Annotated in this window: 56 protein-coding genes and 1 pseudogene (1 of these 57 running past the window's edge); 23 read left to right on the top strand and 34 right to left on the bottom strand. The window is 68.0% G+C overall.

Annotation, left to right across the window (positions count from 1 at the left end; genetic code table 11):
• A pseudogene (locus tag A5757_RS20405) lies at positions 1-216 on the bottom strand (aromatic ring-hydroxylating dioxygenase subunit alpha); it reaches 1,092 nt to the left of the window's first position.
• A 104-nt stretch (positions 217-320) separates the two neighbouring features.
• Between A5757_RS20405 and A5757_RS20400 the strand changes: the two are divergent.
• The 6 genes from A5757_RS20400 to A5757_RS20375 all read left to right on the top strand — a co-directional run bounded on the left by A5757_RS20400 (position 321) and on the right by A5757_RS20375 (position 5,733).
• Entirely contained in the window at positions 321-1,238 is a 918-nt protein-coding gene (locus A5757_RS20400) for a LysR family transcriptional regulator (RefSeq protein WP_066837872.1), read from the top strand.
• Positions 1,239-1,306: 68 nt separating this feature from the next.
• Complete coding sequence (locus A5757_RS20395; RefSeq protein WP_082929601.1) at positions 1,307-1,966, top strand: TetR/AcrR family transcriptional regulator; 660 nt, start codon at positions 1,307-1,309, stop codon at positions 1,964-1,966.
• Complete coding sequence (locus A5757_RS20390) at positions 1,963-2,421, top strand: VOC family protein (protein ID WP_066837869.1); 459 nt, start codon at positions 1,963-1,965, stop codon at positions 2,419-2,421. Before A5757_RS20395 ends, A5757_RS20390 begins: the two co-directional genes overlap by 4 nt.
• A 14-nt stretch (positions 2,422-2,435) precedes the next feature.
• Positions 2,436-3,737 carry an acyl-CoA dehydrogenase family protein gene (locus A5757_RS20385; protein ID WP_066837866.1) on the top strand — a complete coding sequence of 434 codons (1,302 nt, stop codon included), beginning with the start codon at positions 2,436-2,438 and terminating at the stop codon, positions 3,735-3,737.
• A 44-nt stretch (positions 3,738-3,781) separates the two neighbouring features.
• Entirely contained in the window at positions 3,782-4,771 is a 990-nt protein-coding gene (locus tag A5757_RS20380; RefSeq protein ID WP_066838676.1) for a phosphotransferase family protein, read from the top strand.
• On the top strand, positions 4,768-5,733 hold the full coding sequence (locus A5757_RS20375; protein WP_066837863.1) for an NADPH:quinone oxidoreductase family protein: 966 nt from the start codon (positions 4,768-4,770) through the stop codon (positions 5,731-5,733). Before A5757_RS20380 ends, A5757_RS20375 begins: the two co-directional genes overlap by 4 nt.
• On the opposite strand, the gene A5757_RS20370 is transcribed toward A5757_RS20375, so the two are convergent.
• Together A5757_RS20370 and A5757_RS20365 are read right to left on the bottom strand one after the other, a co-directional pair.
• Complete coding sequence (locus A5757_RS20370; protein ID WP_066837860.1) at positions 5,730-6,242, bottom strand: hypothetical protein; 513 nt, start codon at positions 6,240-6,242, stop codon at positions 5,730-5,732. The genes A5757_RS20375 and A5757_RS20370 overlap by 4 nt on opposite strands.
• Positions 6,243-6,256: 14 nt before the next feature.
• On the bottom strand, positions 6,257-6,883 hold the full coding sequence (locus A5757_RS20365) for a TetR/AcrR family transcriptional regulator (RefSeq protein WP_369815985.1): 627 nt from the start codon (positions 6,881-6,883) through the stop codon (positions 6,257-6,259).
• Positions 6,884-7,101: 218 nt separating this feature from the next.
• Here A5757_RS20365 and A5757_RS20360 point away from each other — a divergent pair, with 218 nt between their 5' ends.
• The gene (locus A5757_RS20360) at positions 7,102-7,350 is read left to right on the top strand and encodes a hypothetical protein (protein ID WP_066837855.1); all 249 of its coding nucleotides are present in this window, start codon (positions 7,102-7,104) and stop codon (positions 7,348-7,350) included.
• On the opposite strand, the gene A5757_RS20355 is transcribed toward A5757_RS20360, so the two are convergent.
• From A5757_RS20355 to A5757_RS20335, 5 genes are all read right to left on the bottom strand, one after another.
• On the bottom strand, positions 7,347-8,495 hold the full coding sequence (locus A5757_RS20355; RefSeq protein WP_066837853.1) for an acyl-CoA dehydrogenase family protein: 1,149 nt from the start codon (positions 8,493-8,495) through the stop codon (positions 7,347-7,349). The two genes, A5757_RS20360 and A5757_RS20355, sit on opposite strands and share 4 nt — an antisense overlap.
• A 46-nt stretch (positions 8,496-8,541) precedes the next feature.
• Positions 8,542-9,690 (bottom strand): thiolase family protein, encoded by a 1,149-nt coding sequence (locus tag A5757_RS20350; protein ID WP_066837851.1) that lies wholly within the window; start codon positions 9,688-9,690, stop codon positions 8,542-8,544.
• Between the two features lie 19 nt (positions 9,691-9,709).
• Positions 9,710-10,918, bottom strand: coding sequence for a CaiB/BaiF CoA-transferase family protein (locus A5757_RS20345; RefSeq protein WP_066837848.1), 1,209 nt, complete (start codon positions 10,916-10,918; stop codon positions 9,710-9,712).
• Positions 10,919-10,920: 2 nt separating this feature from the next.
• Complete coding sequence (locus A5757_RS20340; RefSeq protein ID WP_066837847.1) at positions 10,921-12,087, bottom strand: acyl-CoA dehydrogenase family protein; 1,167 nt, start codon at positions 12,085-12,087, stop codon at positions 10,921-10,923.
• Positions 12,088-12,193: 106 nt separating this feature from the next.
• Entirely contained in the window at positions 12,194-13,492 is a 1,299-nt protein-coding gene (locus A5757_RS20335; RefSeq protein ID WP_156618598.1) for an amidohydrolase family protein, read from the bottom strand.
• A 260-nt stretch (positions 13,493-13,752) separates the two neighbouring features.
• Here A5757_RS20335 and A5757_RS20330 point away from each other — a divergent pair, with 260 nt between their 5' ends.
• Genes A5757_RS20330 through A5757_RS20300 form a run of 7 tightly spaced genes read left to right on the top strand, consistent with a single transcriptional unit; the run spans position 13,753 to position 19,561 of the window.
• The gene (locus tag A5757_RS20330) at positions 13,753-14,280 is read left to right on the top strand and encodes a carboxymuconolactone decarboxylase family protein (protein ID WP_066837844.1); all 528 of its coding nucleotides are present in this window, start codon (positions 13,753-13,755) and stop codon (positions 14,278-14,280) included.
• 20 nt (positions 14,281-14,300) lie between these two features.
• The gene (locus A5757_RS20325; RefSeq protein WP_066837842.1) at positions 14,301-15,650 is read left to right on the top strand and encodes an aromatic ring-hydroxylating dioxygenase subunit alpha; all 1,350 of its coding nucleotides are present in this window, start codon (positions 14,301-14,303) and stop codon (positions 15,648-15,650) included.
• The gene (locus tag A5757_RS20320; protein WP_066837841.1) at positions 15,643-15,972 is read left to right on the top strand and encodes a hypothetical protein; all 330 of its coding nucleotides are present in this window, start codon (positions 15,643-15,645) and stop codon (positions 15,970-15,972) included. The genes A5757_RS20325 and A5757_RS20320 overlap by 8 nt, the downstream gene beginning before the upstream one ends.
• 2 nt (positions 15,973-15,974) lie before the next feature.
• Positions 15,975-17,213, top strand: a complete 1,239-nt coding sequence (locus A5757_RS20315; RefSeq protein ID WP_066837838.1) for an amidohydrolase family protein — start codon at positions 15,975-15,977, stop codon at positions 17,211-17,213.
• Entirely contained in the window at positions 17,191-17,625 is a 435-nt protein-coding gene (locus A5757_RS20310) for a nuclear transport factor 2 family protein (RefSeq protein WP_066837837.1), read from the top strand. The genes A5757_RS20315 and A5757_RS20310 overlap by 23 nt, the downstream gene beginning before the upstream one ends.
• Entirely contained in the window at positions 17,622-18,746 is a 1,125-nt protein-coding gene (locus tag A5757_RS20305; protein ID WP_066837835.1) for an acyl-CoA dehydrogenase family protein, read from the top strand. Before A5757_RS20310 ends, A5757_RS20305 begins: the two co-directional genes overlap by 4 nt.
• Before the next feature lie 2 nt (positions 18,747-18,748).
• Positions 18,749-19,561: an acyl-CoA dehydrogenase family protein gene (locus A5757_RS20300; RefSeq protein ID WP_066837833.1), complete on the top strand. Its 813-nt coding sequence runs from the start codon at positions 18,749-18,751 to the stop codon at positions 19,559-19,561.
• Here A5757_RS20300 and A5757_RS20295 read toward each other — a convergent pair.
• The 3 genes from A5757_RS20295 to A5757_RS20285 are packed head-to-tail and all read right to left on the bottom strand — an operon-like array spanning position 19,558 to position 23,043.
• A complete protein-coding gene (locus A5757_RS20295; RefSeq protein ID WP_082929599.1) occupies positions 19,558-21,051 on the bottom strand; it encodes an adenylate/guanylate cyclase domain-containing protein in 1,494 nt (497 codons plus the stop codon). The genes A5757_RS20300 and A5757_RS20295 overlap by 4 nt on opposite strands.
• A gap of 12 nt (positions 21,052-21,063) precedes the next feature.
• The gene (locus tag A5757_RS20290; protein WP_066837828.1) at positions 21,064-21,846 is read right to left on the bottom strand and encodes an enoyl-CoA hydratase; all 783 of its coding nucleotides are present in this window, start codon (positions 21,844-21,846) and stop codon (positions 21,064-21,066) included.
• Between the two features lie 9 nt (positions 21,847-21,855).
• Entirely contained in the window at positions 21,856-23,043 is a 1,188-nt protein-coding gene (locus A5757_RS20285; RefSeq protein WP_066837825.1) for an acyl-CoA dehydrogenase family protein, read from the bottom strand.
• Between the two features lie 117 nt (positions 23,044-23,160).
• Here A5757_RS20285 and A5757_RS20280 point away from each other — a divergent pair, with 117 nt between their 5' ends.
• From A5757_RS20280 to A5757_RS20265, 4 genes are all read left to right on the top strand, one after another.
• Complete coding sequence (locus A5757_RS20280) at positions 23,161-23,877, top strand: TetR/AcrR family transcriptional regulator (RefSeq protein ID WP_082929598.1); 717 nt, start codon at positions 23,161-23,163, stop codon at positions 23,875-23,877.
• A gap of 290 nt (positions 23,878-24,167) precedes the next feature.
• Positions 24,168-25,004, top strand: a complete 837-nt coding sequence (locus A5757_RS20275; RefSeq protein WP_066837813.1) for a mycofactocin-coupled SDR family oxidoreductase — start codon at positions 24,168-24,170, stop codon at positions 25,002-25,004.
• A 5-nt stretch (positions 25,005-25,009) separates the two neighbouring features.
• On the top strand, positions 25,010-26,326 hold the full coding sequence (locus A5757_RS20270; RefSeq protein WP_066837811.1) for a hypothetical protein: 1,317 nt from the start codon (positions 25,010-25,012) through the stop codon (positions 26,324-26,326).
• 65 nt (positions 26,327-26,391) lie between these two features.
• Complete coding sequence (locus A5757_RS20265) at positions 26,392-27,840, top strand: wax ester/triacylglycerol synthase family O-acyltransferase (protein ID WP_066837808.1); 1,449 nt, start codon at positions 26,392-26,394, stop codon at positions 27,838-27,840.
• Here A5757_RS20265 and fadD12 read toward each other — a convergent pair.
• Complete coding sequence (gene fadD12 / locus A5757_RS20260) at positions 27,837-29,435, bottom strand: acyl-CoA ligase FadD12 (RefSeq protein ID WP_066838672.1); 1,599 nt, start codon at positions 29,433-29,435, stop codon at positions 27,837-27,839. The two genes, A5757_RS20265 and fadD12, sit on opposite strands and share 4 nt — an antisense overlap.
• An 83-nt stretch (positions 29,436-29,518) precedes the next feature.
• Positions 29,519-30,346, bottom strand: coding sequence for a lysophospholipid acyltransferase family protein (locus A5757_RS20255; protein WP_066837799.1), 828 nt, complete (start codon positions 30,344-30,346; stop codon positions 29,519-29,521).
• Positions 30,347-30,439: 93 nt separating this feature from the next.
• Here A5757_RS20255 and A5757_RS20250 point away from each other — a divergent pair, with 93 nt between their 5' ends.
• Positions 30,440-31,501 carry an NAD(P)-dependent oxidoreductase gene (locus tag A5757_RS20250; RefSeq protein WP_066837797.1) on the top strand — a complete coding sequence of 354 codons (1,062 nt, stop codon included), beginning with the start codon at positions 30,440-30,442 and terminating at the stop codon, positions 31,499-31,501.
• Here the strand turns inward: A5757_RS20250 and A5757_RS20245 are convergent.
• The 19 genes from A5757_RS20245 to A5757_RS20155 all read right to left on the bottom strand — a co-directional run bounded on the left by A5757_RS20245 (position 31,498) and on the right by A5757_RS20155 (position 52,038).
• The gene (locus A5757_RS20245) at positions 31,498-32,304 is read right to left on the bottom strand and encodes an SDR family NAD(P)-dependent oxidoreductase (RefSeq protein ID WP_066837795.1); all 807 of its coding nucleotides are present in this window, start codon (positions 32,302-32,304) and stop codon (positions 31,498-31,500) included. The genes A5757_RS20250 and A5757_RS20245 overlap by 4 nt on opposite strands.
• Positions 32,305-32,321: 17 nt before the next feature.
• On the bottom strand, positions 32,322-34,727 hold the full coding sequence (locus tag A5757_RS20240; protein WP_066837793.1) for a CaiB/BaiF CoA-transferase family protein: 2,406 nt from the start codon (positions 34,725-34,727) through the stop codon (positions 32,322-32,324).
• On the bottom strand, positions 34,724-35,662 hold the full coding sequence (locus A5757_RS20235) for an enoyl-CoA hydratase/isomerase family protein (protein ID WP_066837789.1): 939 nt from the start codon (positions 35,660-35,662) through the stop codon (positions 34,724-34,726). The genes A5757_RS20240 and A5757_RS20235 overlap by 4 nt, the downstream gene beginning before the upstream one ends.
• A complete protein-coding gene (locus tag A5757_RS20230; protein WP_066837785.1) occupies positions 35,655-36,788 on the bottom strand; it encodes a Xaa-Pro peptidase family protein in 1,134 nt (377 codons plus the stop codon). The genes A5757_RS20235 and A5757_RS20230 overlap by 8 nt, the downstream gene beginning before the upstream one ends.
• Positions 36,778-38,046, bottom strand: coding sequence for a Xaa-Pro peptidase family protein (locus A5757_RS20225; protein WP_066837782.1), 1,269 nt, complete (start codon positions 38,044-38,046; stop codon positions 36,778-36,780). Before A5757_RS20225 ends, A5757_RS20230 begins: the two co-directional genes overlap by 11 nt.
• Complete coding sequence (locus A5757_RS20220) at positions 38,043-39,212, bottom strand: amidohydrolase family protein (protein WP_066837781.1); 1,170 nt, start codon at positions 39,210-39,212, stop codon at positions 38,043-38,045. Before A5757_RS20220 ends, A5757_RS20225 begins: the two co-directional genes overlap by 4 nt.
• Before the next feature lie 34 nt (positions 39,213-39,246).
• Positions 39,247-40,494 carry a cytochrome P450 gene (locus A5757_RS20215; protein WP_066837778.1) on the bottom strand — a complete coding sequence of 416 codons (1,248 nt, stop codon included), beginning with the start codon at positions 40,492-40,494 and terminating at the stop codon, positions 39,247-39,249.
• 4 nt (positions 40,495-40,498) lie between these two features.
• A complete protein-coding gene (locus tag A5757_RS20210) occupies positions 40,499-40,693 on the bottom strand; it encodes a ferredoxin (protein WP_066837776.1) in 195 nt (64 codons plus the stop codon).
• Positions 40,693-41,424, bottom strand: coding sequence for a TetR/AcrR family transcriptional regulator (locus A5757_RS20205; protein WP_066837774.1), 732 nt, complete (start codon positions 41,422-41,424; stop codon positions 40,693-40,695). Before A5757_RS20205 ends, A5757_RS20210 begins: the two co-directional genes overlap by 1 nt.
• On the bottom strand, positions 41,421-42,236 hold the full coding sequence (locus tag A5757_RS20200; RefSeq protein WP_066837772.1) for an SDR family NAD(P)-dependent oxidoreductase: 816 nt from the start codon (positions 42,234-42,236) through the stop codon (positions 41,421-41,423). Before A5757_RS20200 ends, A5757_RS20205 begins: the two co-directional genes overlap by 4 nt.
• A gap of 103 nt (positions 42,237-42,339) precedes the next feature.
• Positions 42,340-43,176, bottom strand: a complete 837-nt coding sequence (locus A5757_RS20195) for an alpha/beta fold hydrolase (RefSeq protein ID WP_066837769.1) — start codon at positions 43,174-43,176, stop codon at positions 42,340-42,342.
• A complete protein-coding gene (locus A5757_RS20190) occupies positions 43,173-43,754 on the bottom strand; it encodes an NADPH-dependent FMN reductase (RefSeq protein ID WP_066837766.1) in 582 nt (193 codons plus the stop codon). The genes A5757_RS20195 and A5757_RS20190 overlap by 4 nt, the downstream gene beginning before the upstream one ends.
• Positions 43,755-43,764: 10 nt before the next feature.
• Positions 43,765-44,754 (bottom strand): cyclase family protein, encoded by a 990-nt coding sequence (locus A5757_RS20185; RefSeq protein WP_066837763.1) that lies wholly within the window; start codon positions 44,752-44,754, stop codon positions 43,765-43,767.
• A 2-nt stretch (positions 44,755-44,756) separates the two neighbouring features.
• Complete coding sequence (locus tag A5757_RS20180; protein ID WP_066837761.1) at positions 44,757-45,581, bottom strand: coniferyl-alcohol dehydrogenase; 825 nt, start codon at positions 45,579-45,581, stop codon at positions 44,757-44,759.
• The gene (locus A5757_RS20175; protein ID WP_066837759.1) at positions 45,582-46,901 is read right to left on the bottom strand and encodes an LLM class flavin-dependent oxidoreductase; all 1,320 of its coding nucleotides are present in this window, start codon (positions 46,899-46,901) and stop codon (positions 45,582-45,584) included. It lies immediately after the preceding gene.
• Positions 46,898-48,640, bottom strand: a complete 1,743-nt coding sequence (locus A5757_RS20170) for an FAD-binding protein (RefSeq protein ID WP_066837757.1) — start codon at positions 48,638-48,640, stop codon at positions 46,898-46,900. Before A5757_RS20170 ends, A5757_RS20175 begins: the two co-directional genes overlap by 4 nt.
• A complete protein-coding gene (locus tag A5757_RS20165; RefSeq protein ID WP_066837754.1) occupies positions 48,637-49,554 on the bottom strand; it encodes a 3-carboxyethylcatechol 2,3-dioxygenase in 918 nt (305 codons plus the stop codon). The genes A5757_RS20170 and A5757_RS20165 overlap by 4 nt, the downstream gene beginning before the upstream one ends.
• Positions 49,502-51,175 carry a bifunctional 3-(3-hydroxy-phenyl)propionate/3-hydroxycinnamic acid hydroxylase gene (locus A5757_RS20160; RefSeq protein ID WP_066837752.1) on the bottom strand — a complete coding sequence of 558 codons (1,674 nt, stop codon included), beginning with the start codon at positions 51,173-51,175 and terminating at the stop codon, positions 49,502-49,504. Before A5757_RS20160 ends, A5757_RS20165 begins: the two co-directional genes overlap by 53 nt.
• Complete coding sequence (locus A5757_RS20155; RefSeq protein WP_066838670.1) at positions 51,172-52,038, bottom strand: alpha/beta fold hydrolase; 867 nt, start codon at positions 52,036-52,038, stop codon at positions 51,172-51,174. Before A5757_RS20155 ends, A5757_RS20160 begins: the two co-directional genes overlap by 4 nt.
• Positions 52,039-52,144: 106 nt before the next feature.
• On the opposite strand from A5757_RS20155, the gene A5757_RS20150 reads away from it, so the two are divergent.
• Positions 52,145-52,852 (top strand): IclR family transcriptional regulator, encoded by a 708-nt coding sequence (locus A5757_RS20150; RefSeq protein ID WP_066837749.1) that lies wholly within the window; start codon positions 52,145-52,147, stop codon positions 52,850-52,852.
• 25 nt (positions 52,853-52,877) lie between these two features.
• Positions 52,878-54,503, top strand: a complete 1,626-nt coding sequence (locus tag A5757_RS20145) for an FAD-dependent oxidoreductase (protein ID WP_066837745.1) — start codon at positions 52,878-52,880, stop codon at positions 54,501-54,503.
• Here the strand turns inward: A5757_RS20145 and A5757_RS20140 are convergent.
• Positions 54,489-55,361, bottom strand: a complete 873-nt coding sequence (locus A5757_RS20140; protein WP_066837742.1) for an ArgK/MeaB family GTPase — start codon at positions 55,359-55,361, stop codon at positions 54,489-54,491. The genes A5757_RS20145 and A5757_RS20140 overlap by 15 nt on opposite strands.
• Before the next feature lie 167 nt (positions 55,362-55,528).
• Here A5757_RS20140 and A5757_RS20135 point away from each other — a divergent pair, with 167 nt between their 5' ends.
• Positions 55,529-56,293 (top strand): SDR family NAD(P)-dependent oxidoreductase, encoded by a 765-nt coding sequence (locus A5757_RS20135; protein ID WP_066837739.1) that lies wholly within the window; start codon positions 55,529-55,531, stop codon positions 56,291-56,293.
• On the top strand, positions 56,290-57,033 hold the full coding sequence (locus A5757_RS20130; protein WP_066837736.1) for an SDR family NAD(P)-dependent oxidoreductase: 744 nt from the start codon (positions 56,290-56,292) through the stop codon (positions 57,031-57,033). The genes A5757_RS20135 and A5757_RS20130 overlap by 4 nt, the downstream gene beginning before the upstream one ends.
• Before the next feature lie 2 nt (positions 57,034-57,035).
• Here the strand turns inward: A5757_RS20130 and A5757_RS20125 are convergent, their stop codons facing one another.
• Positions 57,036-57,593 carry a TenA family transcriptional regulator gene (locus tag A5757_RS20125; RefSeq protein ID WP_066837733.1) on the bottom strand — a complete coding sequence of 186 codons (558 nt, stop codon included), beginning with the start codon at positions 57,591-57,593 and terminating at the stop codon, positions 57,036-57,038.
• Positions 57,594-57,671: the final 78 nt, after the last annotated feature.

Raw genomic sequence — 57,671 nt, 5'->3', positions numbered from 1 at the left:
GAACCTCAGCTCGCGCGTGAAGTAGCTGCCCACCTTCGGAACCTGCTCGACCCGGCCCATGTAGAGCCATGTCTTCCTGAAGACGTGTTCGCGTTCCTTCTCGTAGAAGTCGGTCGAGACACAGTCCTCGAGGGACACCGGTCCCCTGCCGAGTTCGGGGTAGGCGTCGGTCCAATGGGCGCCGGCGGGCTTGGCCACCCGTGTGACGTGACTCATGAGGCCCTCCTTCGCGCCGAAGGTAACAACGAACCGCTCTGGCGAAACAGCCCGAAAGTCGCAACTCCCTGTTGCATATTTGGAACAGCAGCCGAGGAGGAAACATGGAGCAGAACCTTCCCTACGACCTGGGTGCGCTGCTGGTGTTCGGCAAGGTCGTCGAGCACCGCAGCCTGTCGAAGGCGGCCGCGTTACTCGGGATGCCGAAGTCGACGGTCAGCCGCAAGCTGAGCAGGCTCGAATCCGACCTTGGCATCAAGCTGCTACGCAGGAACACTCATCAGCTCACGGTCACCGATCTCGGCGAGAAGATCTACCAGCATGCGGTGAACATCCTGGCGGAGGCCAACGGCGTGCGGGCCCTCGTCGAGGGCAGCAGGGAGGAACCCCAGGGCGAATTGCGCGTGGCCATGCCGGTCTTCCTCGGCATCGACTACGCATCCCGCGTCGGCGCGGCGTTCCTGCAACACTATCCGCACTCGCGACTGGACATCCGACTGGTCGACAGCATGATGGACCCGGTCCGGGACGGCTTCGACGTGGTCTTCGGCACCGGGCCGCTGCAGGATTCGACCCTGATCGCCCGGAAGGTCTTCAGCCTCGAGCTGTTCCTGTGCGCGTCCGCCGGCTTCGTCGCGGAATTGGCCGAGCCGGTGAGCGAACCGGAGCAGCTGAGCGGACTGCCCTTCATCGAGTTCGGCTTCGGCGGCCCCGGCAGGCTCACCCTGACCCGTGACGGGCACACACACGAGCTGACACCCCGGATCCGAGCCCGCGCGAACAACTTTCAGGTGTGCAAGCGGTACATCCTGGAGGGACTCGGCATCGGGGTGATGCCCACGCAGATCATCTGCACCGCCGAGTTACGCGAGCGCACCATCGTCCCGGTGCTTCCGCAGTGGCACGTCGAACCGCTCGACGTTCACATGGTGTATCCCTTCGAGCTGTCCTTCTCCACGCTCATCAGCGCGTTCTACGAATCGGCCTGCGAGATCATCGTCGAGAACATCGCCCGGGCCTGACGCCGGGCAGTTAGTTGGACAGACGTCAGCTATAGGCACCGCGCCAGACCGCTGATACTGTCCGATATATGCGGGCCAAGGCGGGGCTATCACCAGCTGACGAGGGTCAACGTCGCGCCACCTTCCAGCGCGCCCGCTCGCACGAGACCAAGCGGGCCCTGGTGGCCGCGGCGATGGCGCTGTGGCGGACGAACGGCTACGCCCAGACCACCGTCGCCGACATCTGCCGGGCGGCAGGCGTGTCCCGCGCACTGTTCTACTTCTACTTCCCCGCCAAGGAGGACGTGCTGTTCGCGGTGGGCCTGACCTCGACCCGCGCCGCCCGCACGACGGTGCGCCGGCAACTGCGTGGTGACTACGACGTGGAGGCCGTCATCTCCAAGGCGCTGCACAGCCTGCAGCGCTCGATGGCGCGCAATCCCCCGGATCTGATCGTGGAGACGATCCTCGAGGGCTATCGCCACGAGCAGCGGATCCTCGCCGGTGACGACGATGCCCATACCGACGCCGACATGTTCGGCGAACTGTTCGCGACGGCGCAGGCCGACGGCAAACTGGCCGCCGGAGTCGACGCCGCCCATCTGTCGCGCCTGGCGCAGATGCACGTCAGCGAAGGGGTACGGCACTGGGCGATGGGGGGTTTGGGCGGCCGATCGTTCGCCGAGGTGGTCACCGCCGATATCGCGGCACTGATCGCGGGGTTCGATCTACGAAGCAGGCACAGATGACCTCACCGCTGTCCGCGGCGGACCTGTACCACGTCGGCGTGGTCGTCTCCGATCTGGAGGCGACCGCGGCCCGCCTGTCCGCCGTCGCGGGATACCGCTGGACGAAGACCCTGGAGTACACGGTTCCCGTCACCACACCCGCCGGGGATCTGGAAGTGCCGTTCCGGCTGTGCTTCTCGGTGCAGGCACCGCATCTGGAGCTGGTCGCCGAGATCCCCGGCACGCTCTGGACCGCGGCGCCCGGCGGCACCACCCACCACCTCGGGTACTGGGTCGACGACATCGAAACGGTCTCCGCGGAATTGTCGGCCTGCGGTTTCGCGTTCGAGGCAGGCCCCCGGGGCGACGGTCCACCCACATTCGCCTATCACCTCGACTCGGGCGGTACGCGGATCGAGATCGTCGACCGTGCGATGTTCGGTGACTGGGCCGGCTTCCTGGAAACGATGAGCTGAGAAGGAGACTCGATATGGCATGGGACTTCGAGACCGACCCCGAGTACCAGAAGGTGCTGGACTGGGCCGACGAATTCGTCCGCGAGGAGGTGGAACCGCTCGACCTGGCGTTCCCGCACCAGCAGTTCGTCCCGCTGGACGGGCGACGTCGGGAGGCGATCGATCCGCTCAAGGAGCAGGTGCGGCAGCGGGGGCTGTGGGCCACCCACCTCGGTCCGGAGCTCGGGGGGCAGGGCCACGGTCAGCTCAAACTCGCTCTGCTCAACGAGATCCTGGGGCGATCGCAGTGGGCGCCCATCGTCTTCGGCTGCCAGGCCCCCGATACCGGCAACGCCGAGATCATCGCCCACTACGGCACCGACGCGCAGAAGGAGCGCTATCTACGGCCTCTGCTCGAGGGGGAGCTCTTCTCCTGCTATTCGATGACCGAACCGCACGCCGGCGCCGACCCGACCCTGTTCACCACCCGCGCGGTCCGCGACGGGGACGGCTGGATCATCAATGGTCAGAAGTTCTTCTCCTCCAACGCGGCCACCGCCGCCTTCCTCATCGTGATGGTGGTGACCAATCCCGACGTCAGCCCCTATCAGGGCATGTCGATGTTCCTCGTGCCGACCGACACCCCCGGGGTGCGCATCGTGCGCAACGTCGGCCTGTACGGGGAGGCCGACGGCGAGGGCAGCCATGCGCTGATCCACTACGACAACGTGCGGGTGCCGGCCGATGCACTACTGGGCGGGGAGGGGCAGGCGTTCGCCATCGCGCAGACCCGACTCGGCGGCGGCCGCATCCACCATGCAATGCGCACGATCGGGTTGGCCCGCAAGGCGATCGACATGATGTGCGAACGCGCGCTCAGCCGTCAGACCCAGGGCAGCCTGCTGTCGGACAAGCAATTCGTCCAGGGTTACATCGCCGACTCGTATGCGCAGCTGCTGCAGTTCCGCCTCATGGTGCTCTACACCGCGTGGGAGATCGACAAGTACAACGACTACAAAAAGGTGCGCAAGGACATCGCCGCGGTCAAGGTGGTGATGCCGACCGTCCTGCACGACATCGCCTGGCGCGCCATGCAGGTGCACGGCGCGCTCGGCGTCACCAACGAGATGCCGTTCCTCGGCATGGTCACCGGCGCCGCGGTGATGGGGCTGGCCGACGGTCCGACCGAGGTGCACAAGACCACCGTCGCCAAACAGGTACTCCGCGACTACCGTCCGACCGACCAGATGTGGCCGACCGAGTGGATCCCCGGTAAGCGGGATGCGGCGAGAGCCAAGTTCGCCGACTACCTCGAAACCACGGTGGGCAATCTGTGAGCGATCCCGAACCCACCGTGGACACCGCACGTCTTGCGGACTGGATGGACCGCCGGGCGCTGCCAGGCGCGGGTGAATCACTGCAGACCCGATTCCTGTCCGGCGGCACCCAGAACGTCATCTACGAGCTGCGCCGCGGTGAGCACCGCTGCGTGCTGCGTATGCCCCCGCCCAGTGCGCCACCGGACCGCGACAAGGGCATCCTGCGCGAGTGGCGCATCATCGAAGCCCTCGACGGCACGGAGGTGCCGCACACCGCGGCGGTCGGGGTATGCGACGACCCCGCGGTCCTCGGTCGCCCCTTCTACCTGATGGGCTTCGTCGACGGCTGGTCCCCCATGGATACCCACGGCAAGTGGCCGGAGCCGTTCGACAGCGATCCGTCCACCCGGCCCGGGCTGAGTTATCAACTGGCGGAGGGCATCGCGCTGCTGTCGAAGGTCGACTGGCGCGCCAGGGGCCTGGCCGATCTCGGCCGCCCGGACGGCTATCACGAACGCCAGGTCGACCGGTGGACGGGATTCTTCGAGCGCATCAAGGGCCGCGAGCTCGACGGGCTCGACGTGGCCACCGAGTGGCTGCGCGCCCATCGCCCACTCGACTTCATGCCGGGTCTCATGCACGGCGACTATCAGTTCGCCAATGTGATGTACCGGCACGGCGCTCCGGCGCGGCTCGCCGCGATCGTCGACTGGGAGATGGGCACCGTCGGCGACCCGAAACTGGATCTGGCGTGGATGGTGCAGAGCTGGCCCGCCGACACCTCCGCGCCCGCCGCCGACGAGATGTCCTATGTGGACATGGTGGGGATGCCGACCCGCGATCAGGTGGTGGCGCACTACGCCGAGATCTCCGGTCGCCAAGTCGACGACCTGGACTATTACCTCGTGCTGGCCCGCTGGAAGCTCGCGATCGTGCTCGAGCAGGGCTTCCAGCGCGCAGGCGACGACGGGAAGCTACAGGCGTTCGGCCCGATCGTGCCGGCGCTCATGCGTTCGGCCGCCGACCTCGCCGAATCCACCGACTACCGATGAGGGCGGCGGTCTGCCCTGTCCACGGCGACCCCGAGGTGGTGCGGATCAGCGAGCAGGCCCCGCCCACACCGGGCGCGGGGCAGGTCCGGGTGCGGGTGCGCGCGGCCGCGGTCAACTATCCCGACGTACTGCTGATCGCGGGCCGCTACCAGGCCACCGTGCCGCCGCCGTTCGTGCCCGGTAGCGAGTTCGCCGGCGAGGTCGTCGAAATCGGGGATGGCGTCGGAGGTTTCACCGTCGGCGACCGGGTGGGCGGCACCGTCATGTACGGCGCGTTCGCCGAAGAGATCGCCGTCGATGCGACTGCGCTGTCCCACCTCCCCGCCGGCGTCGACGACCGTGCAGCGGCCGCGTTCGGCGTGGCCCACCGCACCGCTTACCACGCGCTGCGCTCGGTGGCCCGGATCGCCGCCGGCGACGACGTGATCGTGCTCGGCGCCGGAGGCGGCGTGGGCCTGGGTGCGGTGCAACTCGCGGCGCACCTCGGTGCCCGGGTGACCGCCGTCGCGTCGACGGCCGAAAAGCTGGACGCCGCATCGGATCACGGCGCCCACCGCCTGATCGACCACCGATCGCAGCCACTGCGGGACGCCCTGCGCGACGCGGTCCCCGACGGGGCGGCCGCAGTGATCGATCCCGTCGGCGGCGAACTGTCCGAACCGGCGCTGCGCGCGCTGCGCCGCGGGGGACGCTTCGTCACCATCGGTTTCGCGTCGGGCACGATCCCCCGGATACCCCTCAACCTGGTTCTCGTGAAAGGCGTTGTCATACAAGGATTTCAATTCGGCGACATTCCTGCTGACGAATTCCGGCGCAACGAAGCCGAGCTCGGTGAGCTGTTCGCCGCAGGCGAGGTGCGACCGCACATCGGTGCGGTCCACCCCCTCGACGACGTCACCGCCGCGCTGCGACAGGTCGCCGATGGCCGCGCCGTCGGCAAGGTCGTTATCGAGTTGACCTAGCTGGCCGGGATGAGATCGGTCGCCACCGAGCGACGGGTCATCATGCCGCAGCGGAAGGTCTCGACGTGCTGGTCGGCAGCGCGGTCGTCGGCGCCCACGGCGGCCAGCGCCTGCGACTTGAACGCCCGGGCGGCCGCGCTGAGTTCGTGACGCACCGCGTCGACGTCGCTGTGGAGTTCCGCGGGACAGTGGTCGCCCCACACCGTCACCTCGGTGAGGCCGTGGTCGAGCGCCTTGCGAACGTGCCGGCGCACCCGCTCGTCGTTCTCGAACAATCCGGCCGCGACCGACACGGTCTGTGGGTGCGGACGATCGGTCCAGGATTCGAGCACCGGCTCCAGGTCCAGCACCGTGGCGCCCAGAATCTCCAGCGGTCGGACATCCTCTCCGGTGTTCGGGATGAGTACGGTCACATCCCAGCCGGCCATCGCGCGGTCGAACAGCCAGCCGCCGGCGAAGGCCACGGCGTCGGTGACGGACGGACTGACGATGTCGAGGCGGTAGCGCATTTCGGTCTCCGTATTCATCGAGCGGACGCTTGGGGCGGTGTCGTGGTCAGGGCGAAATCTCGGGCCAGAGACTCCGCGTACTGCTGGAACACTTCGGCCAGGGGGATCGAAGGGTCGAGCAACCATGAGGTCTCCATTCCGTTGACGAAGGCGAGGATCTCCATGGCTTTGAGAGCAGCATCGAGGTCCTCGCGGTACCGGCCGGCGAGCTGACCGCGCCGGATGATCTCGGTGACGATCTCCACGGCTGCCCGCTGGCGCATGAGCAGCCGGTCGTGCAGCGGGGCGTCCTCGGCGATGTTCTCGACGAGCAGCACCGTGAAGGTGCCCACGAGTTCGGGGGCCCGCTGGAAGCGTTCGGCCACCCGGGCAATCTGCTCGAACAGATCGCCCGACCGGTCGGCGTGGGTGTCGTCGTCGGTGTCGCGGGCGTCGAGGACCGCGTTGAGCAGCTGTTCCTTGGATTCGAAGTGGTGCAGCAGACCGGCCGGGGTCACGCCCGCGGCCCGCGCGATCTGCGCCAGGGACGTGTTTCGCCAGCCGTTGCGCGCCAGCAACCGCTCCGCGACGCCCAGGATCCGCTGTCTGCGGTCTTCGCCCTTGGCGAAGAGTGCGGCGTAGGGCCGCTGCGTTTGTGCCACAGACACGGAACTCCCCTGTTCGAACCAACCTAGTGAACACACAGTAGGTTGGTTTGCGCGGTGTGACAAGGGTCTCACCGGTGAAAGGTTTAGATCGTCATCACACCCGCAGGTCAGGGCACGCGGCCGTTGACCATGGCCCGCGGATCCGACGTAGATTGGTGGGACGCAACAGAAGTTCCAGACGTCGCAAGACGACCGGACGGAAGGACGCGACCGTGAAGTCCAGCAGCATCGCCGCCACCACCATCGTCGCCGGCGCGATCGGGGCCGCCGCCCTCGGCGTCGGGGTAGGGACCGCGCAGGCCGACCCATGGCTCCCGCCACCGCCACCGATCCCGGGGTTCGTCGGCCCCGGTCCCGGAGTGCTCCCGCCGCCCGGCCACCTGAACAAGATCTTCGGCCCGCCCGGGCATTGGCACATCCACGGCGTGAAGATCAACCCCGGGCACGTCAACCACCGCTAGAGGCCGAGCGATTTGGCGATGATCACCTTCATGACCTCGCTGGTCCCCGCGTAGATGCGGGCGACGCGGGCGTCGTTGTACAGCCGCGCGATCGGATACTCCATCATGTAGCCGTAGCCGCCGAAGAGCTGCAGACAGCGATCCACGGCCCGGGCCTGCATCTCGGTGCAGAACAGCTTCACGCGAGCGGCGTCCTCCCGGGACAGCACCCCGTCGACATGGTCGAGCACCGCGCGATCGAGCATCGCCTGGGCCGCCTCGATCTCGGTCGACACCGCCGCCAGCTCGAACTTCGTGTTCTGGAACGACGCGACCGGTGTCCCGAACGCCTTGCGGTCCTTGACGTAGTCGATCGTGGCGTGCAGCGCCGATCGGGCCTGGGCCACCGAGCCCACCGCCACCGTCAACCGCTCCTGGGGCAGGTTGTGACCGAGGTAGCTGAATGCCTCACCCTCCTCCCCCAGCTGATTGGCCACCGGGACGCGAACGTCGGTGAACGACAGCTCAGCGGTGTCCTGCACCTTGCAGCCCATCTTCTCCAGTTCGCGGCCGCGTTCGAAGCCGGGCATCCCGTCCTCGACGACCAGCAGCGTGAGCCCGCGGCGCCGGTTGTCCGGATCGGTCGACGTGCGCGCCACCACGATCACGAGGTCGGCCTGGATGCCGCCGGTGATGAAGGTCTTGGCGCCGTTGAGGATGTAGTGGTCCCCGTCCCGCACCGCGGTGGTCCGCACCCCGGCCAGGTCCGATCCCGTACCCGGTTCGGTCATCGCGACCGCGGTGAGCAGGGTGCCTGCGGCCATCCCGGGGAACCAGCGCTGCCGCTGCTCGTCGTTCGCGTAGTGCAGGAAGTACGGCAGGATCACCTCGAGCTGGGTGCGCACCGTCGAGAGGGTGACCAGCGCGCGGGCCGCCTCCTCCTGCAGCACGACGTTGTAGCGGTAGTCGTCCACGCCGGCGCCGCCGAACTCCTCGGGGATCGACATGCCGAGCATGCCCAGCGCGCCCATCTGCTTGAAGACGTCGCGCGGCATGCGGCCGGCCTTCTCCCACAGCGGGTACTGCGGCACGACCTCCTTCTCGATGAAGTCGCGCGCCAGCTCCCGGAACGACTCGTGATCCTCGGTGAACAGCTCTCGACGCACAGTGCCTCCTCGGCGGCAGATCTTGGGGCGGGCTTGGGGGGCGAGTTCAGGTGGCGAGTTCGACCAGCGTGGCGTTGGCGGTGCCGCCGCCTTCGCACATGGTCTGCAACCCGTAGCGGATTCCGTTGTCGCGCATGTGGTGGATCATCCGGGTCATGAGCACGGCGCCCGACGCCCCCAGCGGGTGGCCGAGGGCGATCGCGCCGCCCAGCGGGTTCAGCCGGTCCTCGGCCGCGCCGGTCTCGGCCAGCCATGCCAGGGGAACCGGCGCGAACGCCTCGTTGACCTCGAACACGCCCACCTCGTCGACGCCCACGCCGGCCTTGCTCAGCACCTTCTCCGTCGCCGGAATCGGTCCGGTCAGCATGAGCACCGGATCGGCGCCGGTGACCGCACCCGCGGTGTAGCGGACGATCGGCGTCAGCCCCCGGCGCGTGGCCTCCTCGGCGGTCATCACGAGCAGGGCTGCCGCACCGTCGGAGATCTGCGACGAGTTGCCCGCATGGATCACGCCGTCCTCGGCGAAGGCCGGTTTGAGGCCGGCGAGTTTCTCGACCGAGGTGCCGCGGCGGATGCCCTCGTCGGCGGTGACGGCGGCGCCCTCGCCGGGCGTCACGGCCACGATCTGGTCGTCGAACGCGCCCGCGTCCTGCGCCGCGGCGGCGAGTTCGTGGGAGCGTGCGGAGTATTCGTCCAGACGGGTCCGTGAAAAGCCCCACTTCTCGGCGATGCGTTCGGCCGAGATGCCCTGGTTGAACGAGAACCCGTCGTAGCGCTCGAGCACCTTGGGGCCGTAGGGCATGCCCGTGGCGCGCGCCGCACCGAGGGGCACCCGGCTCATCACCTCGACACCGCCGGCCACCACGACGTCCTGCTGCCCTGACATCACGGCCTGGACGGCGAAGTCGAGTGCCTGCTGGCTCGAGCCGCAGGCACGGTTGACCGTCGTCCCGGGAATCCGTTCCGGCCAGCCCGCGGCCAGCACCGCGTAGCGGCCGATGTTGCTGGACTGGTCGCCCACCTGGGAGACGCACCCCCAGACGACGTCGTCGACGATGTCGGGATCGATACCGGCCCGCGTCGCCAGCTCGTTGAGCACGAGGGCCGACAGATCCGCGGCGTGCATGTCCGACAGGCCGCCGTTGCGTTTGCCGACGGGTGTCCGGACGGCCTCGACGATCACGGTCTCGCGCATGTGTTCTCCTGCTCTCGTATCACTCGTGCGCCGGGCCGATCGCGCCCTGCTCACGCAGCGCATCGATCTCCTCGCCCGACAGCCCCAACCCACGCAGTATCGCGTCGGTGTGCTGCCCGAGTCCGGGCACCGCCCCCATGGGCTGTTCGTATCCCTCGATCACCGGCGGCGGCAGCAGTGCGGAGATCTCACCGTTCGGCGTCTGCACCGGCCGCCAGCGGTCCCGGGCACTGAGCTGCGGATGACCGATGACCTCGCTGGGCACGTTGTAGCGGGAGTTCCCGATACCCGCGTCATCGGCCGTCTTCTGGATGTGCGCGAGATCGTGCTGCGCACACCACGATCCGATGGCCTCGTTCAGCACGTCGCGCCGAGCCACCCGGTCGGCGTTCCCCGCGAACGCCGGATCGTCCGCGAGATCCGGACGGTCGATGATGTCGCGTGCCAGCCGCTGCCACTCCCGGTCGTTGGTCGTGCCCAGGACGACCGTCTGGCCGTCGCGGGTCGCGAAAGCGCCGTAGGGTGCCACCGCCGGTGAGCTCATCCCGAGCGGTTGCTGGTCGATGCCCGAATGCTGGGTGTAGGCCAGCTGGTAGCCCATGATGTCGGTCATCGTGTCGAACAGACTGACCGCCACCGCCGGTGCAGCGCCCTGGGCGCCCCCGGCGTCGCGGGCGTAGAGCAGGCTCATGATCGACAGCGCGGCGTAGAGGCCGGTGGAGATATCGGCCACCGGCGGACCGGGTTTGGCGGGCATCCCCGGGTGCCCGGTCACCGCGCACGCCCCGGACTCGGCCTGGATCAGCAGGTCGTAGGCCCGCTTGTGCGAGATCGGCCCGCCCGCGCCGTAGCCGTCGATCTCGACCGGGATCACCTGCGGGTGACGGGTTTTCAGATCCGCCGGCGAGACCCCGATGCGCGCGGTGGCGCCAGGCGCGAGATTGGACACCAGGACGTCGGCGCTGTCGAGCAACCGGTGCAGCACCTCGATACCGGCCGCCGACTTCAGATCCAGGCTCACCGACTCCTTGTTCCGGTTGGCCCACACGAAGTGCGCAGCCTGACCGTGGACGACGTCGTCGTAGTGGCGGGCGAAGTCCCCGCCGTTCGGGTTCTCCACCTTGATGACCCGCGCACCGAAGTCGGCGAGCACCCGGGTACACATCGGCGCCGACACCGCCTGCTCGAGGGCGATCACCGTGATACCGGCAAGCGGAGCTGTGCTCATCTCTAGTAACTCTTCGGCAGGCCGAGAACGTTGGAACCGAGAAAGTTCAGGATCATCTCCTGGCTGATCGGTGCGATCTTCATCAGCCGCGACTCACGGAAGAAGCGCGAGATGTTGTACTCCTCCGAGTAACCCATCCCGCCGTGGGTCTGCAGCGCGCGGTCCGCCGCGTCGAATCCCGCGTCGGCGCAGAGGTATTTGGCCATGTTGGCCTCGCGGCCACAGGACATGCCGTTGTCGTAGAGCCAGGTCGCCTTGCGCAGCACCAGTTCCGCGGCGTCCAACCGGGCCAGCGAGTCCGCGAGCGGGAACTGGATGCCCTGGTTCATACCGATCGGCCGGTTGAACACCTGCCGGTCGTTGCCGTACTTGACCGCCCGGTCGAGCGCGACGCGACCGATGCCGAGCGCCTCCGCGGCGATCAGCATGCGCTCGGGGTTGAGGCCGTCGAGGATGTAGAAGAATCCTTTACCCTCCTCGCCGACCCGGTCCTCCGCCGGGATGCGCAGATCGTCGATGAACAGCTCGTTGGAGCTGACGGCGTTGCGACCCATCTTCGGGATGGGACGGATGTCGACGTGCGCGCGATCGAGGTCGGTCAGGAACAGCGTCATCCCGTCGGTCTTCTTTGTCACCTCGTCGTACGGGGTGGTGCGGGTGAGCAGCAGGATCTTCTCGGACTCCAGCGCCTTGGAGATCCACACCTTGCGACCGTTGACGACGTACGAGTCGCCGTCGCGCTTGGCGAAGGTCGTGATACGCGAGGTGTCCAGTCCCGCACCGGGTTCGGTGACACCGAAGCACACGTGCAGATCCCCGGTGGCGATACGCGGTAGCGTCCGGGCCTTGAGCTCGTCAGAGCCGTGTTTGACAACCGGATGCATGCCGAAGATCGACATGTGAATCGAGCTCGCGGCGTTCATCCCGCCGCCCGAGCGCGCCACCGCCTCGGCGAGCAGCGTCGCCTCGGTGATCCCGAGCCCGTGGCCGCCGTACTCCTCGGGGATGGTCATGCCCAGCCAGCCACCGCCGGCGATGGCGTCGTAGAACTCCCTGGGGAACTCGTGCCCCAGGTCCTTCTCCATCCAGTAGTGGTCGTCGAACTTCGCGGCGAGTTCGCCGACGGACTTGTAGATCAGCTGCTGATCCTCGGTCAGCTCGAAACTCATTCCGCCCGACACTGCAGTCTCCTCTTCCTTAGCAAATGTGCTGTCGCACAGCAGATCACCGGTGCGATCGGATCTCCCGCCGCACCGGTGACCTCATCCGCGCGCGTCAGTCGCGCGCGCCGCTGACCGCCTTGGCGTTGGCCTGGAAATCAGCGAAGCTCGAACCGGACCGGTCCTTGTGCGCGCTCAGTGCCCGGATGGACACATCATGCCCCTCGGCGGCCTTGCGCAGCGCTCCGACAGTGGCCTGCTCCTTGGGGACGTGCTGGAACGGCTCGAACTGGTACCAGCGCATCGCATTCTCGTGGGTGATCTTGTTGATCTCGTCGTCGGGCACCTCGTAGGTGTCGAAGACGGCCATCAACTCCTCGGGCGCACCCGGCCACATCGAGTCCGAGTGCGGGTAGTCCATCTCCCAGCAGATGTTGTCGATTCCGATCATGTGCCGGTTCTTCACCCCGACCGGGTCAGAGATGAAGCAGGTCAGGAAGTGATCGCGGAACACCTCCGACGGCAACTTGTCACCGAAGTTCTGGTGGGTCCACGTCGAATGCATCTCGTAGGTGCGGTCCACCCGGTCGAGGAAGTACGGAATCCACCCGGTGCCACCTTCGCTCAACGCGATCTTCAGCGTCGGGAACTCCTTGATGGGAGCCGACCAGAGCAGATCGGCAGCCGCCTGCACGATGTTCATCGGCTGCAGCGTGATCATCACGTCCATCGGTGCGTCGGGGGCGGTGATGGCCAGCTTGCCCGACGATCCGATGTGCACGTTCATGATCGTCTCGGTCTCGACCAGCGCCTCCCACAGCGGACGCCAGTGCTCCAGATCGTGGAACGACGGGTAGCCCAGCGTCGAGGGGTTCTCGGTGAAGGTCAGCGAGTGCACACCCTTCTTCGAGACGCGCCGCACCTCCTGGGCGCACAACTCCGGATCCCAGATCGCGGGGATGGCCATCGGGATGAAGCGCCCCGGATTGCTGCCGCACCATTCGTCGATGTGCCAGTCGTTGTAGGCCTGGACCAGCGCCAGGGAGAACTCGGGGTCCTCGGTCGCGAACAGGCGGGCGGCGAAACCCGGGAACGACGGAAAGTTCATGGTGGCGAGCACCCCGCCGGCGTTCATGTCCTTGACGCGCTCGTCGGGGTCGTAGCAGCCCTTGCGGATCTCGTCGAGGCCCTGGGGCTCCAGCCCGTACTCCTCCTTGGGCCGGCCTGCGACGGCGTTGAGCGCCACGTTCGGGATCACGGTGTCGCGGAACTGCCAGGTGTCGGACCCGTCCGCGTTGTGCACGAGCCGAGGCGCGTCGTCCCGGTACTTCTCCGGCAGATGATTCTTGAACATCCCGGGCGGCTCGATGATGTGATCGTCCACGCTGATCAAGATCATGTCTTCGTGCTTCACGGCATTCCTTTCGAGCGGTACTCGGCCTTGCGCGATCCCGACTGTTCTCCTGATGAGAAAACTATCTTCTCCGTCATGGAGAATCAACGACGCAGACCAAATCTGCCTGCGTTTTCGGCCGTCGAGGACGCGGGCGCGGCGAGAGCGTCCGCGCGTCTATTGACCTTCGGCGCGGTCGTGTGGAAACCTGTTAGTCAGAAATGAGAACCTGATTCTCACTGCTGAGAGTCACTTGAGTGAAGACACCGGAAGGAGATGCCGTGCGCTTGGCCCCCCTCCCGGCCGATCAGTGGGGCGACGACGTCGACAAGGCCCTGTCCGGGCTGATGCCCGCTGAACGCCGCAGCCCCGAGACGACCGGGAATCTCGTCGCGACGCTCCTGCGTCACCCGAAGCTCGCGAGGGGGTTTCTGCGCTTCAACTTCCAATTGCTGTACGGATCCACGCTGCCGGCACGGCTGCGTGAACTCGCCGTGCTTCGCGTCGCCCACCTGAGCGGCTGCACATACGAGTGGCAGCACCACGTCATCATGGGCCGCGAGGTCGGGCTCACCGACGAATCGATCGAGGGCGCCGCCCGCGGCGAGGCGGTCGACGAGCTGGACCGAGCGGTGCTCACCGCCGTCGACGAACTACGCGGGTCGGACAACGTCTCCGACCACACCTGGTCGGCCCTCAGCATGCACCTCGACGAGCACCAGCTCATGGATCTCATCTTCACCATCGGCTGCTATGGCGCACTGGCCATGGCCATCAACACTTTCGGCGTCGAACCCGATCCCCACTGACCGCAGAGAGGCAATCAACCGTGGCATTCTTCAAAAAGCCGGACGTCGGCAGCTGGACCGAGAACTGGCCGGAACTCGGCACCGCACCGGTCAACTACGAGGACTCGATCGATCCCGAGCAGTGGAAGCTCGAGCAGCAGGCGATCTTCCGCAAGACCTGGCTGCAGATGGGCCGCATCGAGCTGATCCCCAAGAAGGGCAGTTACATCACCCGCGAGCTGCCGTCGGTCGGCCCCGGCACCTCGATCGTCATCGTCAACGACGGCGAGCAGATCCGCGCGTTCTACAACCTGTGCCGCCACCGCGGCAACAAGCTCGTCTGGAACGACTACCCCGGCGAGGAGGTGTCCGGAACCTGCCGCCAGTTCGTCTGCAAGTACCACGCCTGGCGCTACAACCTCAAGGGCGACCTGACCTTCGTCCAGCAGGAGCAGGAGTTCTTCGACCTCGACAAGCAGGACTACCCGCTCAAGCCCGTGCGCTGTGAGGTGTGGGAGGGCTTCATCTTCGTCAACTTCGACGACAACGCGGTCTCCCTCGATGAGTACCTGGGCGAATTCGGCCAGGGCCTCAAGGGTTACCCGTTCCACGAGATGACCGAGCACTACAGCTACCGCTCGGAAATCAAGTCGAACTGGAAGCTGTTCATCGACGCGTTCGTGGAGTTCTACCACGCGCCGATCCTGCACATGAAGCAGGCCGAGAAGGAGGAGGCCGAGAAGCTGGCCAAGTTCGGGTTCGAGGCGCTGCACTACGACATCAAGGGCGATCACTCGATGATCTCGTCCTGGGGCGGCATGAGTCCGCCCAAGGACCTCAACATGGTCAAGCCCATCGAGCGCATCCTGCACAGCGGCCTGTTCGGTCCGTGGGACCGGCCCGACATCAAGGGCATCCTGCCCGACGAGCTGCCGCCGGCCATCAACCCCGGACGCCACAAGACCTGGGGCCAGGACTCGTTCGAGTTCTTCCCGAACTTCACGCTGCTGTTCTGGGTGCCGGGTTGGTACCTCACCTACAACTACTGGCCGACCGGGGTGGACACCCACATCTTCGAGGCCGACCTGTACTTCGTGCCGCCGAAGAACCTGCGCGAGCGTCTCTCCCAGGAACTGGCTGCGGTGACGTTCAAGGAGTACGCGTTCCAGGACGCCAACACCCTGGAGGCCACCCAGACCCAGATCGGCACCCGCGCCGTCCTCGACTTCCCGCTGTGCGACCAGGAGGTGCTGCTGCGCCACCTGCACCACACCGCGCACAAGTACGTTGACCGCTACAAGGCGGAGCTCGAAGCCAAGTCCAATGGATCCGCCAACGGCGCCACCGCATCGAGCACGACGGCCACAAAGAAGGATGAGGTAAATGCCTAAGCTGCCCGAGGAATTCGCCGACCTGGAACGGTTCGCCGACTGGTGCCTGCCCACCGAGGAGGAGCGCTACCAGAAGCGGCTGAACTCCAGCATGGAGGAGATGCAGGAGCTCTACGACGCCGGTATGGCCCGTCTCGAGGACATCATGGTCTACGTCGACGCCCGCTTCCCGCTCAAGAGCATGCCCGACGACGCCAAAGCCCTGGTGCACCTGGGACAGTCGATCGTCATGGTGAGCTTTCCGATCGAGGTGTGGAAGCAGCCGCGCGTCCTCGACAGCGGTGCGGCCTACATCAACCTGATCAAGGAGCCGGTGGTCTGACGGTGACCACCCTCACCCTCAAAGCCTCGGGCTACCTCGACGTCGATGCCGGCGAGATCATCCGGCCCGGCATCGTCACCATCGACGGCGACCGCATCGTCGCCGTCGGGGGTGACGTCCCGGACGGCGCGGAGGTGCTCGATCTCGGCGACGCGATCCTGATGCCGGGCCTGATGGACATGGAGGTCAACCTGCTCATGGGCGGCCGGGGCGAGAACCCAGGCCTGTCCCAGGTGCAGGACGATCCGCCGACCCGGGTGCTGCGTGCCGTGGGCAACGCCCGCCGCACGCTGCGCGCCGGATTCACCACCGTGCGCAACCTGGGCCTGTTCGTCAAGACGGGCGGCTATCTGCTCGACGTGGCGCTCGGTAAGGCCATCGACGCCGGGTGGATCGACGGCCCGCGCATCGTCCCGGCGGGCCACGCCATCACCCCGACGGGCGGACACCTCGACCCGACCATGTTCGCCGCATTCATGCCCGGCGCACTGGAGTTGACGATCGAGGAGGGCATCGCCAACGGGGTCGACGAGATCCGCAAGGCCGTGCGCTACCAGATCAAGCACGGCGCACAGCTGATCAAGGTGTGCGTCTCCGGCGGCGTCATGTCGCTGACCGGAGAGGCGGGAGCGCAACACTATTCGGACGAGGAGTTGCGCGCGATCGTCGACGAGGCCCATCGTCGCGGACTTCGCGTCGCCGCCCACACCCACGGCGCCGAGGCGGTCAAACATGCGGTGGCCTGTGGCATCGACTGCATCGAGCACGGTTTCCTGATGGACGACGAGGCCATCCAGATGCTCGTCGACAACGACCGTTTCCTGGTCACCACCCGTCGCCTGGCGCAGGCCATGGATGTGTCGAAGGCGCCGAAAGTGCTGCAGGACAAGGCCGCCGAAATGTTCCCCAAGGCCGAGACCTCGATCAAGGCCGCCTACGAAGCCGGGGTGAAGATCGCCGTCGGGACCGACGCCCCGGCCATCCCCCACGGCCGTAACGCCGACGAACTCGTCACGCTCGTCGAATGGGGAATGTCACCGGCCGCGGTGCTGCGTGCGGCGACCGTGGTCGCGGCCGATCTGATCAACGTCACCGATCGCGGCCGACTGGCCGAGGGTCAGCTCGCCGACGTGATCGCGGTGCCGGGTGATCCCCTGGCCGATATCACCGTTACACAGCACGTCAACTTCGTAATGAAGGGCGGTAAGGTCTTCAAGAATGACACCACCAACAAGGACTGAGGATCTCGTCGAGATCCAGCAGATGCTCGCCAAGTACGCGGTGACGATCACCCAGGGTGATATCGACGGTCTCATCAGCGTTTTCACCCCCGACGGCACCTACAGCGCATTCGGCGAGACGTACACGCTCAACCGGTTCCCGGTTCTGGTCGATGCGGCGCCCAAGGGTCTGTTCATGACCGGTACCGCACTCATCGACCTGACCGAGGGCGCCGACACCGCGACCGGTACCCAGCCGCTGTGCTTCATCGAACACTCGCAGCACGACATGCGGATCGGCTATTACCGCGACACCTACGTCCGTACCGAGGATGGCTGGCGCCTCAAAACCCGCGCCATGACGTTCATCCGGCGCAGCGGCGATCACGACCACGGTCGGCCGCACGCCATCGGAAGGCCGGAAGCCGGATGACCGAACTGCACGAGCCCGCCGCCTTCCGCGCGGCTTTGCGGCAATGGCTCGACGAGAACGACCTGACCCCCGCCGAGGGTGAGCACTCCCTCGATGCGCACCAGGCGCAGCACGTGCGCGTCCTTGGCGCGTTGTACGACGCAGGCTGGATGCGGTACGGCTGGCCCGAATCGGCCGGTGGGCTCGGCGGACCGGACATCCTGCGCGCCATCGTCGGCGAGGAGGTCGTCGGACGTGGCCTCGACCATCCCGGTCCCTACTCCATGCTCGACGTCCTCGCGCCCACGCTGATCGACTACGCCAGACCCGAACTCGCCGCGGAGATGGTGCCGCGCCTGCTGTCCGGTGCGGAGACCTGGTGTCAGGGCTTTTCCGAACCCGGCTCGGGCAGCGACCTGGCCTCCCTGACCACGCGTGCCGTACAGGACGGCGACACCTATGTCGTCAATGGTCAAAAGGTGTGGACCAGCTTCGCGCAGTACGCCAAGCGCTGCATCCTGCTCGCCCGGACCGGCGGCCCGGACGTGCCGAACCACGAGGCGATCTCGGCGTTCTTCGTCGACCTCGACTCCCCCGGCGTCACGGTCCGCCCGCTGCGCACGATGCACGACGTCGATGAGTTCTGCGAGGTGTACTTCGACGACGTCGTGGTGCCGGCCGACCGGATGCTCGGCAACCCCGGTGACGGCTGGCGGCTGGCGATGGACCTGTTGCCCTATGAGCGCTCGACCTGCTTCTGGCAGCGCATCGCCTACCTGTACTCACGATTCGACGCGCTGGTCGAGCAGGTGAAGCGGCAGGGTCAGGTCGTCGACACCGACATGGGTGAGGCCTACCTGGCGCTGCACACCCTGCGTTGCCGCTCGCGGGCCACCCAGCACCGATTGGCCACCGGCGCCAAACTGGGTCCCGACACCTCTGTCGACAAGGTGCTGCTCGCCAGCGCCGAACAACGGCTCTTCGACACCGTTCACGACTTGCTGCCCGGTGCGATCGAGCTCGATGACACCCAGTGGCGTACGGAGTACCTCTACTCCAGGGCGGCGACGATCTACGGCGGCACAGCCGAAGTGCAACGCAACATCATCGCCCGCCGACTGCTCGACCTCGGGAAGGAGTGACCATGACCTCCGTCCTGGACGAGGCATCACTCGACATGCTGGAAACCTCGCTGCGCAAGACCATGTCGTCGGCCTCGGGACCCGAGCTCGACGCCGCCCTCAGCCAGCTCGGCTGGGCCGACATGCTGACCGAGGCCGCCGACGCGGCGATTCCGCTGTACTTCCGCTTGCTCGGCGAAACCGGCTCGCATGCATCGATTCTCGTCGACGTGGTGCTGCACGCCACCGGGAACACGATCGGCGACACCGTCGAGCTTCCGCTGCCGTACGCGGGCAACCAGTGGGTGGTGTGGGACCGCATCAGCCCGGAGAGCCTGGACCCGACCCTCGGCGGCCTGCCACTGCGCCGCGAGGAGGAGGGCTATCCGATCCGCGTGGCGGAGGCCCGGCTGGCCGTCGGCTGGTGGCTCGTCGGGTCCGCCCGGGCCATGCTCGAGCTGGCCCGCAGGCACGCCCTGGACCGGCAGCAGTTCGGTAAGCCCATCGCCGGATTCCAGGCGGTGCGCCATCGGCTCGCCGAGACGCTGGTGGCCATCGAGGGCGCCGAAGCGACGCTGACCCTGCCGAGTGTGGACAACCCCGATCTGACGTCGCTGCTCGCCAAGGCGGCCGCCGGTAAGGCCGCGCTCACCGCCGCCCGACACTGCCAACAGGTTCTCGGCGGTATCGGCTTCACCGAGGAACACGACCTGCAGCGGCACGTCAAGCGGGTGCTGGTGCTGGACGGATTGCTCGGCAGCTCAAGGGAACTCACCCGCAGGGCGGGTGCGGGGCTGCGGGCGCGCGGCTCGGCGCCACGCCTGGCCAACCTCTAGTCCGCCGGTTCGGCCATCTCCGTCGGCGCGGACCGGCCGCGCAGCAGCACCGTGCCGCACGGCCGCCAGCGATCACGTTCTGCGGTGGCGGCATGGTGCAGTGCGGTCGTGGAGCACAGCACCCGGCCCGTGCTCTCCTTCGCACGGTCGGCCAACCGCGCGGCTTCGTTGACCGGATCGCCGATGACGGTGTACTCGTAGCGGTTCTCGGCGCCCACGGTGCCCGCAAACACCGCGCCGAATGTCACACCGATGCCGAAGTCGGTCTCCGGGAGCGTGCGCAGCCGAGGTGCGACGGTGCGGGCCGCGGCCAGCGCCGCCGCCGCGGGATCCTCGAGGTGCAGCGGCGCGCCGAACACAGCGAGTACCGCGTCACCCTGAAACTTGTTGATCAGACCGTCGCACTGTTCGACCGTGGTGACGACGATCTGGAAGAAGTCGTTGAGAATCTGCGCCACCTCGTCGGGGTCACGCGATGCCGCCATCGCGGTCGAGCCGATCAGGTCGACGTAGAGCACCGCGACCCCCCGGACGTCACCGTGCAGCGACGGCTGCGTCTGTAGCGCATGCCTGGCCACGTCGACTCCGACGTAGCGGCCGAACAGTTCCCGCAACCGTTCCCGTTCCGCCAAACCGGCGACCATCGTGTTGAACCCCGTTTGCAGGCGGCCGATCTCCGACGGCTCGTACACCGCGACGGCCACGTCCGTCCGGCCTTGGCCGACCTCCCGCATCGCGACGACCACCTCGCGGATCGGGTCGGAGATCGACCGTGCGCACAGCAGTGTCGCGCCGAGGCCCAGCAGCAGCGAGACCGCGACCATCACCAGGATGGGGGTCTCGATCGGCGCGGACCGATGGAGGAACCACCCGTGGGTGCGCGCGAGCACGATGACCGCGATACCCGCGGCCGGGACGGCGGTGAACAGCACCCACACGTAGACGAGCCGGCCGAATGCGCCCGGCATCGAAACCTTGCCCGTGGCTCCCGCCATGGCCGCCGAGATGATCGGACGCAGCGTGCGGGCGGTGATGAGATAACCGATACAGGCGGTGGTCATGGCGCCGAACAGGATGGCCCCGCCGATCACGTAGGCCACGCCGCCACGGGCGTTGATGTTCAGCACCATGAACACCGCGCCGCTGACGACCCAGACGCCGAACTCCACCGCGGTCTGGCGGACCGGGATGCGCAGTGCCGCACGCTGTTGGTCCGGGGCAGGTGCTGCGCCCTCGGCGAACCATTTGAACACCGGCCGCATCCCGACGGCGCCGACTACGCCGTCGACAGTGGCGGATGCGGTGACCAGCACGATGAACGCTGTCAGGTTGGTCGCGGTCAGCAACTGGCGCGCGTCACCGATGGTGTTGCGGGACAACGCGACGATGATCGCGAGGACGGCGGCGGCTGCGGTGAGGTGCGCCAGCGTCAGGCGGATACCGTAACCGGCGGCCAACCGGCCGGCGTAGACCCGCCTGCGTCGACTCACCGGCGCGAGTCTCTACTGGACGTTCGACTTCATCTGGTCGAGGTTGACCAGCACCGGCCAGCCGCCGACGCTGAGTGCGTTGCCGTGGCCGGTCTGGTGGACGTCGAACACCGACTGGATCGCCGCGTAGAAACCCTGGACATCGAGGGTCTGGTTGACCGCACGCTTGGCCTGACGCAGCGCGAACGGCGGCATGGTGGCGATCTGCTCGGCCAGCGCGCGGGTCTCGGCGTCGAGATCGGCGCGGGGCACCACGCGGTTCACCATTCCGGTGCGCTCGGCCTCCTCCGCGGTGAGCGGGCGTCCGGTGAACAGGATCTCCTTGGCCTTGCGTGCGCCGAGTTCCCAGGTGTGGCCGTGGTATTCGACGCCGCCGATGCCCATCAGGGCGACCGGGTCGGAGAACAGCGCGTCATCGGCGGCCAGGATGAGGTCGCACGGCCAGCACAGCATCAGGCCACCGGAGATGCAGCGGCCCTGGACGGCGGCGATCGACGGTTTGGGGGTATTGCGCCACCGCAGTGTGTACTCCAGATAGCGCTTGGACTCGTGGGCGATGATGAACTCGAGCGTGATCTTGTCCGGCACGGGGCCGCCGCCCCGAAGATCGTGACCGGCGGAGAAGTGTTTCCCGTTGGCGCGCAACACGATCACCACGACCTCTGGATCCTCGGCGGCGCGGGTCCAGGCGGCGTCGAGTTCATCGAGCAGTTCGGGGTTCTGCGCGTTGGCCGCCTCCGGCCGGTTCAGCGTGATGGTGGCGATCTTGTCGGCGACCTCGTAGTCGATGTACACGTGTCTCCTCTAGTTCCTGGGTAGTCCCAGCAGTCGCTGGGCGATGATGTTGCGCTGGATCTCCGAGGTGCCGCCCGCGATGGTGCCGGCGAAGCTGCGCAGATACCGCTCGAACCACCCGCACGAGTGGGCTTCGAGGTTCAGCGGTGCCCAGGGGCCGATGTTCACCGGGTGGGCCAGCCCGTCGGGTCCGACCGACGCGAGCGCCTGCTCGGTGGCGAGCTGTCCGGTCTCCGAGCCGAACAGCTTGAGCACCGACAGCGCCGCCGCGTCCTCCTGGCCGCGGGCCGCCCGCGCCAGCGCCACCGACCCGAGTAGCCGCAGCGCGGTCATGTCCATCGCCATGGTGGCGTAGCGGTCACGATCGAGCGCGGTACGGGGCACGAAGTCGTCGACCAGATCCTGCAACCGGTCGGCGTAGCTCAACCACAGCATGTTGCGCTCGTGGCCGAGCGATCCGTTGGCAACCCGCCAGCCGTCGTTCTCCGGCCCGACGAGGTTCTCGGCCGGCACCTCGACGTCGTTGAAGAACACCTCGTTGAAGTCGACGTCGTCGCGGTCGCACACCGAGGCGAACGGTCGTCGCACCACGCCGGGCAGATCCGTCGGGATCATCAGCACGCTGATCCCCCGGTGCTTGGGGGCCTGCGGATCGGTGCGCACGAACGTGAGGATCACGTCCGCGTCGTGTGCACCGGAGGTCCACACCTTCTGGCCGTTGACGACGTAGTGGTCGCCCCGCGAATCAGACGAGCGCTTGGCCCGGGTGCGCAGCGAGGCCAGATCCGATCCGGCACCCGGTTCGCTCATGCCGAGCGCCGCGGTCATCTCCGCCCGCAGGATGGGCACCGCCCATCTGCGCTGCTGCTCCTCGGTGCCGAACGAGATCAGGGATGCGGCGATGATGCCGACGCCCTGCGGATTGAAGCTCTGGTACATCCGGCGCCGCGACAGTTCCACCTGGTAGACGTACTGCTGCAGGATCGTCGCGTTGCGGCCGCCGAACTCCGGCGGCTGACCGGGCAGCAGCCAACCGTTGTCGAACAGCAACCGCTGCCAGTTTCGCAGCCAATCCGGTAGGTGCGCGGTCGAACGCGGCCGCTCCACGGCGGTCGACGAATCGGGCAGATTCGCATCGAGGAACGCGACGAATTCGGCCCGGAAAGCCTCGACGTCGGGGGCGAAGGTGAGTTGCACGGCACTCCAGTCGTTCTCGACGAAAGGCTTCTCTAATTCCCGATATGAGAATACTATTCTCACGATGAGGAAGTTACAATCTCCGACACACTGGCCGCGAGGGGGGCTAGCGCGACGATGCCCAGGCGTTCTCCGGTACAGTTCATCCATGTTCTCCCCACTCGGCCAGGCCGCGGGCAGCCGGTGAGCACCCCCAGCGAAGAGCCGGCCTGGAAGCAGCGGGCGGTAGAACGGTCGATCAAGACGGCGAAATTGCGCGCCGCTCAGCGCGTGCAGCGCTTCCTCGACGCCGCGCAGGCCATCATCATCGAAAAGGGCAGCACCGACTTCACCGTTCAGGAAGTCGTCGACCGCTCCCGGCAATCGTTGCGCAGCTTCTACCTCCAGTTCGACGGTAAGCACGAGCTCCTGCTCGCCCTCTTCGAAGACGCGCTGAGCCGGTCGGCCGATCAGATCCGCGCCGCCACCGCCAGCCACACCGACCCGATCGAACGCCTCAAAGTCGCTGTTCAGCTGCTGTTCGAGACCTCGCGCCCCGATCCGGCCGCCAAGCGTCCCCTCTTCACCGACTTCGCGCCCCGCCTGCTCGTGTCGCACCCCTCCGAAGTCAAAATCGCCCACGCCCCCCTGCTCGCGCTCCTGACGGAGTTGATGGAGGAGGCGTTCGACGCCAAGCAGCTGCGCGAGGGCGTCAACCCCAAGCGGATGGCCGCGATGACGATGCAGACCGTGATGTTCGTGGCGCAGTCCAGCGGTGGCGCCGACGACGGTTCCGTCCGCCCGATCACCGCCGACGAAGTCTGGGATTTCGTCGCACACGGCTTCGCCCGCTGACCGAACCGGCAGGAGAACACCGTTCTCGCCCGGCACGCGCTACATTCCCCCGAACTCGGGTGAGACTGGATGTCGCACCATTCTCCCGGCTCGGCATCTCCTTTGAGAATTGCGTTCTGCTAAGCGGAGAGGTTAATTGCCGATATCCGCATGTGCCATTGACACGACAGCGTACCGGTGACAGAGTGCTGAGCAATCGCCAAAACCATCGACGGAGACACTCTCCCGGCTTCCGAGTCTTTCTGAGCCGAGCCGAATCGATTCTCCGCCTGACGAATTGAGGTACCGATATGACCGGACGCGTCGAGGGCAAGGTCGCCTTCATCACCGGCGCAGCGCGCGGACAGGGCCGCGCGCACGCGGTGCGGATGGCCCAGGAGGGCGCCGACATCATCGCCGTCGACATCTGCAGGCAGATCGACAGCGTCCGCATCCCGCTGTCCACGCCCGAGGACCTCGCCGAGACCGCCGACATGGTCAAGAACGCCGGCGCCCGCATCTACACCGCCGAAGCCGATACGCGTGACTTCGACGCGCTCAAGGCCGCGGTCGACGCCGGTGTCGAGGAGTTCGGCCGCCTCGACATCATCGTTGCCAATGCCGGCATCGGCAACGGCGGCGAGACGCTGGACAAGACCAGCGAGGGCGACTGGGAAGACATGATCGACGTCAACCTCGGGGGCGTGTGGAAGACCGTGAAGGCCGGTGTCCCCCATATTCTCGCCGGCGAGCGCGGCGGCTCGATCATCCTCACCAGCTCCGTCGGTGGCCTGAAGGCCTACCCGCACACCGGCCACTACGTCGCCGCCAAGCACGGCGTGGTGGGCCTGATGCGGACGTTCGCCGTCGAGCTCGGCGCCAAGAACATCCGGGTCAACTCGGTGCACCCGACCAACGTGAACACCCCGCTGTTCATGAACGAGGGCACGATGAAGCTCTTCCGTCCCGATCTGGAGAACCCGGGCCCGGACGACATGAAGGTGGTCGGCGAGTTCATGCACACCCTGCCCATCGGCTGGGTCGAGCCCGAGGACATCGCCAACGCCGTGCTGTTCCTGGCCTCCGACGAGGCGCGCTACATCACCGGCGTCACGCTGCCGGTCGACGGCGGCAGCTGCCTGAAGTAACCGCGGTGCCCGGTGACGGCTGGGCCACCGGCGACAGCAGCGGCCTGCGGTTCCCCACCCGCCCCCGTGCCCTGCGGGACGCGGGTGCCGCGTTCCTCACCGAGGCGTTCCGCGCGTGGGGGGTGCTCGGCGCCGACGACGCGGTGACCGGGATCCTCCGGGCCGACGACTGGCCCGGGGGGAGCACCGGCCGCAAGCTCGCGCTCACCGTGTCCTACGGCAAGGCCGGCTCAACGCTGCCCGAGCAGTTGTTCGTCAAGTTCTCCCGCGACTTCGACGATCCCGTCCGGGACCACGGCCGCACCCAGATGGCCTCGGAGGTCCACTTCGCCGCGCTCGCGCGCGCCGTGGACCTGCCCGTCACCGTCCCGCTGACGCTGTTCGCCGACTACGAGGACGCGACCGGCACCGGTGTACTGATCACCGAACAGATCCCGTTCGGCGCCAACGGAATCGAACCTCACCACCCGAAGTGTCTCGACGACGCGCTGCCGGACGCACCCGCTCACTATCGGGCGTTGCTCTCGTCGGTGGCACGGCTGGCCGGCGCCGATCGGGCGGGCCGGCTGCCGGTCGAGTTCACCTCCCTGTTCCCCACCGACCTGACCGCCGCCGCGGTCGGTGAGCGCCCCCCGGTGACGCCGCAGCGCGCCGAGCGACAGGTGGCCCGGTACGTCGACTTCGCGGCGGCCCAGCCGGCGCTGCTACCGGAGTCGATCCGCGCCCCACAGTTCCTGCGGCAGTTGGCCCTCGAGGCGCCTCGGCTGGCCGCTCGCGAAGCCGACATCTGGCGGTTCCTCGCGTCACGGCCCGAGCTGATCGCGCTGTGTCACTGGAACGCCAACGTGGACAACGCCTGGTTCTGGCCCGCAACCGACGGCACGCTGCAGTGCGGGCTGCTGGACTGGGGCTGCGCCGGCCGCATGAACGTGGCGATGGCCATCTGGGGTGCGCTGTCGGGCGCGCAGAACGAGCTGTGGGACGACCACTTCGACGAGCTCGTCGCGGAGTTCGCCGCCGCTTTCCACCGCGCGGGCGGGCCCCGCGTGGATCCGGGCGAGCTCACCGACCACGTCGTGCTGTACGCGGCGGTCATGGGCGTCACCTGGTTGCTCGGCGCACCCGCGTACCTGAGCAGCCGGCTCCCCGATCCCGCCCCCGGGCGCCACGCCACCGCCGTCCGCGACGACGAGGCGGTGCGCGCGCAGCTGCAGATGCTCGTCAACGTCCTCAACCTCTGGCAGACCCACGGCGTCGCGGACCGCCTCGACCGCTGCCTGACCGCGTCCACTCCCGCTGAAACGCCCATCGTCCCCACCTGAGGTGGTTGCATAGACTCCCCGCGGGGAATGCCTACCGGCGCGGGCGGGGGAAGTGGGGTGGGGGTGTGAAGCGGCTCAACGGCATGGACGCCATGCTGCTGTACAGCGAGACGGAGAATCTGCACACCCACACGCTCAAGGTCGCGATCGTCGACGCGACGAACTTCGCCGACACCTACGGTCACCCGTACTCCTTCGACGACTTCCGCCGCACCATCGCCCGCCGCCTACACCTCCTCGACCCGCTGCGCTACCGGCTCGTCGACATCCCGTTCCGGCTGCACCACCCCATGTGGATGGAGAACTGCGACGTCGACCTCGACTACCACGTGCGTCGGGTACCGATTCCGAGCCCCGGCGGGCGCCGCGAACTCGACGCCGTCATCGGGGACATCGCTAGCACCCCGCTGGACCGCCGCTTCCCCCTCTGGGAGTTCCACTTCGCCGAGGGGATGGCCGACGACCGGTTCGCGCTCATCGGGAAGGTGCACCACACGCTCGCCGACGGCGTCGCGTCGGCGAATCTGCTGGCGCGGCTGATGGATCTGACCGACGGCGACCACGATGAGCGGGACGATTTCCCGACCTGCGGCGAACCCACCACGCGGGAGCTGCTCCGTGAAGCCGGGCGAGATCACGTCCACCAGATCGCCGCGCTGCCGAGACTGGCCGCCGACGCGGCGAAGGGGGCGATCCGCTTACGCAGGCGGGCTCGGGAGCGTCCGGGCGAGCCCGAGATGGCGCGGATGCTGCGCAATCCGCCCACTTTTCTCAACCATCGCGTCTCCCCCGGCCGCACGTTCGCCACCGCCTCCCTTTCCTTGGCGCAGGTCAAGGAGACCGCCAAGCACCTCGACGTGACGTTCAACGACGTCGTGCTGGCGATGGCCGCGGGCGGATTACGGGAGCTGCTGCTGCGTTACGACGGCCGCGCGGACCGCCCGATCATGGCGTCGGTGCCGGTGAGCACCGACCGGTCGGCCGACCGGGTGACGGGCAACGAGATCAGCGGGCTCGCGGTCTCGCTGCCGGTCCACATCGACGATCCGCTGGAGCGGGTACGGCTCACCGCTCTGGCCTCAGCGCGGGCCAAGGAGAACAACGAACTGCTCGGCCCCCGGCTCCCGGGCCGCCTCATGTCGTATCTGCCGGGCGCGTTGGCGCCCACCGCCTTCGGCTGGCAGGCCCGCCACGCCACGCACAACGCATTGATGAACGTCGCGGTGTCCAGCGTGTTCGGCCCCCGCGAACGCGGACACCTCGGCGGCGCCCCCGTCAGCGAGATCTACTCCGTCGGAGTGCTTTCGGCAGGCAGCGCCTTCAACATGACGGTGTGGAGCTACGTCGACCAGGTCGACATCTCGGTGCTCTCCGACGACCAGACGTTCAACGACGTCCACGAGGCCACCGACGCCATGGTGCACAGCCTGGCCGAGATCCGCAGGGCCGCAGGGCTTCCCGAGGAGCTCGACCCCGTCGACACTGCGATGGGGCCTGCGCCGGCGGCTGACTAATCGAGGTGCGCGCGCAGATCCTTGCGCAGCACCTTTCCGGTGTTGCCCCGCGGCAACTCGTCGAGCACCAGGATCTCGCGCGGCACCTTGTAATTCGCGAGGTTGTCGCGGACATGCTGTTTGAGTTCGTCGGGTCCGATCGACGATCCGGCGGCCGGCACGACGAAAGCGGCCAGCCGCTGCCCGTACTTCTCGTCGTCCACCCCGAGCACCGCGGCCTCGGCCACATCGGGATGGGCGGCCAGCGTCTTCTCGACCTCAATGGGGTAGACGTTTTCGCCGCCGGAGACGATCATCTCGTCGTCCCGGCCGACGACGAACAGCCGTCCGTTCTCGTCGAGGTATCCGACGTCTCCGGATGACATGAAACCGTCGTGGAAGTCCTTGGTGGCCCCCGAGGTGTAGCCGTCGAACAGGGTTCCGCTGCGCACGAAGATGCTGCCTGTCTCCCCCGGCGGCAGTTCGCGGAACTCGGGGTCGAAGATGCGGATCTCGGTGCCGTCGGCCGGTGTTCCGGCGGTGTCGGGAGCGGCGCGCAGATCGGCCGGCGTCGCGGTGGCGATCATCCCGGCCTCGGTGGCGTTGTAGTTGTTGTAGATGACGTCGCCAAACTGGTCCATGAAGGCGGTGACCACGTCGGGCCGCATCCGTGACCCCGATGCGGTGGCGAACCGCAGAGATCTGCCGCTGTACCGGGCGCGCACCTCGTCGGGCAAGTCCATGATGCGGTCGAACATCACCGGCACCACCACCAGACCGGTGGCCCGGTGCTCGTCGACCAGGGCCAGCGTAGCCTCCGGGTCGAATTTGCGGCGCGTGACGACCGTGCACGCCAGCAGTGCGGCGAACAGCAGCTGGGAGAACCCCCACGCGTGGAACATCGGGGCGGCGATGACGGTGGTCTCCTCGGCGCGCCACGGCGTGCGGTCGAGCACGGCCTTGAGGTCACCGGCTCCGCCGCTGCCCGCAGATCGCTTGGCGCCCTTCGGTGTCCCAGTGGTGCCCGAGGTCAGCAAGATCGTCTCACTGCTGCGCTGCGCAGGCTGTGGCCGCTGTCCGCGGTGGGCATCGATGAGCCCGTCGACGGAGCGCTGCCCGTCGGTCGGGTTGTCGGTCCACGCGATGACGTGCACCGCGTCGGGTTTGCCTGCCAGCGCCCGTCCCACGATCTCGGTGTACTCGTCGTCGTAGATCACGGTGATGTTCTTGCCGGCACCCTCCCGCTCGACGACCTCGGCCAGCGCGGGGCCGGCGAACGAGGTGTTGAGCAGCAGGGCGTCCGCGCCGATGCGGTTGGCGGCCAACAGCGCCTCGACGAAGCCTCGGTGGTTGCGGCACATGATCGCGACGGTGCCCGGGGTGCCGCCGGGCAGCTGCTGCAGCGCGGCGGCGAGTGCGTCGGAATCGTCGTCGAGCTGTCTGAACGTCAGCGTGCCGCGTTCGTCGATCAGCCCCGGCCGGTCCGGGCAGCGTTGCGCGGCCGTCGCGAACCCGACCGTCGCCGTCATTCCCACCCGGCGCACCGCCGTCCCCATCCGCAGGTAGCGGTCGGGACGCATCGGTGCGATCAGCCCGGACCGCCAGAGCGTCTGCATCAGACCGGCGCTCGCGCCGACCCTGCTCAGCACATCCCGCGCCAACCCGCCGTTGAGCAACCTGCCTGTGTCCACGCCCGTCCTCACCCCAAAATCGGGAACCGGCGTTCCCGAGCCAGTTCGTCGAGAGCAGTCTGCATCACCGACCGGACGTGCTCGTCGACCGCGGCCACATCGGGGTCCTCGCCGAACTCGGCGACCACGTCGATCGGATCGAGCACCCGGCTGACCACCTTGGCGGGCAGCGGCAGGTTCGGCGGGAGGATGGCCGAGATGCCGAACGGGAATCCCACGGTGATGGGCAGGATCTCCATCCGGATCTTCTTGAGCCCCAGCCGTCGCGCCAGCGAGTCACCACGCGCCAGGAAAAGCTGCGTCTCCTGCCCGCCGATGGACACCATCGGCACGATCGGCACCTCGGCCTCGATCGCGGTCCGCACATAGCCCGTCCGGCCGGCGAAATCGATGCGGTTGGCGAACGTCGGGCGGTAGGAGTCGTAGTCACCACCGGGGAACACCAGCACGACAGCGCCGTCGCGTAGCGCCTGACCCGCATTCTCCCGGCTGGCCTCGATGACCCCCGCGCGCCGCAGCAGACTGCCCAGCGGCGGTACGAACACCCCGTAGTGGGCCAGGGTGTAGACCGGTCGGTCGAAGCCGAAGCGGTCATAGAAGGCCGGCGCGAAGATCAGCACGTCGGGGGTCAACATGCCGCCGGAGTGGTTGGACACCACCAGCGCACCACCGGCGTCGGGGATCGCGTCCAGGTCGCGGACCTCGGCGCGGAAGTAGCGCCGGATCGCCGCCCCGGCGGTCTTGGCGATCATCGCGGTGAACTCCGGATCCCACTTCGCCACCTCGGGGCGCTCAGGCGGCACCCGAGTGTCGGCGTCAGTGCTGTCGTCGTTCATGGCCCCCCTCGACACGACGGAAGATCTGCAGTCCTTGATTACGTTACTCTCGCAAAACGTAAACTCCGTAACCGCTCGACCGCCGGGGGAAACATGTCAGACGCCGTACTCGTCACCGGTGGTTTCGGGCTGGTCGGTTCCCAGACGGTTCGCCGGTTGGCGGAATCGGGCCGCCGGGTGATCGCCACCGACCTGCAGACCGACGCCAACCGCAAGGCCGCATCGGCGTTACCCACCGGCGCCGAAGCACGCTGGGCGGACCTGACCGACCGCGCTCAGGTCGAGAGTTTGCTGGCCGAGGTGGCTCCTGCGGCGATCATCCATCTCGCCGCGGTGATCCCGCCGCCGATCTACCGCAACCCCAAGGTGGCGCGCAAGGTCAACGTCGACGCCACCGCCACGCTGGTGCGGGCGGCCGAGGCGCTACCCGACCGGCCCCGGTTCGTGCAGGCGTCCAGCAACGCCGTCTACGGCGCACGCAATCCGCACCGCCACGACGGCCCGGTGACCGCCGAGACCCCGCCCCATCCGACCGACCTCTACGGCGGACACAAGCTCGAGGCCGAGGAGATCGTGCGCGCCTCCAGCCTGGACTGGGTGGTGCTGCGCCTCGGCGGCGTACTCAGCGTCGACCCCAAGGCGATGCCGTTCACCACCGACGCATTGTTCTTCGAGAGCGCGTTGCCCACCGACGGCCGGCTGCACAGCGTCGACGTCCGCGACGTGGCGTGGGCCTTCGTGGCGGCCACCACCGCCGACGTGGTCGGTGAGATCCTGCACATCGCAGGGGACGACACCCACAAGCTGCGCCAGGGCGACGTCGGGCGGGCACTGGCGGGCGCACGCGGGATGGCGCGTGCGCTGCCGCCGGGGCGCCCCGGTGACCCCGATCGCGACGACGCCTGGTTCATCACCGACTGGATGGACGCCACCCGGGCGCAGGAAGCGCTGGGCTTCCAACACCATTCGTGGCCCGACATGCTCGCGGAGATGAGCAGGCAGACCGGTCTCATGCGCTATCCGATGCAGCTGCTGGCGCCGCTGGCGCGGGTCTTCGTCGCCCGCTACGGCGCCTACCGCGACACCCCGGGCCGCTACGCCGATCCGTGGGCGGCGATCCGCGCCCGGCTCGGTGAGCCCGGTCTGGACCGCTAACCCGGGCCCAGCGTGGCCGCACCGGTCTGCGGATGGCGGTACCAGCCGCCGGCCGCGTGCGTTCCGCCGTCCACGTGCAGCGTCTGGCCGGTGAGGTAACTCGACAGGTCCGAGGCCAGAAACACCGCGGCACCGGCGATCTCGTCGACACTGCCGGGCCGGCCCATCGGGATCGCGTCACCGATGCCCGCGGGCAGACCGCCCGGCGACAGCGCCAGCAGGCCCTCGGTGACGATGACGTCGGGCGCCAGGGCGTTGACCCGGATGCCGTGCGGGGCGAGTTCGAACGCGGCGGTCTTGGTGTAGTTGACGACGCCCGCCTTCGCGGCGGCGTACGCCGCGTATCCGGGTGCGGCCCGCACGCCCTCGATCGAGGTCACGTTGATGACGCTGCCGCCCAGCCCGGCCGAGACGATGCGCTGGGACACCTGCTGCGTACACGACAGCACGTGTTTGAGGTTCGCCCGGTACAGCGCATCCCAGGCGTTCTCGCTGGTCTCCAGCAGCGGGGAGGAGAACGTGCCGCCGGCGTTGTTCACGAGGATGGTCGGGGTGCCCAGTTCCGCCTCGGTGCGCTCCAGGGCCGCGGCCACCTGACCGGAATCGCGGACGTCGGTGACGACGCCGAGGCCGCCGATCGCCTCGGCGGCGGCTGCGCAGGTGTCGGCGTTTCGTTCCCAGATCGACACGCGGGCGCCGAATGCCGCGAAGGCCGCGGCGATTCCGCGTCCGATGCCGGTGCCGCCGCCGGTGACGACGGCGATCCGGCCGGTGAGCATGATGTCCGACGGGGTGAGGGCCATACCGTGCAGTCAACCAGTCAGCGCGGCGGCCGGTGACCGATGATCCCGTCGGCTTCCAGCTTGTCGATTTCGTCGCGGGACAGCCCGAGTTCGGTGAGCAGCTCGTCGTTGTGCTGGCCGAGCAACGGTGCGGGCTCGCGGTGGAAGCGGTCCGGGCCGGCGGACATCCGGAACGGCAGCGCACTGTGCAGGGCGTCGTCGTTGACCGGATGGCCGACCATTTCGAAGAATTCGCGGTGGGCGAGTTGCGGCAACTCGACCTGCCGGTGCGGTTGCATCACCTTGGCGACCGGAATGCCTGCGCCCCAGAGGGTTTCGATGATCTCGTCACCGGACCGCTCGCTGCACCACTGGCCGAGACGCTTGTCGATCGCGTCGTGGTGGGCGCGTCGTCCCGCCGCGGTGTCCAGCGCCGGGTCCGCGGCCCATTCGGGGCCGCCGAGCGCTGCGCGCAGCGCATGCCACTGGGCGTCGGTCTGCACGGCGATGGCCACCCAGCAGTCCTCGCGACCGAACTCGTCTGTGCCCCTGCTGCGGTATAGGTTCTGCGGTGCGGCGGTCGGTCCGCGGTTGCCGTCGCGGCGCAACAGCGCACCGTAGGCGGTGTACTCGATCACCTGCTCGGCGGCCACGTTGAGCGCGGCGTCGACCATCGCCGCCTCGACGAGCACACCCTCACCGGTGCGGCGGCGGTGCTCCAGCGCCAGCAGCAGCCCGTGTGCGGCGTGAATCCCGGCGTTCGGATCGCCCACCGAATACGGTTCGTAGGGGTTGCGATCGGGGTAGCCGGTGAGCCAGCTGATACCCGCAGCCGCCTCGATGACGTAGGCGAACGCCGGGTTGTCCCGCCACGGACCGTCGAGACCGAAGCCGGGCATGCGCACCAGGATCGCGTCGGGACGCAGCGCGCGCACCGCGGCGAAGTCGAGGCCGATCTGGTCCATCACCCGGGGGGTGAAGTTCTCGACCACCACGTCGGCGGTCGCGATGAAGCGTTTGAGCAGCTCGCGACCCCGGTCGGTGCCCAGGTCGAGCGTGATCCCCTTCTTGTTGGTGTTGAGCCCCGAGAAGATCGGCGAGCGTTCCCACCACGCTTCCTCGCTGACCGGTATGCCCGCGATCAGCCGGGTGCCGTCGGGACGCCGGGTCGATTCGACGTGGATGACCTCCGCCCCGAGCAGCGCCATGATGTGGGTGCACGACGGACCGGCCCAGAATGTCGTCAAGTCGAGGACACGCAACCCCTCGAACGGCAACGCACACGGCGCCGAAACGGACGTTTCGGTGCCGAAACGGGGCTTTTCCTCACCCGTTTGTTCATTTCGGCGGTAGAGGTCGGTGTGCTCGCCGAGGCGCGGGGCCGGTTCCGGCGCCCGCAGCACCGCGGGGTCGAGCCGGTAGGGCGGACCCGGCTGGGTGAAACCGTCGCGCGGATTGGTGACGAACGATCCGCGTTCGGCGAAATGATCGAGGCCGGTGACGTTCTCCCCGTTGGCGACCGGGGCGTTCGGGATGCGGAAGGCCGTCGCCAGATCCCGGATCTCGTCAACGGTCTGGTCGGCGACCCAGGCGTACAGCTCGTCGGCCTTCTCGTTGGCCTGCTGGGTGATGGTGAGCGTGGAGGTCTCGTCGATCCACTCCTCGTGTCCGGTCATCGCGCACAGGTCGAACCACTGCTGGGCGGTACCGCAGCCCACGTCGACGAGACCGTCCTTGGCGCGCGCGATTCCCGGGACCGTCAGCCTGCGGGCGTCGCGCCACGGACGCCCGAGCATCTGGTGGTAGGTCACCGGGTAGTACGTCAAGCCCAACACCTGGGTCTCCAGCATCGACAGGTCGATCACCTCACCGACGCCACGTCGACGGCTGGCCAGCAGCGCGACGGCGGCGTACGCCCCCGCCAGGTACTCACCGACCTGCCCGCCGACGAACACCGGCGCCCGGTCGGCCGAACCCCGGCCCAGCCCGACGATGCCGCCCGACCAGGCCTGCAGCGTGAACTCCGTGGCGGGCCGGCCGGCCCATGGCCCGTCCAGCCCGAACGGCGTGATCGCCGCGACGGTCAGTGTGGGGTGGCGGCGGTGGACGGCGGCGGGGGCGAAACGCGGATGTTCGGCGATGGTCGAACCACGCGACCAGACGACGGCGTCGGCGGAGGCCAGCAGGTCGTCGACGAACGTCTGATCCCCCGACTCGGCGACGACGCTGTGCTTACCACCGGACAGGAAGCTGAACAGGGCGCCTTCGGTGCCGGTGTCCGCGCCCGAGGCGGACCAGCCGCGCAGCGGATCACCCTGCGGTGGTTCGACTTTGACGATCTCGGCACCGCCGTCGGCCAGTAGCTTCGTGCAGTAGGCGCCGGCGATCCCCGTCGACAGGTCGACGATGCGCATACCGGTCAGGGGCGCACTGGGGGACGTCATTCCGCCTGCCTTCTGGACTTGCTGAGCCGGAACTCCGGCGGGAACTTCGCGTCGTTGTCGTTGACGGCGTCGGCGAGTCCGGCGTCGATCGCGTCGCCGAGCATGAAGTCGCCGGCGTCCGGACGGACCGTCCCACCGAGGGATTCGAACACCGCGGACAGCACGCTGCCCAGGTACTCACCCTGGAACTGCTTGACCACCTCGAAGAACATCTTCTGCTGAAACACGCTGTCCACCGGCCGGTTCCGGGCACACGCGGACGCGTACTTGGCCACCTCGTCCTCGAGTTGATCGCGAGGCACCACCTTGTTGACGAAGTTGCAGTCCTTCATCTCGTCGGCGGTGAACGGCCGGCCGGTGAACACCATCTCCTGGAACGGCCGCAGCCCCATGGTCAGCACCCAGGTCCACATCCGCGGACCCCACCCGTAGTACCGGAACGACGGATGGCCGAACAGCGCGTCGTCACTGGAGATGACCATGTCCGCGTCGGCACACTGATAGAAGTGCCAGCCGTAGCAGTAGCCCTTCGCCTCGACGATGCTGATCTTCTTCAGCTCCTGCAGCGCGCGGTTGCCGGCCGCCACGTTGGCGTACCACGCGCCCATCGTGGCGCCGTGCCGGAACGAACCCTTGGGCGGATAGGCCACCTCCGGGTCGTCGACGCGCAGTTCGGCGAGGCGGTCCTCGTCGGTGCTCGCCATGAAGTCGGGCAGATCGGCACCGCTGCCGAGGTTGTCGCCGACACCGCGGATCACCACGACCTTGACGTCGTCGTCGACGCTGGCGCCCCGCAGCAGATCTGCGTACCGCAGCCGCGCCGCCGAGGTCGGTGCGTTCAGGAACTCGGGACGGTTGAAGGTGATCGTCGCGATCTTCGTCGTCGGATCCTTGGCGTAGAGGACGATCTCCTCCGGCGAAGGCCGATCAACCACGAACGGCCTCGCCGTACGCCGGGACGCTGGACAGGATCTCCGCGCCGTCGGCGGTGATCAGCACCGCGTCGCGGGTGAGCGCCGCGCCGACGCCCGCCTCCCAGACGTAGGCGGTGACCGCGAGCACCATGCCGGGCTCGAGGATCTCGGCCTCCGCGGTCGCCCGCAGCCCCGGTGAGACCACCGGCGGGTCGAATCCGAGGCCGAGCCCATGCGCCACCGGCATCGCCGGCAGCGGCTCCCCCGCCTGCTCGTAGGCGTCGAGCAGCGCACTGGTGGCCACGCCGGGCCGACATGCGTCGATCAGTCTTTCCCACAGGTCGTCCCGCCGGCGATACAGCGCGCGCACGGCGTCGGTCGGTTCTCCGACGTAGAGCGTCCGCGCCACCTCGGCCACGTATCCGTCCGCCAGCACTCCCGCCGACAGCGCCACCAGGTCGCCCTCGCGCACCAGCCCGGCGCCCTCGGCGCGGCGCCACGGATGCTCCTTGGAGGTCACCCAGGCCGCGTCCTGGGTCGCCGGGGTGCTCACCCCGCCGGCCGCCTCGGCCTCGAGCACCGCACCGGCGAGGGACTTTTCGGTGACCCCGGGAGCCAAGGCGGCGACACCGGCCGCCAGCCCCTCCTCGGCGACCGTCAGCGCCCGGCGCAACGCCGCCACCTCCTCGGTGGTCTTGATCCGGCGCGCGGCCCGCATGGCCTGTTCGGCGTCGACGAGTTCGGCGTTCGGAAAGACCATCGGCAGCAGCTTGGCGAATGTCGGTGTCAGCGCGTCGGTTCCGACCCGGCGCGCGGTGTCGGCGCCGTTGATGCCCTGCATGATGCCGACCAGTGTCATCGGATTCCAGGCGAATCCGTACAGGTGCTCGTGCGGGATCTCCTCGGGGATGCCCTCGTCCCACGTGCTGTTGAGGTGGATGTCACCGGTCGCGCGCACGAACGAGCAGATCGGTCCGAACGGGCGGGTGCCCACCACCCACAGCTGGGGGGCTCCGGAGATGTAGCGGACGTTGGCCTGCCGGCCGAGGACCAGCACGTCGAGGTCGTGTGCCTCCATCTGCGCCAGGGCGCGCTCCCGGCGGCTGTAGCGCAGCGCCTTGCCGTCGGCCTCGATGTCAATTCCCACTGGGCACCTCATACGGGTCGTACGGATAGGAGGTCAGCGGCATCCAGCCGCCCTCGGTGACCACCACGATCTCCTCGCCGCGGTAGCCGCCCGTGCCGTCTTCCCACACGGTGGGCTCGAACACCAGCAGCATGCCGTCCGGGAAGACGAAGTTGTCGTCCCACTCCTGCCCGAGATCCGTTCCGATCATGGGCATCTCGGCGGCGTTCGTGCCGATGCCGTGTCCCAGGTAGAAGTGTGGGAGCCACGGCTTCTCGCCGCCGGCCGCCGCGGTCGCCGCACGCCCGAGGTCGCCGCAGGTGGCGCCGGCCTTGGTCACCGCCAGCACGGCGTCCACGATCTGGGCCCACTTCTCGAACTGCGCCTGCTGCGCCGGCGTCGGATCCTGTCCGACGATCCAGGTCCGGCCGTGGTCGGAGCAGTAGCCCTGATAGGCGATGGAGACGTCGGTCCACAGCACGTCACCGCGTGCCAGCTCCCGCTCCGTCGTCAGTAGGGGCAGCGCGAGATCACCGGTGGTGGTCCAGGTGCCCTCGGCCTTCGACGCCGGCATGACCTGCCAGATGGAATCGAACATGTTTGTCGTGGCGCCGAGTTCGAAGGCGCGACGCACGAATTCGGCGGACAGATCGATCTGCCGCGCGCCCGGTGCCAGTGACCGCTGGATCTCCGCGACGGCTTCCTCGGTGATCTGGCAGGCGCGCCGGACGCAGGCGATCTGGTCGATCGTCTTGACCAGCTTCGCCGCACCGACCACCGGGGCGGCGTCGACCGGCGCGCTCGGGAACAGCGCGGTGCCGGCCCGTCGCATCGCCCCGGTCAGTTCGTCGGTGGCGATCGCCGCCCCGGACGGGATGAGTCCGGCCAGGATCCTGCCGAACTCGGCCACCCCCTCGTCGAATTCGAGGTACACCGGTCCGTGCAGATGATCGTCGGGCAGGCCGGATTCCATGACCGCACCCTCGCGGAACGGCAGGAACAGGTGCGGGTATGGATCGTCGGCCAGCACGACCGCCACCGGGCGCTCGACGTGGGACAGCCCCGCGTCCGCCAGCGGCCAGCTGATGCCGGTGGCGTACATGACGCTGCCGTTGCCCAGCAGTACCAGCGCGTCCACGCCCTGTTCGGTCATCGCGGCGTGCAACCGCGCACCGACCTCGCGACGCATCCGGTCCAGATCGGGTTCGGCGGGGATGTCCAGCCACGTGTATCCGGTCCGGGCGATCTGGGTGACGCCGGATTGCGTGGACGTTCTCATGCCAACCCGAGGAACTTCTGCACGTTGGTGGACACGATCTTCGTCGCGTTCTCCGGACCGACCGCCTCGACGACGGTGGCCAGCGACTTCTCCGAGTACCCGAACGTGGATTCGTTGTGCGGGTAGTCGCTCGACCACATCACGTTGTCCACACCGATACGGTCGATCAGCTGCAGACCGAGCGGGTCGACCATGAACGAGGCGCTCATGTGGTTGTCCCAGTAGTGCCGGACCGGATGCTGCAGTTCGTGATTGAACATGTGCCGGTAGGACGCCAGCATGTGCTCGGCGTCCTGCAGCGCTGTGGGCACCCAGGCGATGCCACCCTCGAACCAGCCGATCTTCAGGCTCGGGTGCCGGTCGAGGATGCCGGAGAACACGTACTTGGCGAACTGCTCACGGAACGAGTCGACGTTGACCATCATGCCGACCACAACGCTGTTGTTCTGGCACGGCGTCTTCGGCGGGGTCTCGCCGATGTGGTGGCTGACCGGCAGTCCGGCCGCCTCGATCTCGTCCCACACCGCGTCCATCGCGGTGCTGCCGTAATCGTAGATGTTGCCCTCGTCGTCCTTGCCGGGGTTGAGCGGGAGCAGGAACGTCTTGAGCCCCAACGACTTCAGTTCTTCGATGGTGCTACGGGTCCCTTTGGGGTCCCACCAGTTGATCAGCCCGACGCCGTAGAAGTGGCCGTTGGACCGCTCCTGCAGATCGGCGATGTGCTCGTTGTAAATCCGGAACACCCGCTCACGCAGCGACTTGTCGGGGTAGTGGAAAAGGGCGAGGACGGCATTTGGGAACGCGAGTTCCTTGTCGATGCCGTCCTCTTTGAGTTCGCGGATGCGGGCGTCGATGTTGTTCGAGGCGGCACCGGCGAGGTCGTCGTACTGCATCAGGACGCGGCCGAAGTCACCTCCGGTCCAGGCCTTGCCCTTCATGCCGACCATGTAGGCACCGTCCTCGTACCAGATGCGCGGTGCGGCGCCCTTGAGCTCCTCGGGGAAGCGGTCGTAGAAGATGTCGTCGGCCACGGAGATGTGGTTGTCGGCGGAGAAGATCTCGGTATCGGCCGGCAGACCGGTCACCGCTCCGGTGGAGTGGCCGTGCCGGTGCTTCGGGGCACCGAAACCTTCGGGGGGATAGAGGGTGGTGCTGGGGGCTGACATCTTTGGCACTCCAATCGGGCTGTGAGACGGCCTGTTACCAGGTCACGGGAAGTTCGTAAACGCCGTAGGCGAGGCGGTCGTGTTTGAACGGCACCTCGTCGAGCGGGACCGCGAGGCGCATCGTGGGGATGCGGCGCAGCAGCGTATGGAACACGATCTGCAGTTCGGCACGGGCGAGCTGCTGACCGACGCACTGGTGGCGGCCGTACCCGAAGCCGAGTTGCGCTCCGGCGTCGCGGCTCAGGTTCAGCTTGTCGGGTTCGGGATAGGCCTGGGCATCCCAGTTTGCCGGGGCGAGATCGATGATGATGCCCTCGCCGGCGCGGATCGTCTCCCCCGCGATCTCGATGTCGTCGAGCGCGACGCGGCGCTGTCCGTTCTGGATGATCGACAGATAGCGCATCAACTCCTCGACGGCGTTGGCGATGACCTTGGGATCGTCTGCCTCACGCAGGAAGTCGGCTTGCTCGGGGTTCTCCAGCAGCGCGAGGATGCCGATGCCGATCATGTTGGCGGTGGTCTCGTGGCCGGCGATCAGCAGACCGGTGCCCAACTGCGCGGCCTCCTTGACGCTGATCTCGCCGGCGGTGACGCGCTCGGCGAGGTCGGACACCGCATCCTCGGCCGGGTTCTTCTGCTTCTCCTCGACGAGGTTGATCAGGTACTGGTGCAGGCTCATCGCACCCTTTTGCATGGCGTCCGCGGCGGCGAAGCGGGCAAGTCCGGCGTTGGCGTGTTCCTGGAAGAACTCGTGATCCTCGTAGGGGACGCCGAGCATGTCCGATATCACCTTGGTGGGCACGGGAAGGGCGAGTTTGGCCACCATGTCGGCCGGCTGGGGACCGGCCAGGATCGCGTCGATGCATTCGTCGGTCACCTGCTGGATCACCGGCCGCAGATTCTCCACCCGGCGGAATGTGAACGGCTTGGACAGCATCCGGCGGAACCTGGTGTGCTCTTCGGCATCTGAGGTGAACACCGAACGCGGCCGCTTGTCAACGGTGGAGAGCATGTGTTCGTTCCAGTGCGGGAAGCCCTCGATCCGGTCGTCGACGCTGACGCGGGAGTCGGCGAACAGTTCGCGGGCGACCGAGTGACCGGTGATCAGCCACGGCGTGGTGCCGTTCCAGATGCGCACCCGCGACAGGGGTTTCGTCGTGGTCGTCTCGAGCATCTGCCGCGGCGGCGCGAACGGGCACCGCGCGTCGCGCTCCATCGGGTACTCCGGGACCTCTGGGGTCTCCGGGGAAGCCTGTGCTGCTCCGGTCAAAGTGTCCGACACGTATTCACTCCTCGAGATGGATGGCCAGGGCCGGGCAGGCGGCTGCCGCATTGCGGACGTCCGGCTCCTGGTCGGTGGTGGGGCTGTCGACGAGCAGTTCGACCACACCGTCGTCTTCTCGCTGGTCGAAGACGTCGGAGGCGTTGAGCACGCACTGTCCGGATGACACGCACTTGTCCTGGTCGACGACGATCTTCATCACGGCTCCTCGCTGACCGGGGCCTGCCACAGCCCGACCATGGCGTCGATGAGCCCGGAAGCCGCTGCGCTCCAGGAGGATCGGGGAACCGGGGCGCCCTTGGCCAGACCGCGTTCACGATCGGCGCAGCTGTGCATCAAGAGGTTGCGACCCATCACGTTGCGTTCAGCGCGGACGTCAGCGGGCAGCTCGGGCAGGCACGTGCTGATGCCTTCGATGACCTCGACCAGCGACGGTGAGGACAGGGCGTCCCGCACGATGATCGTGCGGTACGCCGGATCGGTCATGACCTGCGCGGCGAACCGGGCGTACCAGGTCGGGTTGCCCAGCTGCTCCAGATGATCGGTGAGCGGACGCACCAGACAGGCCACCCAGTCGCGCATTTCGGGCGCCGGGCCCAGTTCGGCGACCATCTGCTCGCGCAGTTGTTCGATCGGGCCGCGGTGCTTGTGCTCGATGGCCCGCACCAGATCGGTCTTGGTCCCGAAGTGGTAGCCGACGGCGGCGTTGTTGCCCTGGCCGGCGGCCTCGCTGACCTGGCGGTTCGACACCGCAAAGACCCCGTGCTCGGCATAGAGGCGCTCGGCGGCCTGCAGGATCGCCTCCTGCGTACCGGTCGCACGGTCTGCACGGGCCGCCCTGGCTGTGGTCACGGTCACAGTCAACCCGCTCGCGTTGGCTAAGTCAAGCGACTGATTTAAGGACTGTTCCAGTTCCCCGGACGGTGTCATCCGTCGCTTCCGGGTTTGCGCGGGATCACCTTGCCCGCAACCGTTCCGCCGTCGACCGGCAGCACGATGCCGGTGACGTAGCGCGACCTGTCGGTGGCCAGGTACAGCGCCGCCTCGGCGACGTCGGCCGCAACGCCCTCCCGCTTGAGCGGACGGTCGTTGCGCATCTGCTCGCGAATGCGGGCCTCGAACCGCTCCAGCCGCGCCTTGTCCTCGCCGGTGGCCGACGACGCCAGGATCGGGGTGGGGATGTTGCCCGGCGCGATGCAGTTGACGCGGATCTCGTAGTGCGCCAATTCGATCGCTGCGCACTTGGTGAAGTGCAGGATCGCGGCCTTCGACGATCGGTACACCGGCACCCCGCCGCCGGCCTGGATACCACCGATCGAGCCGAGGTTGATGATGGATCCGCCGCCGTGGTCGGCCATGTACCTGCCGGCATCGCGGGTGCCGGCCATCAGGCCGAGCAGGTTCACCCGCATCACCCGGTCGAACTCCGCGAAGTCCTCGTCGAACAGGCCGCGCCGCAACGGGCTGGAGATGCCCGCGTTGTTGACCATCACGTCCAGGGCGCCGAACCGGTCGACGGCAGCGGCGACCACCGCGGCGATCTGTTCCTGATCCCCGACGTCGGTGAGGCAGAACAGCGCGTCGGGACCCAGTTCCGCGGCGAGCGCCTCACCGAGTTCACGCTGCACGTCACCGATGACGACTTTCGCGCCCTCGGCGACGAAGCGCTCGACGATCCCGCGACCGATCCCTGACGATCCCCCGGTGACGATCGCGACCTTGCCCTGCAGTTCGCCGCTCACTGCCGCCCACACTCCCTGAGTCGATGTCCGCCCACATGAACATTTGGGCGGGAAAGTACGAGTAACTTCCGGCATTTCGCCGATCTCGACGAGCCGGACCCGGTCACGATGCCGCCACGGTTACGTCGGCGAGGAATTCGACGAGCAACCGGTCGACCTCGTCCGGGCATTCGAGTTGCGGGCAGTGGCCCGCGTTGGGCACCACGGCCGACCGCGCGCCGGCGATCTGCGCGGCGATGGCGGCGGCCCAACCCGGGGGCAGCAGTTTGTCGCGTCCGCCCTCCACGATCAGGGTGGGCACGTGGATCCGCTCATAGGCGCGATCGGCCGACGGGGTCGACGGGGGTTCCAGCCCGGGCCGGCGGAATCGCGCCGCCGCCAACGCTTCCCAGGCTCCGGGCGCGATGCTGGACTCGTAGCGCCGGTCGACGTAGTCGTCGTCGGCCGGATAGGACGGGTCGGCGAACAGGGCGGTGACGATCCTGCGCATCCCGTCGCGCGTCGCGTCGTATTCGTAGAGTGCGGCACTGTGTTCGTTGCGCTGGATCTCACCCCCGCCACAGATCGCGACGAGGCTGCGCGCCGGCAGGAGGGGTTCCTCGGAGGTGGCGTCGACGAGCAAATTGATCGCCCCCATCGAGTTGCCCACGAAGTGGGCTTGGTCGACGCCGATGACCTCACAGAACCGCGCGATGTGTCGGATTCGCAGCCCGCGTCCGTCGTTGAAGTCGATGACCTTCGCCGAACCGCCGAAGCCGAGCATGTCCGGCGCGAGCACCCGGTAATGCTCTGCGAGTGCGTCGATGGTGCGCTCCCAGCCGAGTTCGGCAGTGGCGCCGAACTCCCCGCCGTGCAGCAGGACAACCGGATCGCCCTGTCCCGCGTCGAGATAACTGGTAGTCAGCCCGTCGACGGCGACGGTGCGCCGCGCAGCCTTCACGTGGCGCTCCGGTGCGCCTGCGCGAAGGTCAGCACCTGGCCGGCGAGCATGTCGAGCTGGTTGCGCACCGGCTCGTCGACGAGTTCACCCGCCTCGTCCCAGATCCTGTCGGCCGAGTTGATGGCCACGCCCAGCGGCGTCGGCCACGCGCGCAGCGCATGACCGATCGAGCGCAGCTGCCCGAGCGTGCCGACCGCGGCCTGCCACCCGTAGGCACAGCTGATGCATCCCCACGGCGTGTTGTCCAGATACACCCGCGGGTCCTCCCGCAGGTCCTCGATGTAGTCGAGCGCGTTCTTGACCAGGCCGGAGACGGCACCGTGGTAGCCGGGGGATCCGACCACGACCGCATCGGCATCCCGCAGTGCGGCAACGAGTTCCAGTGCACCGGGGGTGCGGTCGAGCGAGTGCGGGGCATACATCGGCATGTCCAGATCGGGGCCGGCGAACATCCGGGTGCGCCCGCCCTGCCGTTCGACCGCCTCCAGGCAGTACCGCACCGCGCGCTCGGTCGACGAGTTCGCGCGCAGTGTGCCGCCGAGGCCGACGACGAGCGGGCCCTCCCCTGCTGCGGTCATGGCGTTCCTCTCACTTGATCGCGATCGGGTTGAGCGGTGCGCCCACCGCGCCGGTGACGCGCAACGGCGGTGCGACGAGCTGGAATTCGTAGACGCCGTCCGCGGCGCAGTCCGCGGCCAACGCGCCGAGATCCCAGTACTCCCCGAGCATCAGACCCATGTCGCGCAGGCACAGCATGTGCATCGGCAGGATCGTGCCCTCGACACCGGATGCCGGATCCTCGACCATCAGGTTGTCGGCGGCGACGGCGGCCACCTCGCGTTCGTGCAGCCAGGACGCGCACCGCCAGTCGAGTCCCGCATACGGTTCGGTGCCGTCACCGGCTTCGAGGAACCTGTCCCACCATCCGGTGCGGATCAGCACGATGTCGCCGCTACCGACGGAAACCCCCTGGGCGTGTGCGACTTCGTCGAGTTCGTCCGGGGTGATCGGCTGCCCGTGTTCACAGAACACGTCGGCGCCGCGGTGCCGCACCAGGTCGAGCAGTACCGCGCGCGAGGTGATGCCCTTGCTGTCCACCTTGTCGATACCGCAGTGGAAGGCGCCCTGGCTGGTCACCGAATCGGCCGGGAATCCGTTGTAGAGCTTGTCGTCGTAGTAGACGTGCGACAACGCATCCCACTGCGTCGCGGCCTGCAGCGGCATGATGATCATGTCGTCGTTGAACCGGAACGGGTTGTCGACGAAGTATCCCGCCAGCTGTTGAGCGACGGTGTTCTTCAGCCACTGCGGGCCGTACTGAACCAGTGTGTGGGCGTCGCCGCCGTCGACCGTCATCACGTGCATCGGATTGGGCCGGTACTGGAATGCGCCCTGCGGGCCCGCGGAGCCGAAGTCAACGCCGAGCGGGAACACTTTGCCGTGCCGGACCAGGCCGGCGCCTTCGGCGACCTTCTCGGGCGTGATGAAGTTCAGCGTGCCCAGTTCGTCGTCCGCGCCCCAGCGCCCCCAGTTGCGGACGGCCTCGCCGGCCCTGCGGAACTCGTCGAGTGTGGCCAACGTCAGTGTCCTTCCGATGTCGCATCAAGGGTCGCGGCCACCCGGCCCGCGAGGTTTCCACCGTCGACCCAGATGACCTGGCCGGTGATGTAACTTGCCGCGTCGCTGCCGAGGAACAGCAGAACGGCGGCCTGCTCCTCCGGTTCCGACACCCGGCCCAGAGGTTTCGGAATGTCGTCGAGGAACGCCGACCCGTAGGCGGTCCGCAGCTGGTCGAGGATCGGGGTCTCGGTGACACCCGGGCCCGTGCAGTTGATGCGGATGCCGCGGGCACCGAGTGGCCCGGCGCTGCGCATCGTGTAGAGGATGAGCGCCTCTTTGGCCAGCCGGTATCCGCCGTCGGCGAGGGCCTCGGGATGGTCACCGCACCAGGCGATTCCGTCCTCCATGGTGGGGGTGCGCACCAACTCGCCGGTGGTCTGCGCATTGTCGAGGTACGCCGCGGCGGCCAGGGAGGACACGCTGACGACGGCCGACCCGGTGCGCAGCCGCGGCAGCATCGCCTCGGTGAAATGCCGGGCGCCCAGGAAGTTGATCCGCACCACCAGCGGTGGGTCGCCGATCCCCGAGGACACCCCCGCGACGTTGAACACCACGTCGACGTCGCCGCCGATCGCGGCGACCGCATGGTCGATCGAGGCCTGATCGGAGAGGTCCATCTCGACGAACTCGTCGAGATCGACTGCCGGTCGCCGCATGTCCAGACCCACGACCTGCGCACCGAGTTCGCCCAGCTGGCGGACCAGGTGCGCGCCGATGCCCGACGCGCACCCGGTGACGACGACGCGCTTACCGTCGTAACGCCACAGCTGTTCGATGCCTCCCACCTAGCCGGAGACTTCCTTGACCGCCCTGGCCTGCTTCTCCTGCTCGGCGGCCTTGACGCGGCCCTCGTTGATCTCGGCCATGGCCTCCGGGATCTCACCCGCGGTGAACTTTCCGCCGCGGCCGGTGGGCAGCCCGCCGAACGAGTACGTCTCGTCGAACAGCGGCGCCTCCGAGGGCTGCCGGCGCGCCTCGACCTTCTCGATGACCGGCGCGAGCCGCTTGGCCTTGTCCGCCACAGCTTTGGCGTCGCGCTCGATGAACTCGGGCAGGATCTCCTTACCCATGATCTCGATCGACTCCATCGTGCCCTCGTGGCTGCGCGGATTGAGCAGCAGGATGATCTCGTCGACACCGCTGGCCTCATAGCCGCGCAGGAACTCGCGCACGGTTTCCGGTGAGCCGATCGCGCCGCGGCCAGGGCCGTAGGCCAGCGTGGGGTCCTCCTTGACGGCGTCCTCGTACAGCTCCCACACCCCGGTGCGGCCGGGCGTGTGCATGCCGTTGACGTAGTAGTGCATGATGCCGAACGAGAAGAAGCCGCCGCCGATGCCGAGCCGCTTGAGCGCCTCGTCGTCGGTCCTGGCCACCATCATCGACAGATCGCCGCCGATCGCCAGGATGTTGGGGTTGATCGCCGGGGTCACCGGGGCGCCCTGCTCCTCGAACTCCTTGTAGTACCCGTCGACGCGGGTCTTGAGCGCTTCGGGACCGGTGTAGGCGAAACTCAGTGCGCCGATGGCCTTCTGGGCCGCCATCTGGACCGACGACGGACGGGTGCAGGCCACCCACACCGGCGGATGCGGGCTCTGCAGCGGCTTCGGGATCACGTTGCGGGCCGCCATCTCGACGTGCTCGCCCTTGAACCCGGTGAACGGCGCCTCGGTCATACAGCGGATCGAGACCTCGAGGGCCTCCTCCCACATCGATCGCTTGTCCGCGGGGTCGATGTTGAAGCCGCCGAGTTCGGCGACCGACGAGCCCTCACCGGTGCCGAACTCGACGCGACCGTTGGACAGGTGGTCCAGCGTGGCGATGCGCTCCGCGATCCGTGCGGGGTGGTTGATCGGCGGCGGCAGGTGCATGACGCCGAAGCCCAGACGGATGTCCTTGGTGCGCTGGCTCGCCGCGGCCAGGAACATCTCCGGCGCGGTGGAGTGGCAGTATTCCTCGAGGAAGTGGTGCTCGGTCAGCCACACGGTGGAGAAGCCCGCCTTGTCGGCGGCCTCCACCTCGTCCAGGCCGTGCTGGAACAACTGGTGTTCGTCGTCTTCCGACCACGGCCGCGGCAGCGGGAATTCGTAGAAGAGCGAGATTTTCACGTGCTACCTCCGGTTGGGGTGGGCGTCGGACTGGGGTTGTTGACCGCAAGATGTCTGGCGGCGACGTAGCCGAACGCCATGGCGGGGCCGATCGTCGCTCCCGCGCCGGCGTAGCTACGGCCCATCACCGCCGCGGAATTGTTGCCGACGGCGTAGAGACCCGGGATCGGCGAATCGTCGTCGCGCAGCACGCGGGCGTGCTCGTCGGTGCGCAGACCCCCCGACGTGCCGAGGTCACCGAGGATGATCTGGAACGCGTAGTACGGCGGTTCGCCGAGGGGGTGCAGATTCGGGTTGGGCAACGTCGGATCGCCGTAGTAGTTGTCGTAAGCACTGTCACCGCGGTTGAAGTCGTCGTCGTGACCGCCGTGGGCCAGCGCGTTGAAGCGTTCGGCGGTGGCGCGCAGGTTCTCCGGCGGTACGCCGATCTGGCGGGCCATGTCGTCCCAACTGTGTGCTTCCTTGACCACCCCCGAGTCCAACCAGGCCTTGGGCACCTTCCAGCCGGTCGGCACCGGCGCGAACGGCACCTTCGGGATGGGCAGGTGGCCGCCGACGACGTAGCGGTGGAACGAGCGGATGTCGGTGATCAGCCAGCACGGGATGTGGGTGGTGCCGGACTGCTGACCCTCGATCATCGCGTGCGCGAAATCCATGTAGGGCGCGGCCTCGTTGATGAACCGCTTGCCGTCGCCGTTGACGACGAACTGGGCGGGCATCATGCGTTCGTTGAGCATGAACTGCAGCCGGCCGTCGGGCCAGCACATTGCGGGGAACCACCAGGCCTCGTCGAGCAGTTCGGTGGCCGCTCCGACCTTCTCCGCGGCCCGGATACCGTCGCCCATGTTGGCCGGATTGCCGAAGCTCCAGTCTTTCTCGAGCAACGGCAGATGCTGTCGGCGCCACTCCATGTCGTGGTCGAACCCACCAGCGGCCAGGATGACGCCGCGGCGAGCCCGGACGCGCACCGCCCGTCCGTCCTTCTCGACGACGGCCCCGATCACCCCACCCTCGGCGTCGGTGATGAGTTCGGTCATCGGCGCGTTGAGCCACAGCGGGATGTCCTGCTGTTTGAGCGCCAGGCGCATCCGCGCGGCCAGCGACTGCCCGATCGCCGCCATCCGGTCACCGAAGACGCGGGCGCGCACCATCCGCCAGATCAGCTTCACCAGCACCGCCTTACCGCGCCAGTTCTGCCGCACCTGGTAGAACAATCGAAGGTCCTTGGGCGCGAACCAAATCCCCTTGGGCGCCAGCGCCAGCGGCTGCAGCAGGTGCTGCTCCTCCTCGCCGAGGCGGCGCAGGTCGATCGCCGGGACGTTGATCGTGCTGCCGAGTTCGGAGCCGCCGGGCAGCTCGGGGTAGTAGTCGGCATAGCCGGGCTTCCAGACGAATTCGAACCACGGGCTGAGTCGCTCGAGGAACTCCATCATCTGCGGCGCGGCCTCGACGTAGGTGCGCAGCCGGGCGTCGCTGACCAGACCGTCGGTGATCTGCCTGAGGTAGCCGAACACCGCGTCGGGGTCGGGCGTGTAACCGGCGGCGCGCTGGGCCGGTGCCCCGGGTACCCAGATCCCGCCCCCGGACAGGGCGGTCGAGCCGCCGAAGTGGGCGGCCTTCTCGACGACGAGGGCATCGAGGCCTTCGGCGTCGGCGGTCAGCGCAGCGGTCATCCCGCCGCCGCCGGATCCGACGACGAGCACGTCGACCTCGGTGTCGTACGCGGGGTCGATACTCATGCCGGTACCGCCGTGCGGATCGCGAAGCCGGCGATGAGTTCGGGTGCGGCGCGGTAGAACCGCTGCTGGGTTCGGTATTCGCCGTAGGCCGCCAGTGCCGCGAATGCGGCCACCCAGGTGCGGATCTCGTGCCCGGAATTGCCGCCCTCCCGGGTGATGAACGGGTTGGACCATCCGTCGAGGTCGGTCAGCCAGCCTTCGTCGAGGATCTCGAGGAAGGACTGGTCCCAGGCGGGGTTCAGCGGCTGCAGTGGACTCTCCCCGTGGGCGAAGGTGTGTGCGGCGTCGATCACGGCGCTCTGGCGGGCCGCGCGCTGCTCGGGGCTCATCGGCGCGCCGTGCACGATGCGCTCCAGTGCCGCCGGCGGCGCGGTCGCCAGCGTGGGTACCGGCGGATCGTGGGACAGACCACCGGATCCGACGACCAGCACCCGCTTGTTCAGCGATCTCAGGTAGTTGCCGACGGCGGTTCCCAGCGCGCGGGTCCGGCGCAGCGGACCGAGCGGTGTCGCCACGGAATTGCAGAAAATCGGGACGACGGGACGCGCGGTGGCGTCGCCGAAGAGTTTCTCCAGCGGCTGCACAGTGCCGTGGTCGACGTCCATGCTGGCCGAGATCGCCACATCCACATCGGCTTCCAGCACCGCGGCGGCCAGCTCGTCGGCGAGCTCGCGCGGCACATTCAGCGGTCCGGCGTGGGTGCCGTAGTCGCCGACGCCCTGGGCTGAGGTGCCGATGCAGAACGGCGGCATCATCTTGTAGAAGAAGCCGTTGTAGTGGTCCGGGGAGAACGTCACCACCAGTTCGGGGTCGAACTCGGTGACGAAGCTCCGGGCTGCGGTCAGTTGGGCGTCGATGTCGTCAAGGAGTTCCTGCGACGGTCCCGGAAGATTGAGGAGCGGGCTGTGCGACATGCAGCACAGGGCGATTTCCGCCATGGTGACCATTGCCTCCTCCCTGGGTCAGATGTAGGACACCGAAGAGCGCGGTGCTGGTCTCGGGGGCACGCTGGGCGATGCAGGCGCCGGCGATGCAGCGGTCCGGACGCAGGAAGAGCACCGATTCGCTGTGCGCGTCGAACCACTTCTTCAGTGCACCGGTGGTGTCGCCGACGATGACCACGTCCGGATCGTCGTGACCGGTCCAGTGCAGCTGGGTGATCGGCCTGGCGGCGATGAAGCGTGCGCCCAGGGACCGCCACCGCTCGAAGGCGTCGGCTCCGAGCAGCGCACGGGGATTGTTGTTCCAGCACAGCACCGCGAAACCGGTGCCGAGCACCTCGTCGAGCAGGACATTGCGCTGGTCGCGGGTGTCGACGCGGGGCTGGATGAACAGCGTGCCGGTCGGGGATTGATCCGTCGGCGTCTGTGCATGGTGGACCGCGCCCTGTTCGTAGCGCGGCATCGGCTTGAACCGCATCTCGAGCACGTAGCGCTTCAGGGTGGGTACCACCGACGCACCGCGAATCACCTTGTCGCGCAAGCTCGCGATGTGCCGGTTGGTGGGCGAGATGACCCGGCCCACCAAGGTGGACAGATCGATCATCGCGCGGGCGTGCTTACGTCGTTCGACGTCGTAGGTGTCGAGCAACGCGTCCTCGGCCTGGCCGTTCACCACCGCCGCGAGCTTCCAGCCGAGGTTGGCCGCATCCCGGATGCCGCTGTTGTAGCCCTGGCCCTGCCAGACCGGCATGAGATGGGCGGCGTCCCCGGCCAGGAACATCCGGCCCTGGCGGAATGTGCCCGCGATGCGCGAGTGGTGGGTGTAGAGGCGGTGACGGATGATGTCGACGCGGTCGGGATAGGGCACCAGCCGGCTCAGCATGGACCGGATGAACGCCGGATTCTCGGCCTGCTCGTCGGTTTCGTGGCCGTGGATCATGAACTCGAAACGCCGGATCCCGTGCGCGATCGCGATCGAGGCGTAGGGCCGGGCCGGGTCGGCCCCCACCTCGCTGTTGGGGTGGCCCAAGGGGTCGTTGGCGAGGTCGACGACCAACCAGCGGGTCGGCGAGGTGGTGCCGTCGAACGACACCCCCATCAGGCGGCGGGTGGCGCTGCGTCCGCCGTCGCAGCCGACGAGGTAGCGGGCCTGCACCGTTTCTCCGGCCAGCTCGACACTCACGCCTTCGGCAGTCTCCCTGCAGGACAACATCTTCTGGCCCCAGTGCACCTCGACGTGTGAGAATCGGTCCAGGCCGACGAGCAGTTCGGCGTCGACCATGGGCTGGACGAATCCATTGCGTTTGGGCCAGCCGAACCGGGCGTCGGGGGGCGCCATCTCGGCGAGCAGTCGGCGGTTGCCGTCGAAGAATCGCAGGATCTGGTTGGGCACGGTGTGCGGAAGGACGGCGTCGACCAGTCCGATCGACTGGAAGGTGCGCAGCGCCTCGTCGTCGAGACCCACCCCGCGCGGGTAGTCGATGAGGGTGTCGCGCTCCTCGACGACCAGGGTCGACACCCCTTGTCCGCCGAGGATGTTGGCCAACGTCAGACCCACCGGGCCCGCGCCGACGATGACGACGTCCGCATTCACTGGCGCCCCCGCAGGAAGTCCAGGTGCAGCCGGTTGAAGGTCTTCGGATCCTCGTATTGGGGCCAGTGCCCGCAACCGGGCATCACCTCGAAGCGGGCCCCTGGGATCATCGACGCGATGCGGCGGCCCTCCTCCACGTCGGCGGTCGGATCGTCACTGGTCCATACCACCAAAGTCGGTGCGGTGATGGCGCCGTATTCGGCGGGACCGAGCAGATTTCGCGCGCGGACGTCGGGATCCTGCAGAGCCATGATGTCGCGCATCGCCGCGACGAAGCCCGGCTGGCGGTACACCCGCTGGCGGCTGGCCACGATGTCCGCGTAATCCTTTGTCTTGTCGGCCATCAGCCATTTGATCCGGGCGGACACGGTGTCCCAGTTCGGGTCCTCCGCAGCGGCCATCGACAGGGTGATGATGCGCTTCATCACCTCCGGATCGGCCTGCGAACCGCCTGCGGTGTTGAGCACCAGCCGCTGCACGCGGTCGCCGTGGTCGGACGCCAGGCGGGCCGCCACCCAGCCACCCAGCGATTCCCCGCTGATGTGAGCCTTCTCGGCGCCGATCGCGTCGAGGAAGCGGCGCAGGTGATCCACGTAGTGCCGAATCTCCAGGGGGTGGCCCGGCTTGTCGGTGTAGCCGTGGCCGAGCATGTCGATCGACCACGTCGAGAAGTGCTCGGCGTGCGCTTCGAGGTTGCGGACGTAAGCCTCGGCGTGCCCGCCGGATCCGTGCAGGAGCACCAGTGCGGGCCTGGCGGTGTCACCGGCGTGCAGATAGCGGGTGCGCACCCCACCGGCGTCGAGGTAACCCTGCGAGAAGGCGACGCCCTGCAGATCGCTCCACACGCTTTCGTGCTCTGCCACGACCCGCTCTCCCATCCTTGCCGGAAACGCCATTCTCTTCCAGTGATAACGACTTGTGCTAATATCGCTCACCAATGTGCATTATCTTTAGAGCATCACTCTCACGATGACGTCTGTCAAGGGACCTTCGGCGCCGATGTCGGCAAAACCGGCCGCGGGTTCACAGACGCTGGCCAGGGGTTTGTCGGCGCTGCAGGCGGTGGCCACCGCGCCGGCAGGACTGACCGTCCAGCAGGTCGCCGACCACGTCGGCGTGCACCGGACGATCGCCTACCGGTTACTCGGGACGCTGACCCAGTTCCGCTATGTCGCCAAGGGTGAGGACGGCCGCTACCGTCCCGCGACGGGCCTGGCACTGCTCGGCGCGTCGTTCGACAACAACGTGCGCACGCTGAGCGTCCCGGTACTGCGTGGTCTCGCGGACGAACTCGGCACCACGGTGTCCCTCCTGGTGGCCGAGGGTGACCAGCAGGTCGCGGTCGCGGTCATCGTGCCGACCAGCGACTCCTATCAGCTGTCCTTTCACGAGGGCAGCCGCTATCCGCTCGACCGCGGTGCTGCAGGGATTGCGCTGCTGGCGAGTCTGCCGCCGCGTGCCGGCGAACGCGATCTGGTCCCGCTGGCGCGCGAACAGGGCTGGATCATCACCCACGGCGAAGTCGAACCCAACACCTACGGGTTGGCCGTACCGGTGCGCCGCCGCCCGCCGTCACCGCCCACGTGCATCAACCTCATCTCCCACCGGGAGGACGTGGTGCTGGGCGGGCGGGACGCGGTGATCCGCGCCGCCCGGGAACTGGCCGCGATCATCTAGCCGATCCGCTCGAGGAGGGACGCGAATGAGCAACTGGGACCATGTGACCGACGTCGTCGTACTGGGCACCGGAGGAGCCGGACTGGCCGCCGCCCTGGCCGCGGCGGCGAACGGCGCCGCGGTGCAGGTCTACGAGAAGGCTGCGACCGTCGGCGGCACCACCGCCGTGTCCGGCGGCATCGTCTGGATTCCCGCGCACGACCGCAACCCCGGCGGACCGCTGCCCGTCGAGGACGCGCTGGCCTATCTGCAGGCCCAGTCGCTCGGCGTGATGGACGACGATCTGGTGGAGACCTTCGTGCGCTCTGGACCGGTCGTGCTCGAATTCGTCGAGTCCCACAGCGAGTTGAGATTCTCCGTCGCCGAGGGGTTTCCGGATTACAAGCCGGAACTGCCCGGCGGCAGGCCCGGTGGCGGCCGCTCGCTGTCGGCGGCGCCGTTCGACCTCAAGAGGCTCGGACGGTGGCACGACCGGATCACCTCGTTCCCGCCGGACTTCAGCAACGTCGGCATCGACGCCGAGACGCGGGCGCGCATCTTCGCCGCCGCCCCCGACGACATCGACCCCGATGCCGCACTGTGCGTCGCGGGCACCGCGCTCGTCGCCGGTCTGCTCAAGGGCTTGCTCGACCACGACGTCACACCGCATACCGACGCGCGGGCGCTCGAGCTGATCGCCGAGGACGGCCGGATCGTCGGCGTGCGGATCGAGATGGACGGCAAGCCGATTCGCGTCCGGGCCCACCGCGCGGTGGTGCTGGGCACCGGCGGTTTCGAATGGGATGCCGGTCTGGTCGAAGCGTTCCTGCGCGGACCGATGCGCGGTGCCGTCTCGCCGCCCAACAACACCGGCGACGGGCTGCGCATGGCGATGGCGCACGGCGCCGATCTGGCCAACATGGGCGAGGCGTGGTGGGTGCCGATCGTGCAGATCCCCGGCGACACGATCGACGGGCATCCGCGCAGTCGCAGCGTTCGGCTGGAGCGCACCCGTCCGCGCAGCATCATCGTCAACAGGGCCGGCAGGCGGTTCCTCAACGAAGCCGGTGAGTACAACTCGATGGCGGGCGCCTTCCAGTACCTGGACCCCAGACACGGTTACGTCAACGATCCCGCCTGGATCGTCTTCGACTCCTTGCATCTCAAGCACTACGGTTTCCTCGGCGTCGAGCCCGACGGCCCGGTCCCCGATTGGTTCTGCGCGTCGAACGATCTCGACGAGCTCGGCGCGAGGACCGGTATCGACGTCGCCGGTCTGGCCGCCACCCTGGAGAGCTGGAACGCCCACGTCAGCCACGAGCGCGATCCCGAGTTCGGCCGCGGTGCAAGCGCGTACGACGGCTACTGGGGTGATCCGCACGCGGCGTCCCCGGCGTTGCAGACACTCGGTCCGATCGACACGGCGCCGTACTACGCCGTGCCGGTATCGATCGGGGCGATGGGCACCAAGGGCGGGCCGCGTACCGACCGCGACGGCCGGGTGCTGCACGTCAGCGGGACGCCGATCCCGGGCCTGTTCGCCGCGGGCAATGCGATGGCCGGCGCCACCGGCAAGGCCTACGGCGGCGCGGGCGGCACGCTCGGACCGGCAATGGTGTTCGGGGTGCGCGCCGGCCACGCCGCCGCCACCGGACGATCACTGCCGATCTGAGTCGGCGAACAACTGCTCGGCGGCTGAATACGGATCGCCGCGGCCCTCGGCGACGATTCCGGCCAGCCGGTCCAGGTCGGGATGGGTGCGCAACAGGGTGTGGGCCAGCGACAGGATCTGGGTCCGTGCCCGCGCGACGCGCCGCTCGGCGGTGTCGGTGCGATGGTGGGCGTCGATCGCCGCCACCAGGTCCTCAACCCCCTCACCCTGCGCGGCAATGAGTTTGAGGATCGGGACCCCGACCTCACCGCGCAGATCGCGGACGGTCTGATCGGCGCCCTCGCGGTCGGCCTTGTTCACCACGACCACGTCGGCGACCTCGAGCAGGCCCGCCTTCGCCGCTTGAACCGCGTCTCCCGCACCGGGATTGAGCACCACCACGGTCGGATCGGCGATGGCGGCGATCTCGATCTCGGACTGACCGACCCCGACCGTCTCGAGCACGACCATGTCGTAGGCCAGCGCCGCGAGCAGCCGGATGGCCGCGGGGACGGCCGCGGCCAACCCGCCGAGATGACCACGGGTGGCCACCGACCGGATCAGCACGTCCGGATCGTTGATGTGCGCGGCCATCCGGATGCGGTCGCCGAGCAACGCTCCCCCGCTGTAAGGCGACGACGGATCGACGGCCAGCACCGCCACCCGCAGCCCACGCTGCCGGTAGGCCGTCACGAGTGCGGCGACGGTGGTGGACTTGCCGGCGCCCGGGGGTCCGGTGATACCGACGACCCGCGCGTGGTGCGCGTCCAGCGCGGCGAGCACCTCGTCGCGCCGTGCACCCTCCACCAGGCTCAGCAGGCGGCCCGCGGCGCGGGTCGACCCGTTGCGCGCAGCGGCGATCAGTTCGTCTACGTCCATGGACGCGTCCCGTCAACGGTGTGCATCGCTCGTCAGCCTAGGGTGCCGGTACTTCGATCACGGTCGTCGCGCCCATCCGCCGCCGGCCATAGAGAACTCCGTTCCAGATGTGGGCGAGAATGTTATTCTCGCAAACCGAGAGTGACGGTCGCAGGAAAGGGAACCATATGCAAATCGCCGGCAGTTCGGCAATCGTCGTCGGCGGTGCCGGCGGACTCGGCGAGGCCACGGTGCGCCGCCTGCACGATGCGGGCGCCAAGGTCGTGATCGCGGATCTGGCCGACGAGAAGGGCAGCGAGCTCGAGAAGGAACTCGGCGTGCGCTACGTGCGCACGGACGCGACCTCGGAGGAGTCGGTGAACGCCGCGATCGCCGAGGCGCAGTCGTTGGCTCCGCTGCGGATCTCCGTCGACACCCACGGCGGACCGGCCAGCGGCGGCCGGCTGATCGGCAAGGACGGCTCCCCACTGGATCTCGACGGGTTCAAGAAGACGATCGAGTTCTACCTGACTGCCGTGTTCAACGTCATGCGGCTGTCCGCCGCAGCGATGGCGACGACCGATCCGCTCGAAGAGGGTGCCCGCGGCGTCATCATCAACACCGCATCGATCGCCGGTTACGAAGGGCAGATCGGCCAACTCCCCTACGCCGCCGCCAAGGGCGGCGTGCTGGGCATGACGCTGGTGGCTGCACGTGATCTGTCTCCGTTGGGGATTCGCGTCGTGACGATTGCGCCCGGCACCATCAACACCCCCGCCTACGGCAAGGCCGCCGATCAGCTCGAACAGTACTGGGGTCCGCAGGTGCCGTTCCCCAAGCGGATGGGCCGCTCGACGGAGTACGCGCGGCTGGCCCAGAGCATCGTCGAGAACGATTACCTCAACGGCGAGACCATCCGCCTCGACGGGGCGCTTCGGTTCCCGCCCAGGTGAAATCGCTCGACGGCCGGGTCGCGTTCGTCGCGGGCGCCAGCCGCGGGATCGGCGCGACGATCGCCCGCGCACTGGCGGCCGAGGGCGCTGCGGTCGCGGTCGCCGCCCGCTCCGAGGTCGAGACCCGGCTGCCCGGCACGATCGGTTCGGTGGCGGACTCGATCACCGCGACGGGTGGCCGTGCGTTTCCCGTGGCCTGCGACGTCACCAGCGAGCAATCGGTCGAAGATGCGGTTGCGGCAACGGTGTCGGAGTTCGGCGGTATCGACATCCTCGTCGCCAACGCCGGTGTGCTGTGGCTGGGGCCGATCGAATCGACCCCGCTCAAACGCTGGCAGCTGTGCCTCGACGTCAATCTGACCGGCGTCTTCCTCGTCACCCGGGCGGTCATCCCCCACGTGCGCGCCAGGGGACGCGGTTCGCTGATCGCGGTGACCACCACCGGCGTCACGATGACCGAGCACGGGGCGAACGCCTATTGGGTGTCCAAGGCCGCCGCCGAGCGGCTCTATCTCGGGCTGGCCGCCGATCTTCGCGAGGACAACATCGCGGTCAACTGCCTGAGCCCGTCGCGCGTCGTGCTCACCGAAGGCTGGCAGGCCGGCGGGGTCGGTATGGAGATCCCGCCGGAGATGGTCGAACCTCCGGAAGCGATGGCCCGCGCCGCCGTGCTGCTCGCACAGCAGGACGCGGGCGGGGTCACCGGTACGGTGCAGCGCTCAGAACACCTCGTCCTGTGAAATCACGCCAGCGCCATGTCCCAGAACGCGATCTCGTGACGCAGCACGTCGGCGATCAGATCCTCGTGCTCGCCGGGGATGGCCAGCGTCTCGAGCGCGGCCACGTAATCGGCGAAGCCGGGCGTCGTCCAGTGGTCGGTGAACTCGGAGAACGGGGACGACGGCGCTGAGGCGTGCCTCCAGGCCAGCAGGTACACGCGCTCCAGCGCCCAGAGCGCGGTGACGGCGGCGTCATAGGGCATGGCGTCCATCCGCGAGAACAGCTCACGGTAGGCGAGCGTGGCGGGCAGCGCCGACTGGTCCAGGTCGATGCCCCGCTCGCGTGCTTGGACGTCGAACCAGTCGAGTTCGTCGACGAGCGCCACGCAGCCGCCGGCGAGTGCCGACTGGCCGGTGCGGGGTGCGCGCGCCAGCAGTCGGGCCTGGAAGCACAGCAGATCGGCCACGAACAACGCGTCCTGCACCAACCAGCGGTCGAACGCGGTGTCGCTGACGGTGCCGTCGCGCACGGCGTCGAGGAACGGGTGGCAGGTGGCTTCAGTCCACAGGGCATCGAGCATGCGTTTCTCCTATGTCAAGCCGCTGCCGTTTGGCAAGGCTTTGCTCGGTTGTTGTGGTCGGTGTGGAGGTGTCCGAAT

Source organism: Mycobacterium sp. 852013-51886_SCH5428379, from assembly GCF_001665575.1.
Lineage (GTDB): Bacteria > Actinomycetota > Actinomycetes > Mycobacteriales > Mycobacteriaceae > Mycobacterium.
This window is presented reverse-complemented; position numbering and strand designations above follow the sequence as displayed.

Coding starts and splice junctions, on each gene's coding strand:
- A5757_RS20400 (WP_066837872.1), top strand. CDS start 321: ATGGAGCAGAACCTTCCCTACGACCTGGGTGCGCTGCTGGTGTTCGGC.
- A5757_RS20395 (WP_082929601.1), top strand. CDS start 1,307: ATGCGGGCCAAGGCGGGGCTATCACCAGCTGACGAGGGTCAACGTCGC.
- A5757_RS20390 (WP_066837869.1), top strand. CDS start 1,963: ATGACCTCACCGCTGTCCGCGGCGGACCTGTACCACGTCGGCGTGGTC.
- A5757_RS20385 (WP_066837866.1), top strand. CDS start 2,436: ATGGCATGGGACTTCGAGACCGACCCCGAGTACCAGAAGGTGCTGGAC.
- A5757_RS20380 (WP_066838676.1), top strand. CDS start 3,782: ATGGACCGCCGGGCGCTGCCAGGCGCGGGTGAATCACTGCAGACCCGA.
- A5757_RS20375 (WP_066837863.1), top strand. CDS start 4,768: ATGAGGGCGGCGGTCTGCCCTGTCCACGGCGACCCCGAGGTGGTGCGG.
- A5757_RS20370 (WP_066837860.1), bottom strand. CDS start 6,242: ATGCGCTACCGCCTCGACATCGTCAGTCCGTCCGTCACCGACGCCGTG.
- A5757_RS20350 (WP_066837851.1), bottom strand. CDS start 9,690: ATGCGCGAGACCGTGATCGTCGAGGCCGTCCGGACACCCGTCGGCAAA.
- A5757_RS20345 (WP_066837848.1), bottom strand. CDS start 10,918: ATGAGCACAGCTCCGCTTGCCGGTATCACGGTGATCGCCCTCGAGCAG.
- A5757_RS20340 (WP_066837847.1), bottom strand. CDS start 12,087: ATGAGTTTCGAGCTGACCGAGGATCAGCAGCTGATCTACAAGTCCGTC.
- A5757_RS20320 (WP_066837841.1), top strand. CDS start 15,643: ATGCCTAAGCTGCCCGAGGAATTCGCCGACCTGGAACGGTTCGCCGAC.
- A5757_RS20310 (WP_066837837.1), top strand. CDS start 17,191: ATGACACCACCAACAAGGACTGAGGATCTCGTCGAGATCCAGCAGATG.
- A5757_RS20305 (WP_066837835.1), top strand. CDS start 17,622: ATGACCGAACTGCACGAGCCCGCCGCCTTCCGCGCGGCTTTGCGGCAA.
- A5757_RS20300 (WP_066837833.1), top strand. CDS start 18,749: ATGACCTCCGTCCTGGACGAGGCATCACTCGACATGCTGGAAACCTCG.
- A5757_RS20280 (WP_082929598.1), top strand. CDS start 23,161: ATGCCCAGGCGTTCTCCGGTACAGTTCATCCATGTTCTCCCCACTCGG.
- A5757_RS20275 (WP_066837813.1), top strand. CDS start 24,168: ATGACCGGACGCGTCGAGGGCAAGGTCGCCTTCATCACCGGCGCAGCG.
- fadD12 (WP_066838672.1), bottom strand. CDS start 29,435: ATGCAGACGCTCTGGCGGTCCGGGCTGATCGCACCGATGCGTCCCGAC.
- A5757_RS20255 (WP_066837799.1), bottom strand. CDS start 30,346: ATGAACGACGACAGCACTGACGCCGACACTCGGGTGCCGCCTGAGCGC.
- A5757_RS20250 (WP_066837797.1), top strand. CDS start 30,440: ATGTCAGACGCCGTACTCGTCACCGGTGGTTTCGGGCTGGTCGGTTCC.
- A5757_RS20245 (WP_066837795.1), bottom strand. CDS start 32,304: ATGGCCCTCACCCCGTCGGACATCATGCTCACCGGCCGGATCGCCGTC.
- A5757_RS20240 (WP_066837793.1), bottom strand. CDS start 34,727: ATGACGTCCCCCAGTGCGCCCCTGACCGGTATGCGCATCGTCGACCTG.
- A5757_RS20225 (WP_066837782.1), bottom strand. CDS start 38,046: ATGAGAACGTCCACGCAATCCGGCGTCACCCAGATCGCCCGGACCGGA.
- A5757_RS20220 (WP_066837781.1), bottom strand. CDS start 39,212: ATGTCAGCCCCCAGCACCACCCTCTATCCCCCCGAAGGTTTCGGTGCC.
- A5757_RS20210 (WP_066837776.1), bottom strand. CDS start 40,693: ATGAAGATCGTCGTCGACCAGGACAAGTGCGTGTCATCCGGACAGTGC.
- A5757_RS20205 (WP_066837774.1), bottom strand. CDS start 41,424: ATGACACCGTCCGGGGAACTGGAACAGTCCTTAAATCAGTCGCTTGAC.
- A5757_RS20190 (WP_066837766.1), bottom strand. CDS start 43,754: ATGACCGCAGCAGGGGAGGGCCCGCTCGTCGTCGGCCTCGGCGGCACA.
- A5757_RS20170 (WP_066837757.1), bottom strand. CDS start 48,640: ATGAGTATCGACCCCGCGTACGACACCGAGGTCGACGTGCTCGTCGTC.
- A5757_RS20165 (WP_066837754.1), bottom strand. CDS start 49,554: ATGTCGCACAGCCCGCTCCTCAATCTTCCGGGACCGTCGCAGGAACTC.
- A5757_RS20150 (WP_066837749.1), top strand. CDS start 52,145: ATGACGTCTGTCAAGGGACCTTCGGCGCCGATGTCGGCAAAACCGGCC.
- A5757_RS20145 (WP_066837745.1), top strand. CDS start 52,878: ATGAGCAACTGGGACCATGTGACCGACGTCGTCGTACTGGGCACCGGA.
- A5757_RS20140 (WP_066837742.1), bottom strand. CDS start 55,361: ATGGACGTAGACGAACTGATCGCCGCTGCGCGCAACGGGTCGACCCGC.
- A5757_RS20135 (WP_066837739.1), top strand. CDS start 55,529: ATGCAAATCGCCGGCAGTTCGGCAATCGTCGTCGGCGGTGCCGGCGGA.
- A5757_RS20125 (WP_066837733.1), bottom strand. CDS start 57,593: ATGCTCGATGCCCTGTGGACTGAAGCCACCTGCCACCCGTTCCTCGAC.